Annotated in this window: 57 protein-coding genes and 1 pseudogene (2 of these 58 cut by a window edge); 16 read left to right on the top strand and 42 right to left on the bottom strand. The window is 68.1% G+C overall.

Annotated features, from left to right (window positions below; translation table 11 throughout):
- From arfB to OG205_RS34220, 7 genes are all read right to left on the bottom strand, one after another.
- On the bottom strand, window positions 1-369 hold the 5' portion of the coding sequence (arfB, locus tag OG205_RS34250) for an alternative ribosome rescue aminoacyl-tRNA hydrolase ArfB (protein WP_319976647.1). The gene continues 60 nt to the left of window position 1, outside the view; 369 of the gene's 429 nt are visible here — the first part of the coding sequence; it begins with the start codon at window positions 367-369; its stop codon lies off the left edge, out of view.
- Between the two features lie 9 nt (window positions 370-378).
- The gene (locus tag OG205_RS34245; protein WP_330272058.1) at window positions 379-1,527 is read right to left on the bottom strand and encodes a SigE family RNA polymerase sigma factor; all 1,149 of its coding nucleotides are present in this window, start codon (window positions 1,525-1,527) and stop codon (window positions 379-381) included.
- Between the two features lie 53 nt (window positions 1,528-1,580).
- Window positions 1,581-2,642, bottom strand: coding sequence for a phosphoribosylformylglycinamidine cyclo-ligase (purM, locus tag OG205_RS34240; RefSeq protein ID WP_330272057.1), 1,062 nt, complete (start codon window positions 2,640-2,642; stop codon window positions 1,581-1,583).
- A 29-nt stretch (window positions 2,643-2,671) separates the two neighbouring features.
- The gene (purF, locus tag OG205_RS34235; RefSeq protein ID WP_330272056.1) at window positions 2,672-4,177 is read right to left on the bottom strand and encodes an amidophosphoribosyltransferase; all 1,506 of its coding nucleotides are present in this window, start codon (window positions 4,175-4,177) and stop codon (window positions 2,672-2,674) included.
- Between the two features lie 97 nt (window positions 4,178-4,274).
- A complete protein-coding gene (locus OG205_RS34230; RefSeq protein WP_330272055.1) occupies window positions 4,275-4,637 on the bottom strand; it encodes a hypothetical protein in 363 nt (120 codons plus the stop codon).
- Window positions 4,637-4,954 carry a hypothetical protein gene (locus OG205_RS34225; protein ID WP_330272054.1) on the bottom strand — a complete coding sequence of 106 codons (318 nt, stop codon included), beginning with the start codon at window positions 4,952-4,954 and terminating at the stop codon, window positions 4,637-4,639. Before OG205_RS34225 ends, OG205_RS34230 begins: the two co-directional genes overlap by 1 nt.
- Entirely contained in the window at window positions 4,954-5,700 is a 747-nt protein-coding gene (locus tag OG205_RS34220) for a maleylpyruvate isomerase N-terminal domain-containing protein (RefSeq protein ID WP_330272053.1), read from the bottom strand. The genes OG205_RS34225 and OG205_RS34220 overlap by 1 nt, the downstream gene beginning before the upstream one ends.
- Before the next feature lie 94 nt (window positions 5,701-5,794).
- Between OG205_RS34220 and OG205_RS34215 the strand changes: the two genes are divergently transcribed.
- Window positions 5,795-6,118, top strand: coding sequence for a type VII secretion target (locus OG205_RS34215; protein WP_330272052.1), 324 nt, complete (start codon window positions 5,795-5,797; stop codon window positions 6,116-6,118).
- A complete protein-coding gene (locus OG205_RS34210) occupies window positions 6,115-8,085 on the top strand; it encodes an alpha/beta hydrolase (protein WP_330272051.1) in 1,971 nt (656 codons plus the stop codon). The genes OG205_RS34215 and OG205_RS34210 overlap by 4 nt, the downstream gene beginning before the upstream one ends.
- Here OG205_RS34210 and OG205_RS34205 read toward each other — a convergent pair.
- The gene (locus OG205_RS34205; RefSeq protein ID WP_442916849.1) at window positions 8,082-8,429 is read right to left on the bottom strand and encodes a sterol carrier family protein; all 348 of its coding nucleotides are present in this window, start codon (window positions 8,427-8,429) and stop codon (window positions 8,082-8,084) included. The two genes, OG205_RS34210 and OG205_RS34205, sit on opposite strands and share 4 nt — an antisense overlap.
- Before the next feature lie 90 nt (window positions 8,430-8,519).
- On the opposite strand from OG205_RS34205, the gene OG205_RS34200 reads away from it, so the two are divergent.
- The gene (locus OG205_RS34200; protein ID WP_330272049.1) at window positions 8,520-10,022 is read left to right on the top strand and encodes a hypothetical protein; all 1,503 of its coding nucleotides are present in this window, start codon (window positions 8,520-8,522) and stop codon (window positions 10,020-10,022) included.
- A complete protein-coding gene (locus OG205_RS34195) occupies window positions 10,019-11,737 on the top strand; it encodes a hypothetical protein (protein ID WP_330272048.1) in 1,719 nt (572 codons plus the stop codon). Before OG205_RS34200 ends, OG205_RS34195 begins: the two co-directional genes overlap by 4 nt.
- A gap of 266 nt (window positions 11,738-12,003) precedes the next feature.
- Here the strand turns inward: OG205_RS34195 and OG205_RS34190 are convergent, their stop codons facing one another.
- From OG205_RS34190 to OG205_RS34170, 5 genes are all read right to left on the bottom strand, one after another.
- A complete protein-coding gene (locus OG205_RS34190) occupies window positions 12,004-13,647 on the bottom strand; it encodes a glycosyl hydrolase family 28-related protein (protein WP_330272047.1) in 1,644 nt (547 codons plus the stop codon).
- A gap of 56 nt (window positions 13,648-13,703) precedes the next feature.
- Window positions 13,704-14,510 carry an ESX secretion-associated protein EspG gene (locus OG205_RS34185; RefSeq protein WP_330272046.1) on the bottom strand — a complete coding sequence of 269 codons (807 nt, stop codon included), beginning with the start codon at window positions 14,508-14,510 and terminating at the stop codon, window positions 13,704-13,706.
- Window positions 14,507-15,787 (bottom strand): PPE domain-containing protein, encoded by a 1,281-nt coding sequence (locus tag OG205_RS34180; RefSeq protein WP_330272045.1) that lies wholly within the window; start codon window positions 15,785-15,787, stop codon window positions 14,507-14,509. The genes OG205_RS34185 and OG205_RS34180 overlap by 4 nt, the downstream gene beginning before the upstream one ends.
- Window positions 15,788-15,802: 15 nt before the next feature.
- Window positions 15,803-16,174, bottom strand: a complete 372-nt coding sequence (locus tag OG205_RS34175) for a transcriptional regulator (RefSeq protein WP_330272044.1) — start codon at window positions 16,172-16,174, stop codon at window positions 15,803-15,805.
- Window positions 16,175-16,300: 126 nt separating this feature from the next.
- Window positions 16,301-16,894: a DUF3558 domain-containing protein gene (locus tag OG205_RS34170; RefSeq protein WP_330272043.1), complete on the bottom strand. Its 594-nt coding sequence runs from the start codon at window positions 16,892-16,894 to the stop codon at window positions 16,301-16,303.
- Window positions 16,895-17,044: 150 nt separating this feature from the next.
- Between OG205_RS34170 and OG205_RS34165 the strand changes: the two genes are divergently transcribed.
- On the top strand, window positions 17,045-19,684 hold the full coding sequence (locus OG205_RS34165) for a glycosyl hydrolase 2 galactose-binding domain-containing protein (RefSeq protein WP_330272042.1): 2,640 nt from the start codon (window positions 17,045-17,047) through the stop codon (window positions 19,682-19,684).
- Here the strand turns inward: OG205_RS34165 and OG205_RS34160 are convergent.
- The 3 genes from OG205_RS34160 to OG205_RS34150 are packed head-to-tail and all read right to left on the bottom strand — an operon-like array spanning window position 19,681 to window position 24,536.
- Complete coding sequence (locus tag OG205_RS34160) at window positions 19,681-21,477, bottom strand: glycoside hydrolase family 15 protein (protein WP_330272041.1); 1,797 nt, start codon at window positions 21,475-21,477, stop codon at window positions 19,681-19,683. The genes OG205_RS34165 and OG205_RS34160 overlap by 4 nt on opposite strands.
- A gap of 20 nt (window positions 21,478-21,497) precedes the next feature.
- A complete protein-coding gene (locus OG205_RS34155; protein WP_330272040.1) occupies window positions 21,498-23,663 on the bottom strand; it encodes a putative bifunctional diguanylate cyclase/phosphodiesterase in 2,166 nt (721 codons plus the stop codon).
- 54 nt (window positions 23,664-23,717) lie between these two features.
- Window positions 23,718-24,536, bottom strand: coding sequence for an SAM-dependent methyltransferase (locus OG205_RS34150; RefSeq protein WP_330272039.1), 819 nt, complete (start codon window positions 24,534-24,536; stop codon window positions 23,718-23,720).
- Window positions 24,537-24,607: 71 nt separating this feature from the next.
- Here OG205_RS34150 and OG205_RS34145 point away from each other — a divergent pair, with 71 nt between their 5' ends.
- Complete coding sequence (locus OG205_RS34145) at window positions 24,608-25,477, top strand: hypothetical protein (RefSeq protein WP_330272038.1); 870 nt, start codon at window positions 24,608-24,610, stop codon at window positions 25,475-25,477.
- A gap of 223 nt (window positions 25,478-25,700) precedes the next feature.
- Window positions 25,701-26,219, top strand: a pseudogene (locus OG205_RS34140) (pentapeptide repeat-containing protein); the annotation flags it as partial.
- 117 nt (window positions 26,220-26,336) lie between these two features.
- Here the strand turns inward: OG205_RS34140 and OG205_RS34135 are convergent.
- On the bottom strand, window positions 26,337-27,236 hold the full coding sequence (locus tag OG205_RS34135; RefSeq protein WP_330272037.1) for a LysR family transcriptional regulator: 900 nt from the start codon (window positions 27,234-27,236) through the stop codon (window positions 26,337-26,339).
- Between the two features lie 78 nt (window positions 27,237-27,314).
- Between OG205_RS34135 and OG205_RS34130 the strand changes: the two genes are divergently transcribed.
- Together OG205_RS34130 and OG205_RS34125 are read left to right on the top strand one after the other, a co-directional pair.
- A complete protein-coding gene (locus OG205_RS34130; RefSeq protein WP_330272036.1) occupies window positions 27,315-28,154 on the top strand; it encodes an aldo/keto reductase in 840 nt (279 codons plus the stop codon).
- Window positions 28,155-28,196: 42 nt separating this feature from the next.
- Window positions 28,197-28,988 (top strand): lysozyme, encoded by a 792-nt coding sequence (locus tag OG205_RS34125; protein WP_330272035.1) that lies wholly within the window; start codon window positions 28,197-28,199, stop codon window positions 28,986-28,988.
- 33 nt (window positions 28,989-29,021) lie between these two features.
- On the opposite strand, the gene purL is transcribed toward OG205_RS34125, so the two are convergent.
- The 4 genes from purL to OG205_RS34105 all read right to left on the bottom strand — a co-directional run bounded on the left by purL (window position 29,022) and on the right by OG205_RS34105 (window position 32,948).
- Window positions 29,022-31,274 (bottom strand): phosphoribosylformylglycinamidine synthase subunit PurL, encoded by a 2,253-nt coding sequence (gene purL, locus OG205_RS34120; RefSeq protein ID WP_330272034.1) that lies wholly within the window; start codon window positions 31,272-31,274, stop codon window positions 29,022-29,024.
- Window positions 31,271-31,942, bottom strand: coding sequence for a phosphoribosylformylglycinamidine synthase subunit PurQ (gene purQ, locus OG205_RS34115; RefSeq protein ID WP_330272033.1), 672 nt, complete (start codon window positions 31,940-31,942; stop codon window positions 31,271-31,273). The genes purL and purQ overlap by 4 nt, the downstream gene beginning before the upstream one ends.
- The gene (purS, locus tag OG205_RS34110; protein WP_330272032.1) at window positions 31,939-32,178 is read right to left on the bottom strand and encodes a phosphoribosylformylglycinamidine synthase subunit PurS; all 240 of its coding nucleotides are present in this window, start codon (window positions 32,176-32,178) and stop codon (window positions 31,939-31,941) included. The genes purQ and purS overlap by 4 nt, the downstream gene beginning before the upstream one ends.
- A 236-nt stretch (window positions 32,179-32,414) precedes the next feature.
- Window positions 32,415-32,948 (bottom strand): hypothetical protein, encoded by a 534-nt coding sequence (locus OG205_RS34105; protein ID WP_330272031.1) that lies wholly within the window; start codon window positions 32,946-32,948, stop codon window positions 32,415-32,417.
- A gap of 149 nt (window positions 32,949-33,097) precedes the next feature.
- Here OG205_RS34105 and OG205_RS34100 point away from each other — a divergent pair, with 149 nt between their 5' ends.
- A complete protein-coding gene (locus tag OG205_RS34100; protein WP_330272030.1) occupies window positions 33,098-34,081 on the top strand; it encodes an NAD-dependent epimerase/dehydratase family protein in 984 nt (327 codons plus the stop codon).
- On the opposite strand, the gene OG205_RS34095 is transcribed toward OG205_RS34100, so the two are convergent.
- On the bottom strand, window positions 34,070-34,996 hold the full coding sequence (locus tag OG205_RS34095) for a trypsin-like serine peptidase (protein ID WP_330272029.1): 927 nt from the start codon (window positions 34,994-34,996) through the stop codon (window positions 34,070-34,072). The genes OG205_RS34100 and OG205_RS34095 overlap by 12 nt on opposite strands.
- A 264-nt stretch (window positions 34,997-35,260) precedes the next feature.
- On the opposite strand from OG205_RS34095, the gene OG205_RS34090 reads away from it, so the two are divergent.
- Window positions 35,261-35,884 (top strand): MBL fold metallo-hydrolase, encoded by a 624-nt coding sequence (locus OG205_RS34090; protein WP_330272028.1) that lies wholly within the window; start codon window positions 35,261-35,263, stop codon window positions 35,882-35,884.
- Here the strand turns inward: OG205_RS34090 and OG205_RS34085 are convergent.
- Window positions 35,847-36,497, bottom strand: a complete 651-nt coding sequence (locus OG205_RS34085; protein ID WP_330272027.1) for a DUF2334 domain-containing protein — start codon at window positions 36,495-36,497, stop codon at window positions 35,847-35,849. The genes OG205_RS34090 and OG205_RS34085 overlap by 38 nt on opposite strands.
- 50 nt (window positions 36,498-36,547) lie before the next feature.
- On the bottom strand, window positions 36,548-37,423 hold the full coding sequence (locus tag OG205_RS34080) for a phosphoribosylaminoimidazolesuccinocarboxamide synthase (RefSeq protein WP_330272026.1): 876 nt from the start codon (window positions 37,421-37,423) through the stop codon (window positions 36,548-36,550).
- Between the two features lie 89 nt (window positions 37,424-37,512).
- Here OG205_RS34080 and OG205_RS34075 point away from each other — a divergent pair, with 89 nt between their 5' ends.
- Complete coding sequence (locus tag OG205_RS34075) at window positions 37,513-37,953, top strand: hypothetical protein (RefSeq protein ID WP_330272025.1); 441 nt, start codon at window positions 37,513-37,515, stop codon at window positions 37,951-37,953.
- Here OG205_RS34075 and OG205_RS34070 read toward each other — a convergent pair.
- Genes OG205_RS34070 through OG205_RS34040 form a run of 7 tightly spaced genes read right to left on the bottom strand, consistent with a single transcriptional unit; the run spans window position 37,950 to window position 43,344 of the window.
- Window positions 37,950-38,735: an MOSC domain-containing protein gene (locus tag OG205_RS34070; RefSeq protein ID WP_330272024.1), complete on the bottom strand. Its 786-nt coding sequence runs from the start codon at window positions 38,733-38,735 to the stop codon at window positions 37,950-37,952. The genes OG205_RS34075 and OG205_RS34070 overlap by 4 nt on opposite strands.
- A 2-nt stretch (window positions 38,736-38,737) precedes the next feature.
- Entirely contained in the window at window positions 38,738-40,156 is a 1,419-nt protein-coding gene (purB, locus tag OG205_RS34065) for an adenylosuccinate lyase (RefSeq protein ID WP_330272023.1), read from the bottom strand.
- Window positions 40,157-40,181: 25 nt separating this feature from the next.
- Entirely contained in the window at window positions 40,182-40,934 is a 753-nt protein-coding gene (locus OG205_RS34060; protein ID WP_330272022.1) for a hypothetical protein, read from the bottom strand.
- On the bottom strand, window positions 40,931-41,464 hold the full coding sequence (locus OG205_RS34055) for a SigE family RNA polymerase sigma factor (RefSeq protein WP_319976610.1): 534 nt from the start codon (window positions 41,462-41,464) through the stop codon (window positions 40,931-40,933). The genes OG205_RS34060 and OG205_RS34055 overlap by 4 nt, the downstream gene beginning before the upstream one ends.
- 57 nt (window positions 41,465-41,521) lie before the next feature.
- The gene (locus OG205_RS34050) at window positions 41,522-42,103 is read right to left on the bottom strand and encodes a TetR/AcrR family transcriptional regulator (RefSeq protein ID WP_330272021.1); all 582 of its coding nucleotides are present in this window, start codon (window positions 42,101-42,103) and stop codon (window positions 41,522-41,524) included.
- A gap of 27 nt (window positions 42,104-42,130) precedes the next feature.
- Complete coding sequence (locus tag OG205_RS34045; RefSeq protein ID WP_330272020.1) at window positions 42,131-42,805, bottom strand: hypothetical protein; 675 nt, start codon at window positions 42,803-42,805, stop codon at window positions 42,131-42,133.
- 20 nt (window positions 42,806-42,825) lie between these two features.
- Complete coding sequence (locus OG205_RS34040; protein WP_093595689.1) at window positions 42,826-43,344, bottom strand: SigE family RNA polymerase sigma factor; 519 nt, start codon at window positions 43,342-43,344, stop codon at window positions 42,826-42,828.
- Between the two features lie 183 nt (window positions 43,345-43,527).
- Between OG205_RS34040 and OG205_RS34035 the strand changes: the two genes are divergently transcribed.
- Both OG205_RS34035 and OG205_RS34030 read left to right on the top strand, forming a co-directional pair.
- Window positions 43,528-44,469, top strand: coding sequence for a threonine aldolase family protein (locus tag OG205_RS34035; protein ID WP_442916848.1), 942 nt, complete (start codon window positions 43,528-43,530; stop codon window positions 44,467-44,469).
- A gap of 1 nt (window position 44,470) precedes the next feature.
- Entirely contained in the window at window positions 44,471-45,067 is a 597-nt protein-coding gene (locus OG205_RS34030) for an HAD-IA family hydrolase (RefSeq protein WP_330272019.1), read from the top strand.
- Here OG205_RS34030 and OG205_RS34025 read toward each other — a convergent pair.
- The 9 genes from OG205_RS34025 to OG205_RS33985 all read right to left on the bottom strand — a co-directional run bounded on the left by OG205_RS34025 (window position 45,011) and on the right by OG205_RS33985 (window position 52,477).
- Window positions 45,011-45,736, bottom strand: coding sequence for a potassium channel family protein (locus tag OG205_RS34025; protein WP_330272018.1), 726 nt, complete (start codon window positions 45,734-45,736; stop codon window positions 45,011-45,013). The two genes, OG205_RS34030 and OG205_RS34025, sit on opposite strands and share 57 nt — an antisense overlap.
- 38 nt (window positions 45,737-45,774) lie before the next feature.
- A complete protein-coding gene (locus OG205_RS34020; RefSeq protein ID WP_166049133.1) occupies window positions 45,775-45,924 on the bottom strand; it encodes a hypothetical protein in 150 nt (49 codons plus the stop codon).
- Window positions 45,925-46,063: 139 nt separating this feature from the next.
- Window positions 46,064-47,194: a pyridoxal phosphate-dependent aminotransferase gene (locus OG205_RS34015; protein ID WP_330272017.1), complete on the bottom strand. Its 1,131-nt coding sequence runs from the start codon at window positions 47,192-47,194 to the stop codon at window positions 46,064-46,066.
- 552 nt (window positions 47,195-47,746) lie between these two features.
- Window positions 47,747-48,910: a transglycosylase SLT domain-containing protein gene (locus OG205_RS34010; protein ID WP_330272016.1), complete on the bottom strand. Its 1,164-nt coding sequence runs from the start codon at window positions 48,908-48,910 to the stop codon at window positions 47,747-47,749.
- Window positions 48,911-48,920: 10 nt separating this feature from the next.
- Window positions 48,921-49,226 (bottom strand): hypothetical protein, encoded by a 306-nt coding sequence (locus OG205_RS34005; RefSeq protein ID WP_330272015.1) that lies wholly within the window; start codon window positions 49,224-49,226, stop codon window positions 48,921-48,923.
- Between the two features lie 133 nt (window positions 49,227-49,359).
- Window positions 49,360-50,115, bottom strand: a complete 756-nt coding sequence (locus OG205_RS34000; RefSeq protein WP_330272014.1) for an ESX secretion-associated protein EspG — start codon at window positions 50,113-50,115, stop codon at window positions 49,360-49,362.
- A 5-nt stretch (window positions 50,116-50,120) separates the two neighbouring features.
- Window positions 50,121-51,413 carry a hypothetical protein gene (locus OG205_RS33995; protein WP_330272013.1) on the bottom strand — a complete coding sequence of 431 codons (1,293 nt, stop codon included), beginning with the start codon at window positions 51,411-51,413 and terminating at the stop codon, window positions 50,121-50,123.
- 9 nt (window positions 51,414-51,422) lie between these two features.
- A complete protein-coding gene (locus OG205_RS33990; protein ID WP_330272012.1) occupies window positions 51,423-52,022 on the bottom strand; it encodes a DUF3558 domain-containing protein in 600 nt (199 codons plus the stop codon).
- Complete coding sequence (locus OG205_RS33985) at window positions 52,019-52,477, bottom strand: hypothetical protein (protein WP_330272011.1); 459 nt, start codon at window positions 52,475-52,477, stop codon at window positions 52,019-52,021. The genes OG205_RS33990 and OG205_RS33985 overlap by 4 nt, the downstream gene beginning before the upstream one ends.
- A gap of 319 nt (window positions 52,478-52,796) precedes the next feature.
- Here OG205_RS33985 and OG205_RS33980 point away from each other — a divergent pair, with 319 nt between their 5' ends.
- Window positions 52,797-54,008, top strand: coding sequence for a hypothetical protein (locus OG205_RS33980; RefSeq protein WP_330272010.1), 1,212 nt, complete (start codon window positions 52,797-52,799; stop codon window positions 54,006-54,008).
- Window positions 54,009-54,057: 49 nt separating this feature from the next.
- Window positions 54,058-54,906: an AraC family transcriptional regulator gene (locus OG205_RS33975; protein WP_330272009.1), complete on the top strand. Its 849-nt coding sequence runs from the start codon at window positions 54,058-54,060 to the stop codon at window positions 54,904-54,906.
- Here OG205_RS33975 and OG205_RS33970 read toward each other — a convergent pair.
- Together OG205_RS33970 and purD are read right to left on the bottom strand one after the other, a co-directional pair.
- Complete coding sequence (locus tag OG205_RS33970; protein ID WP_330272008.1) at window positions 54,896-55,804, bottom strand: ADP-ribosylglycohydrolase family protein; 909 nt, start codon at window positions 55,802-55,804, stop codon at window positions 54,896-54,898. The genes OG205_RS33975 and OG205_RS33970 overlap by 11 nt on opposite strands.
- Window positions 55,801-56,949 carry the 3' portion of a phosphoribosylamine--glycine ligase gene (gene purD / locus OG205_RS33965; RefSeq protein WP_330272007.1) on the bottom strand. Its footprint extends 108 nt past the window's final position, so the window shows 1,149 of its 1,257 coding nt (coding positions 109-1,257); its start codon lies beyond the right edge, outside the window; its stop codon occupies window positions 55,801-55,803. The genes OG205_RS33970 and purD overlap by 4 nt, the downstream gene beginning before the upstream one ends.

The following is a 56,949-nucleotide window of genomic DNA, read 5'->3' as shown; positions in this document are numbered from 1 at the left end:
GGCGATGCGGCGTTCCTGCGAACCCCTGGTGGGCTTGGTCGCCCTGCGCATCGGAGGCGGTGGCGCAGCGGCCTCACGCAGGATCACGGCGAGGCGTTCGCGGGCGGCGGCGCGGTTCTGCAGCTGCGCGCGGTGCTCGGAGGCGGCGATCGTGAGCACGCCGTCGACGAGCCTGCCGGCCAGCCGGTCGAGCATCCGCTGCTTGAGGTGAGCGGGGATCGACGGCGAGGCAGCCAGGTCGAACGAGAGCTCCACACGGCTGTCCGCCGTGTTCACTCCCTGCCCGCCCGGCCCACCTGACCTGGAAAAACGTTCGCGCAGCTCGGACGCTGGCACCACCAGCGTCCTCGTCACGGTCACGTCGTTCATGCCTCAAGGTTAGAAGGTGAAGCCCGGCAATGTCGCGATCTTTATCAGGGCTTCCCGGCCGAGGACCGGTTCGGGCCGCCCCACCGAGGTATCCAACGACTGTGTGAAGGGAAGGTCCGCTCGGAAGCTGCCGACGTTGTCACTCCAGATGGAGACGTGCGTGCCGTCGGGCCGATGCGCTTCCGCCCTCCAGGACATCTGGCCTGTACCAGGCATGCGGATCACGAAGGTCACGATCTTGACGCCGTCGACCTCTTCGTACCGGCACTCCTCGCCCCCGTTGCAGGTGACGCTGGCGGGCCCGTCGGCTGAGACGTCGAGCAACAGGCCGCTCGTGCCGGCGGCATCGGTCAGCCTGGCGACCGCCATCCGGCGCTCGGGCCCGTTGACGTTGTAGAACTGCAGCGCCTTCGTCCACGCCACGTCGTGCGCGGTGACGCTCGCCGGGATGATGTTCGAGTCGCGCAGGATCCGGGTGAGCTCGGCGTTGTGATCGGCGGACTGTGGCCACACCGTCGACGCTGATGGTGGTGCCGATGTCGCGGTCTCGCGCGGTCGCACCAGGTAGCCGGCCGTGCCGAACCCCGCGACGAGCACGAACGCCAGTGCCGTCGCGATCGCGGTCCGCCTGCGGACCAGTTTGGTCTTGCCCTTGCGGATGACCTCGGAGCGGTAGATCCGCAGCTCCGGCTCGTCCTCCAGCAGGCCACGCAACGCGGCGAGGCCCTTGGCGGCCTGACTCTTCACCGTGCCCTCCGTCCTGCCGAGGATGCGGGCGGTCTCGGTGATGCTCAGGTCCTCCCAGTACCGCAGCACGACGACAGCACGTTGCCCAGGAGGCAACATGTCGAGGACTTCGCGCAGGTCCAGGTCGAACGTCGAGTCCGGGACGGCGCGTTCGGGCACGGCGTCGACGGAGCGTTCGCGCTGGAAGAAGCCGCGCCGGGTCTCGTCGATCGCGGTGCGCACGAGCACTTTGCGTGCGTAGGCGTCGACGCTGTCCTTGCGCACGCGCGACCAGGCCACGTACATCTTGATCAGCGCGGTCTGGACGATGTCCTCGGCACGGTGCCAGTCGCCGCACAGCAGATATGCCGTGCGGCGCATGACGAGCGCACGTGCGTCGACGAACTCCCCGAACTCGCGGTCGCGGTCCAAGTGCCCCTCCTCGGTCGCCGCTTAGTACGCGACGACCGCCTCAGGAGGTTGCCTCAGAATCGCGGGTGGTCGCCGACGAGCTTGGCGCCGCCCTCGGCGGACTTGGTGATCTCGCCGAGCACCCACGCCGGGACGTGGCGGGCGGTGAGCACGGCCAGCGCGCGGTCGACGTCCTCCGGCGCGACGACGGCGACCATGCCGACGCCCATGTTGAACGCCTTCTCCATCTCCTCGCGCTCGACGCGGCCGCGCTGGGCGATGAGCTGGAAGACGGGCGCGGGCGTCCAGGTGCCGCGGTCGAGCGTCGCGTGCAGGCCCTCGGGCAGCACGCGGGCCAGGTTCGCGGCCAGGCCACCACCGGTGACGTGGGAGAAGCAGCGGACCTCGGTCTCGGCGATCAGCGCCAGGCAGTCCTTGGCGTAGATCTTGGTCGGCTCCAGCATCTCCTCGCCGAGGGTGCGGCCGAACTCCTCGACGTGGCCCTCCAGCGGCATGCGCGCGATCTCCAGCAGCACGTGCCTGGCGAGCGAGTAGCCGTTGGAGTGCAGGCCGGACGAGCCCATCGCGATGACGACGTCGCCGTCGCGGACGCGGTCGGGGCCGAGCAGCTTGGAGTGCTCGACCACGCCGACGCCGGTGCCGGAGATGTCGTAGTCCTCGTCGCCCATCAGGCCGGGGTGCTCCGCGGTCTCGCCGCCGAGCAGCGCGCAACCGGCCTGGACACAGCCCTCGGCGATGCCCTTGACCAGCGCCGCGATCTTGTCGGGGACGACCTTGCCGACCGCGATGTAGTCCTGCACGAACAACGGCTCGGCGCCGCACACGACCAGGTCGTCGACGATCATGGCGACGAGGTCGATGCCGATGGTGTCGTGCTTGTCGAGCGCCTGCGCGATCGCGATCTTGGTGCCGACGCCGTCCGTGGAGGACGCGAGGATCGGCTCCTTCCAGCGGTCGAGCTTGAGCTGGAACAGGCCGGCGAAGCCACCGATGCCACCGAGCACCTCGGGCCGATGCGCCTTGGCCGCCCACGGCTTGAGCTTCTCCACCGCCTCGTCACCTGCGGCGATACTGACTCCGGCGGCGGCGTAGGTGGCCTTGGCGCTGTCGGTCACGTCAACTTCTTCCACTTGGATCTGGGTGCTCAGGGACGACGCAGGGCGTCTTCGGCACCATAGCCGCTCGCCAGAACGGGAGCGGCTGAGCCCGACACGCCCTTGAGGCCCTCGAGCAGGTGCTTGCCCATGAGCGCGTCCTGCGGCAGTTCGATGGGGTACTCGCCGTCGAAACAGGCCGAGCACAGCCGCGACTTGGGCTGCTCGGTCGCCGCGACGAGCTGCTCCAGCGACACGTACCCGAGCGAGTCGGCGCCGACCGAGCGACGGATGCCGTCGTCGTCCAGGCCGTTCGCGATGAGCTCCGCGCGGGAGGCGAAGTCGATGCCGTAGAAGCACGGCCACTTGACGGGCGGCGAGGCGATCCGCACGTGCACTTCGAGCGCACCGGCCTCGCGCAGCATGCGGACGAGCGCGCGCTGCGTGTTGCCGCGCACGATCGAGTCGTCCACGACGACCAGCCGCTTGCCGCGGATGACGTCGCGCAACGGGTTCAGCTTCAGCCGGATGCCCAGCTGGCGGATGGTCTGCGACGGCTGGATGAACGTCCGGCCGACGTAGGCGTTCTTGACCAGACCGGATCCGTACGGGATGCCGCTGGCCTGCGCGTAGCCGATGGCGGCGGGCGTGCCGGACTCCGGCACCGGGATCACCAGGTCGGCCTCGACCGGGTGCTCCTTGGCGAGGCGGCGGCCGATCTCGACGCGCGTCGCGTGGACGCCGCGGCCGGAGATCGTCGTGTCCGGGCGCGCCAGGTAGACGTACTCGAAGATGCAGCCCTTGGGCTCGGGCGTCGCGAACCGGGTCGACCGCAGGCCGTCCTCGTCGATCGCGATCAACTCGCCGGGCTCGACCTCGCGCACGAAGCTCGCACCGACGATGTCGAGTGCCGCGGTCTCGCTCGCCACGACCCAGCCGCGTTCCAACCGGCCGAGCACCAGCGGGCGCACGCCGTGCGGGTCACGCGCCGCGTACAGGGTGGACTCGTCGGAGAACGTCAGGCAGTACGCGCCCTTGACCGTGGGCAGCAGCTCCAGCGCGGCCTGCTCGATGCCCTTGTCGGCCGCCGCGTGGGCGAGCAGGCCGCAGAGGATGTCCGAGTCGGTGGTGGCGCCGTTGCGCTCGACGATGCCGAGGCCCTTGGCCTTCTCCAGCAGCTCGGCGGTGTTCACCAGGTTGCCGTTGTGGCCGAGGCTCAGCGCACTGCCAGTGGCCGTCGTCCGGAACGTCGGCTGGGCGTTCTCCCAGGTCGTGGACCCGGTGGTGGAGTAACGGCAGTGCCCGACGGCCACGTGGCCCTTGAGGCTCTGCAGGACCTGCTCGTCGAACACCTGGCTGACGAGACCGAGATCCTTGAAGACGACGACCTGGGTCCCGTCGCCGACCGAGATGCCGGCCGCCTCCTGCCCGCGGTGCTGCAGGGCGTAGAGGCCGTAGTAGGTCATCTTGGAGACGTCTTCACCCGGAGCCCAGACGCCGAAGACGCCACACTCCTCACGGGGTTCCTGTTCGGACTGGGAATGGTCGTCGACCACCGAATTGGCTCCCTCACGATGGGGCTGGCTTCAACCCGAGTGTAAGTGGAGCAGGGGGCCAACCACCCCCTTCAGACCCCTGGTGAGGTGATGAAACTCATGCCATCCGGCACTTCGAGAGCTCCAGCGGGTTGCCGTTGAGGTACTCGAAGCCCTCGGACTGTTCCTGGCCCACGCAGATGATCTCGTCGCCCACCGCCACCTCGTCGCGCACCTTCGACTCGTCCTCGAAGTCGTCCGGCTCCACGAAGGCACTCTTGAACGAGCTCTTGCCGGGTGCGCCGGCGGGCAGGTCGCCGACGAGGTCGAGGTAGATCCGGGTCGCGCAGATGACGTCGCTGTAGCCGTCGTAGCAGTTGTTGATGCTGGTGACCTTGAAGCGGATCTCGCCCTCCCAGCGGCCGAGCCCGCAGCCGGTCACCACCAGACAGGCCGCGAGCACCGCGATGATCTTGCGCATCAAGCCTTTTTGCAGTTCTTGAGATGCGTCACGACGTTCGAGTTCCCGAACGCGTTGCCCTTCTCCTGCTCGGCGGAGCAGAGCAGTTCGTCGCCGACTTGAGCGCCTTGGACTTCGTACGTCAGCAAGAACTGGCGCTTCAACTGCCCAGGTTCCAGCGTTCCCTTGGGCGCATCGCCCACCAGCTCGACCTCGAAGAACTCCGAGGAGGACTGGTTTTCCTTCGCGACGATCTTGTATCGGAGTTCCTGCTGCCAGGACGCCGCACAGGCGGTCAGCGCCAAGCAGCTGAGCAGGACGACCGCGAGCTTGCGCATCAGTGCCCCCGTCCGACCTGGAGGACGTCCAGCACGCGCTGGTCGCCGGTCATCTCCTTGAAGTTCATGCGGTTCCAGAGCCAGAAGTAGACGACCTCGGCCTCGCCGGTCACCTGCGCGTCGCCCTCTTCACCGGGAGCGGCAGCCCGGATCTCCGGTACTTCGCCCGCCACAAGAGAGATCAACCACGACTCCGGCACATCGGTCGGCCGCACCACGGCGGTGCCGGACACCTCACTCGGCACGTCACCGTCGAGTTGGGCCGCGACGATCGTGCTCAGCACCTCGTCGATGCCGTCGGCGCAGAGGTCGGCGTCCGTGGCCACGACCTGTCGGACGACCGTCTGCGCGTCGAACCGGCGCAGCACGGTCTCGTGCGCGATCCGGCGGTGCCACACCCAGGCCAGGTCAGGCGCTGCCGGCGAGAACGTCCACACCGGGCGGTTTCCCGGCACGGCGGTGAGGATCTCCGCGGCCGCGGTCAGCTGCAGGTCGAGGTACTGCAGCGGCGACAGCCCGGCAGGCGGAGGCGGCGGCTGCATGGCGGTGCGGCTGCCGGTGCGCAGGTACTCGGTGGAGGTCTCCAGGAAGCGCGCGAGGTGGATCACCAGGTCCTGGACGGTCCAGCCGGGCCGGGTCGGCACCTCGGCCGCCGGGTCCGCGTCCGCCACTGCCTTGCGGAACAACTCCGCCTGCTCGATGAACACAGCGGTCCACCGCTGAGCCGTCCACCCTGTCTGCACCATGAACGACATCGTGCCCGAAACGGTCCATCGACGAGAGTGGAACCGGCCATCATGTATCTGCGTCGCATTGATCGGTGACCAACAGGGGGTGGCGATGTTCGGCGTTGAGCCAGAGCTGCTGCGCAACGCGTCCAAGGAGTTCGGCAACGGCTCCGACGCGGTGCGCGAGGCGGCGGAGATGATCTCGATGCTCAGGCTCGACGCGGGTGCGTTCGGGGAGGTCGACGCCGCCGCGGAGTTCGCGGACGCGCTGTCGAAGTTCGTCGGCACGCACTCCCAGGACCTGCAGCGCGGTTCCTCCTGGTTCACCGACGCGGCAGAGGGTCTCGTGTCGAACGCCGAGGCCTACCAGCGCACCGAGGACGACCACACCTCGGTGATGAAGAAGCTCTTCGCGGGACTTGGGGGCGGTCAGTGAGCTACACGGATCCCGAGAGCCTGTACGGCAGGCTCGCGTCCGGCGATGCCGGTCGAATCGCCGCCGCCGCCGATCCGATCACCGGCGCGATCAGCGCGGTCGGCCGAGCCGGCGAGTCCGTCGCGAACGGTGGCAAGACCGCCGTCAGCAACTGGACCGGCGACGCCGCCACGAAGTTCACCGCGCGCGCCCAGCTGTCCGCCACCGCTGCCAAGGCCGCTGCCGAACGGCTCGGCGCGGGCGTCGACATCGTGCAGGCCGCTTCGCGTGCCTACGGCCAGATGCGAGGTGCCGCGGACCAGGCGATCGGCGTGTGGCGTGGCCGTCCGCCGGGCATGGACGAGGAGCAGACCCGCCAGCTCGCCAACCAGGTCAACCAGCACCTGGACAAGGTGAAGTCGGGCTACAACAACGTTCTGCGCTCCTACGCGAGTGCGCTCACCAAGATCCCGCCGGGCTTCGAAGAGTCCGCGCGCACGGACTGCGGCTGGGACCGCGCAGCCCAGCGCGGAGGTGCGGGCGGTGCTCTGCCGCCGGTTCCGCCGCCGGGTTCCGACCCGAAGGCCGTCGCCGACTGGTGGAAGTCGCTCAGCAAGGAACAGCAGGACGCGCTCAAGAACACCAAGTACCAGGAGCTCGGCCAGCTCCGCGGCCTGCCCGCCGACGTGCTGGACTACGCGAACCGCAAGCGGATCCCGGAGGACGCGGCGCGGTTCAACGCGGAGAAGGACCAGCTCAAGCAGCAACTGGCCGACCGTGCACGTGAGCTCGGCGTCGACCCGAACTCTTCAGAGGGTCAGCGCGCTCTGCGCAATGACGCCCAGGGCTCGCAGTTGATGTCGCAGTACGACGAAGCCGCTCGCCGCGCGAAGAACGCGGACGACGCGGTCAAAGCGCTGGACACGGCCAAAAACCTGGGCCTGGAGACTGGCAAGACGCCATACGTCCTCGCATGGAGCCCTGACGGCGCCGGCGCCAAGGAAGGCGCTATCGCCGTCGCGTTCGGCAATCCGGACACCGCGAAGAACGTCGCGGTGTGCGTGCCCGGCACCACGTCCACGCTCAGCAGCTTCGGCCTGGACCAGGCCTCGGCTCTCAGCGAGAAGATGGGTCCGGACGGCGCCGCGATCCAGTGGCTCGGCTACGACGCGCCGGAGTTCCTGCCAGGCCAGGTGAACGACCCGCAGCAGGCGATCGAGGGCGGTCAGATCCTGGCGAAGGACGTCGAGGGCTACCGCACCGCCAACCCGAACGCCCACGTCACGGTGATCGGCCACAGCTACGGCAGCACGGTCGTCGGCTACTCCGCCATGGACAACGGCCTGAAGGCGGACGACATCGTGTTCGTCGGCTCGCCGGGTGTCGGCGCGTCCAACGTCGACCAGTTGTCAGCGGGTAGCGGGCACGTCTACGTCGGTGGCACGGAACACGACCCTGTCATCCAGGCGACGAGCGGTGACTGGTTCACCAAGGACGGGTCGTCGACCGGTCCGTACGACTCCTCGTTCGGCGCGAAGACGTTCGGCACCTCCGGCGAGTCCTGGATCGGACACGCCCACTCGTCCTACTACGACAAGGACTCCGAGTCGCTCGGCAACCTGGCCAGGATCGCCAACGGTGACGGCGGCAGCGTCACCGAGCAGCGCTGGCAGGACGCGCCCACGCCGCGTGAGGTGCCCGGTTCGGACCTGCCCGGTGTCGGGCCGGTCATCGACTGGGGCGTCAACACCGGCAAGGAGGTAGTCGACATGGGCGAGGACATCTGGCGCGGTGGTGGTCAGGTCGCCGACGACATCTCGAACGGCCGCTGGGGTGACGCGGCCGGGCACGCGGTGGACACGGTCGGCGAGGTCGCGAGCGATGCCGGTGACGTCGTGGTCGACACCGTCGGCAACGCGGTGGAGCTCGGGAAGGACGTCGTCGACGGCGTCGGCGGGGCCGTCAAGACGATCGGCTCGTGGTTCTAGAACCTCACGACCGGCAGCAGGGCTGAGAGGTCGGCCCGGGTCCCCGACGCGGTGACCCGGGCACCGTCCAGCGCGTCCGCCCAGGCGAGCGCGCCGGTCGCCAGCTCCAGCCACGTGCGGGGGTCGGTCTCCACGACGTTCGGGGGCGTGCCGCGGGTGTGGCGCGGCCCTTCGACGCACTGCACGGCGGCGAACGGCGGAACGCGCACCTCGACGCTGCGACCGGGCGCGATTCGTTCGAGGGTGCGCAGGCTCAGCCGGACGGCGGCGGCGAGCACGGGACGTTCTGGCTGGTCAGCCTCACCGCGCAGCCAGGGGAGCACGGCCTGCACGGCGGCGCGCATCTCGGCGGGGTCGACGGCTTTGGCTGGCACGTCGCCCACATTAGCGAAGGGGCAGCGGTCCTCCCCGGGCTGTTGGTATACCTCTGGGCTGTGATCAGGAACTTCGCCGTCGTCGGTCCGGGGCAGGCGACCAGGGAGCGGCTGACGGCGGCTCTCGCGGCCGCGCCGAACATGGCCGTCTACCGGATCGGGCGGGGCGCGGACCCGTTGCCCGTCTCGGCGACCTTCGACCCGGCGGACCAGCCGGGCTGCCGCAGCCTGCTGGACTGGTTCGAGCGGGGTGCGCCGTCGGGCGCGGTGCTGCTGGTGGACGACTGGGAGCTGTGCTTCGACCTCGACCGGGAACTCGACAGAACCGTCGAGTGGATCGCCGCGTTCGGGCCGGCACGGGGCGTGCAGGTCGTCGTCACGGCGCGGAAGTGGGCGGTTCTGCCGGACCGGTTGCGGCGGCACCTGCACGGTGAGGCAACGGACTTCCTCGCGTTGCACGGCATCGAGCCCGATTTGGGCAACAAGCACCAGCGCCACGATCTGAAGATCGCCATCGGTTCCAACGACCGCGGCTGGCCGGTGTACCTGGACATCGGCGTGAACGGACCGAACGGCGCGTACATCGGCGCGGCCGCTGTTCGCGAGCAGAGGCTCCTCGCCGCGTTGCTGGGCCTCATGGTCACGCACTCGTCGAAGGACCTGAATCTCGGTTTGATCGACATGAAGAACATCGGCGTGTTCGACGGACTGGACGCGGCCCCGCACGTGTCGTTCGCGCTGACCGGCGAAAGCGACAACGAACTGTTCGAGCGGTTCCAGGACGGTCTCGCCGGCGAACTCGACCGCCGCCGGCGGCTGGCCGGATCCGGCGAAGCCCTCACAGCACTGCTGATCTGCGTGGACAGTGCCGAAGTGCTGGTCGAACGCTTCCCAGGCTTCCAGAACGTGCTGGAGTCCCTCATCCGCGCCGACCGCGCGCTGGGCGTCCACGTGCTCTGTTCCGGCGACGTCTTCCCGGCCTCCCTGCCGTTCCGGCTCCCCGAATGGCCGTCCGCGATCCCGCCGTACGACATCGAGGAGTGGGCGGAGGTCCTGCCGCAGGGCCTGATCGGCTCCGGCCCTTCGGCGCACGCCCTCGTGCTGCCGCCACTGCACAAGACCAACGTCGACCTCCAGCTGGAAATGCTGCCACCAGGCGGAATCGGCGTGATCGACAAGCCGTCGGAGCAACGTCGCGACGTCCTCTTCCCCGCGTTCACCGACGAACTCCGCCACGGCGCCATCGTCGGCAAGCCGGGCATGGGCAAGAGCACGACGCTGCGCACGCTCGCCGAGGTCCTCGGCAAGGATGTCGTTCGCTACCAACTGCTCGACGGCCCCGGCGAACCGCTCGACCCGCAACGCCACATCGTCGTGACCGCCCGCTCGTGGGACCAGGTGCCGCCGTTCATCAAGAACAGCCTGGCCTTCGCCGTCGAGTTCCGCCTGGACGACCCGGCCACGTCGCTCGTCGACCCCCGCCTGGCCGCCCGCGTGCCGGACCGGCCCGGATTCGGTCTCTCCGTGCCCCACCGCCTCCACACGCAGATCGCGCTCCCGTGAACCACCTCGCGCTCATCGGCACGCCCGACGCCGTCGCGTCCCGAATCGCTGCCATACAAGGGGTTTACCGCATCGGCAAGGGTGACGTGGCGGGCGTCGCGAGGAGCTTCGAGCCCGGTGACGAACGGCGGCGGCAGAACCTGCTGGCGTGGTTCGAACGCGGGGCCGAGCCCGGCGCCACCCTGTTGGTCGACGACTGGAAGTACTGCGCTGAAACCGATCCAGGGCTTGCCGACACCGTCCGGTGGATCGCGGCGAGGGTGTGGAACGTCCGGGTGATCATCACCGCGCGGTCGGTGGACGAGTTGCCGGAGCGGGTGCCGCTGTGGATCGAGGTGCTGGACTTCCTCGCGCTGCACGGGTTGAGGCGCTTCACCAAGGCGCTCGCCTGGAAGGGCCGGTGGTGGAAGGTTCCGGTCGGCGTCGGCTCGGACGGCAGGCCGGTGGTCGTGGAGCTGACGCACTTCGCCGACGGGAAGTGGCGCACGGGATCGCATCTGAGCGTCACGGCACCGGACGCGTTCCGGAGTCTGGTGCTCGGGCTGATGACCACGCACTCGCCCAAGTTGTTCCAGACGGTCTTCATCGACGCGCACGACACGGATGCGTTCGCGGGGCTTGATCAGGCGCCACACGTGCAGGCTCATCATCGTGACGCGGCAAGGGATCCCGCGACGATCGCGGCAGCTCTGCTGGCCGAGTCGGAACGCCGGCTGGAAGTCGTCGGCAACACCTGGACGATCTTCGACCACCGCGGCTTCGACCTGGTGCTGCCGCAGCTCCTCATCTGCGTCAGCGGTTTCGCGGACCTCAAAGCCACCGAACTCGGCGATGCGCTCGTGACCATCGCGCAGGACGTCGGCCAGTCCGGGATGCAGTTGCTCCTCGACGGTCCGCACGACGTGGCGGACGTGCTGATCGACGACTGCGTGGCGCCGGCGAACCTCGACGAGGTGGCGGAGTCGTTGCCGCGGTTGATGCTCCAGCCGGAACCCGCGCCGGACTTCTTCGCGCTGCACGACGTGCCGAACAAGCACGTGTGGCGGCCGCGGCCCGTCAAGCTGCAGTACCGGGTCGCGGTGGGTGTGGACGAGTTCGGGCAGCGGGTCGAGATCGACCTGAAGTCCAAGCACCTGCAGGACGGGATGGGTCCGCACGGCGAGGTGACCGCGCCGGAGAAGCGACGGGCGGAAGGCATCCGCGCACTGGTTCTCGGGCAGATGCTGCGCCATTCACCGGACGAGCTTCAGGTCGTCCTCATCGACTTCCACGGCAACGGGATGTTCGCCGGCCTGGACGGCGCCCCGCACGTGCGGCACGGGCTCGTGGACCTGCTGGAAGACCACGAGCAACGCCTCAGGAAGCTGGTGGACAGCGGCAACTACCGGAACATCTGGGACTACCGGGCGGCGGGACTCGGCCCGGTGCCGGAACTTCTGGTCTGCGTCGACGGCGTGCGAAGCCTCGTGGAGGAACGCCCGGAGTTCTTGAAGGTGCTCCAGACCCTGAGCAGGGACGGGCGCACCTACGGCCAGCACCTGCTGCTGTCCGACACGACACCCAGCGAACTGGAGGGCGTCCACACGTCGTACCGGCTGGACCTCACCGACGAGGGCTGGACGCGGCGGATCGGGAGATCGGTGGAGAGCGTCGTGCTCCCCACCGACCTGCACGACGTGGTGTGGTCGCTGCCCGTGGCGATGGCTAGCTCTTGACCTCTCTTCCAGCTGAAGCAGGAAGATTCTTCCCTCGCGGGTCGAGTTTTCTGCTTCGCAGCCCGTTGCCGCCTGGGTTACCAGCACAGGGACGGTGTACCGCCCACGGTCTTACACGAGCTCCACAGACCTGACATCCCACCAGCCCGGCGGTAGACCCGGCCGACTTGGTTATCGCCGACCGGACGCGACAACGCTACAAGCCGCTCCGCCAACCGCCCGACCTGGGAGTCAGAGCACGGTTTTTCGCCCTTGGAGACGAATGCTCATGAACGGCGCAACTTTCGTTGCGCGTCATAGAGGTTGCGCGGTGTCACGGTGGTCGTGCCGTAGAGCTCCAGGCGGGAGTTCAGCTCGCCGGTGAAGTCCGGCTTGTCGATCTGACCGAAGTCGCGGACCTCGGAGATCGCGACGGTGGCGCTGCACGGCGCGACCTGGTCGATGCGGACGTTGCCGGCGCGCTGGTTGGTGACGGTGACGTTCCAGTGCGCGAAACGGGCGCCGTACAACGGGCCCGCGTTGGCGCTGCCGCCGTGCGCGCCGACGTTGTTGATGGTGATCTCGGTGCGGACGTTGGCGAACGGCAGGCCGCGGTGGGTGTCGAAGACGTCGTGGTCCATGCGGCCGCGAGTCCAGACGTTGCCGCAGGACAGGCCTTCGACGTTCAGGCCGTGGTTGCCGGCGCCCGCCTGCGAGGGTTCGGACGGTGCCTCGATCACGAAGCCGTCGGTCAGGTTGTCGTGGGACTGCTCGCGCACCGCGTACGCGTGGTGGTGGCCGCGGCCGGACACGTGCGTGTTCAGCAGCGAGATTCCCTTGGAGGACACCAGGAGGAAGCCGTTGTCGACGTCCTGCACGTGCACGTCGTCGGCCCAGCAGTCCCACGCGCACTGGAACGCGACACCGTTGTACCCCTTGTCCAGCAGGTGTTTCGGCGTTGGCACCTTGAACATCTCGATCTTGATGCCCTCGACGCCCGCACCCGTGATCACCGGCGCCATCGTGGTCAGGCGCGCCTTCCACTCCGGGCGGATCTCCAGCGGCAACGGCTGCGCGAGCTTGACCCTGTTGCCGCGCACCCACTCCACGCGCACCGGCCACAGGAACGGGAAGTACGACAGGAGCTTGTCCTTGTCGTCCCACCTGTAGGTCTGGGTGCCGGGGACGTCGCCGCACATGTGCTTGGGCAGCGAGTACTCGGAGTCGTCCAGCCGCAGCAGAACCCGCTGGCCTGCGCGCAACGACCGTCCGTTCTCGACGGTCACGACGAACGAACCCCGTGCGGCGGAACCGGTCACGGCCGTCAGCGTCGAGCCCTGCTCCAGCTCGTTGCCCGTCCAGCCCTCGAAGGGCCACTTCTTCGCCTTGATCGCGTCGACCAGCGGCTGGTAGCGGTCGCGGTGACAGACCCACACCAGGCCGCCGGACCAGCTCCACGCCGAGTTCTCCGAGCCGTAGCGGCTGCGGTTGATGCCGACGATCTCCTCCAGCGACCGGGTCGCGTAGAAGGTCGTCCTGGAGCTACCGGCGCCGCGCAGCACCACGTTGTCGTAGCCGATGCGGATGATGTCGTCGATCCGGTAGCGGCCCGGCGGCACGTACACGGTGCCGCCGCCCAGCCTGCCGACGAACTCGATCGCCTTGTTGATCGCCGCGGACGCGTCGGCCGAACCGTCGCGGCGCGCGCCGAAGAAGAGGACGTTGGCGAGAACGGGGCGACGGGCGGGCTTCTCACCCGTCTTGTAGCCGGCGAACGAGATGTTCGGGATCTGCGGGTGGTTGTACGGGTTGGCAACGAACTCCTGCCACAGCGAGGCGGAGGACTGCGCGGAGGCAGTCCCCGTCAACGCTGACGACCCGACCAGTGCAGCCCCTGTAGCCAGCAGGAACAGCCTTCTGTCGATGCTCATTTCGCCGTCTCCAAGGGGTCTTGGCCACGGCGGCGGTGGTCAGATCAAACCAGACATCAGGCTCCGGCGGAACGAACCGCCTCGGAGATCAGCTCGTCCACCTGGTGCAGCATCCGGCGGCCGTCGGTCGGCGTGAACGTGCTCCACGGCGGCTGGCCGTTCGAGGCACGGCGTTGCTGCAGGTAGCGGCCCTCTTCGGTGTCGAAGAACGCGACCACGCGCTCGGGCCGCCAGCGCTTGCCGTACTTGTCCCTGGCCGCCGCGCCGAAGTTCCCGGTGTGCACGATCCCGGTGAACATCTTCACCAGCGCCTTCGCGTCGTCCTCGCGCAGCCCGATGTTCCGGAACGCGGCCTCCGTCGACTTCGGCGAGCCGTCGGTCTGCCCGATCGCCTTCTCGATGTCCGCGCTCGGCAGCGTCACCGAGAGCCCTGTTCCGGCGGGGTGCGCGGGCAGCAGGGACAGCACCGCCGAGGCGAGCCCGGAGCCCTCCCACGGCTGGAACGTCAGCTGGTCGTCCCGCAACGTCGCGAGCGCGCCCCAGTCGCCGTTCGCCACGGCGAGGACGCGCAGGCTGTGGCCGAGCCAGAGGCGGCCGTCCGCCTCCCGCTCGGGCTTCACGAACATCCGCAGCAACCCGTCCAACTGGGACGAGAGGCCGCGCGAGTTGCCCAGGCGCCGGTGGTCCAACTGCTGGTAGACGCGGTTCTCGAGCTGGATGCGCTCGTCCCGCGTCTTGCCAGGGGTGGGAACTTTGAGAACGAGCGGCATGGGGCCGACGTTCATGCGTTCCCACAGCACGTCGAACTCCTCGGCGGAGAGAGCGATCGGCTCTCTCTCCGCCGGAGCGCCGAACAGGCTCACTCTGACAGGCCGCCGATGACCGGCGGCGCGACCATGCGCTCGTCGCCGAACACGTCGTCGGTCTCGACCAGGTAGTCGGCCGCCTTGTGCTCGATGTCGTCCTCGCCCTCGCCCTTCTGGCCGTGAGCGCCACCGCCACCGGCACCAGCCGCACCGGCCTTGCCGGCACCAGCGCCCGCACCGGAGCCCATGGCACCGCCGCGCATGCCCTCAGGGCCGGAGCCCATGCCGGACATGCCACCCGGCATGCCGCCGGGCTTCATCGAGCCTGCCTGGCCGGACGCGCCGAGCGAGCCGGACATCGGCCCGAACGCCTTGCCGCCACCGAGCTGACCACCGCGAACGCCACCGGAGCCGCCAGGGCCTCCGGAGAGGCCACGGCCACCGGGACCACCGGGACCGCCCGTGCCAGGACGGGTGAAGACCGGACCACCAGGGGTCGGCGTCGGCGTGGGGGTCGGGGTCGGGTGCGGCAGGTTCGTGGGCGGCGGGGTGTGCGTGGGAGGCGGCGTCGTCGTCGGAGGCTGCGTCCACGACGTGTGCGTGGTGTCGGTGGGCGGCGGCGTCCAGCCGGTCGAGACGTGCTGCGGGGTCGGCTGGGGCTGCGTCCACGACGGGTTGGTCGTGCCGGTGTTCGTGCCCGACGGCCCGCTGGGGCCGGTCGAGCTGTAACCGACGCGCGTGCTGCCGGTACCCGTGTCGGCCGGAGGCGGCGTGTCGATCACGACCTGCGGCGGCGTCGGGAAGTCACCGAGCGTCGAGGAGTTCCAGCGGCTGTCCGACTGGTAGTCCTCCATGACCTGGACGGCCTTGGCGGCGGCGTTGTCCGCGGCGGCTTCCTGCCGCTCGTGGTCGACCTGCTGGCCAACGACGTGCGCCATGCCGACGGGACCGGTCAGCGCGCCGGCCGCGATGTCGAGCAGGCCGGGCTTCTCGGTCGTGATCGGGACGACCTCGGGCATCTTCTTGCGCGCGTCGGCGATGTACTCGCCCTGCAGGCGCGCGGAGCTCTCCATCGTCGTGGCGCCGGTCTCGGCGAAGCCGGCCCACTCGGCCAGCGGCGACAGCGCGCCCTGGGCGGCGTCGGAGGCGTCGGACTCCCAGTCCGCGCCCATCTTCGTCAGACCGGTGTGCAGGTCGGCGTCGATCTGCGCGAGCGTCGCGGCGATCGTCTTCCAGCCCTGCTCCACCGGGATGGAGGCGGAGACGCCGGGACCGGAGTTGATCATCTTGTACAGCTCGGGGTGTCCGTACCCCTGGAAGCGGTGGTCAGTCATCGGTCAGTCCCCCTCTCAGTCCTGGTCTCGCAGGTGCTTGCCCCACATGGCCTCGTTGTCGCCCTCGGTCATGCGGTACTGCTCCTCGATCATCTTGAGCTGATCGATCACGCCGACGAGCTGCTTCTTGTAGAAGGTCAGCGCGGCGAGCGCCTTGTCGGAGGTCTGGTCGTTGAACGCCTGCGAGGTCTCACTGGAGATCGGGTCCCCGGCCCAGGGCTTGGTGGGCAGGTCGCGAACGGACCGCTCGATCTTCTCCTCGAACTCCGCCAGCGCCTGCTCGAAGGCCTTCCTCGCCTGTGGAATGGCCGACGGGTCCACCTTCAGCTTGCGCTGCCCGAACTCGGGCGGCGACGACGCGCCTCCACCACCATCCGCGAGAAACACGGCACACCCTCCTCAGTAACGGCCCCCCAGAAAATCGGGCCGTGTGTGCTTTTGGGACGACCTTAGCTCTGATGCATTACGCGAGTAACCGGTTCCCGGTACAAGGTGCGTACTTCTACTCAACTGTCATTTGGCCGCCAACGTGACGGCGACAGCGCCCGCGACCGCCTTGGCACGTTCACACGCACCGTCCGTGGTCGCGCTCGTCTCGCCGAGCCCTCCGAAGGCGTCCACCAGCAACAACTGGCCTTCGTTGGCGTCGATGTAGACCTCGCAACCGCCGACAGAACCCGGCGACTCCCTCTGCGTGAGGTACGCGGGATAACCCGCTACCTGAAGGGAGGTGAGCTTGGACTCACCGACCGTCTTCTTCAGCCGGTCCGCGCCGCCGTTGAGCAGGGTGTGCATGGTGCCGAGATAAGTGCGGACGTCGAAACTCACGTTGCACGACTTGCTCCCCTCCCCGTAATCGGGCAGCGGGGTACCCGCGGTGGCGCTCTTCAAACCCAAAGCCGTCTTCTGCCCGGGCGTGATCAGCGAGCACGGGTCGAGCGTCTTGAGGTCGACGGCTTTCGGCCTGTTCACCGGAGCGGAACCGGCAGAAGTTCCGGTCGTCGGCGCGGAGCCCGTCTGATCCCCCGCGGAGGGCTTCCCGGGCTCTGGCGATGAACACCCGGTCAGGACCGCTGCCAGCAGGAACGGGACGGCAAGTCGACGCATGGCGGCCAAAATATCGGATCGCCGGGCACGGAGGGTGGCGAACGACGTGTCCCGCGTCACCCATAAGGTCCATTGCCGCCGACCTCACAAAAAGGAAACCTTCTTTACGATACCCCGAAGCGCCGCCGCCCCGATGCGTCGAGGAGCGACATGCTGCGCAACCGACCACTACCGACTCTGGTCGTGGCGGCGGTGGGTCTGGCCCTGCTGGTGCCAGGTACCTCAGCCAACGCGGGCCCCGTGCCCGGCACCGGAGCGGCGCTCAAGGTGGCCGCCGCCCCAGGCCAGACCTCCACCATCCCCGACTGGCGCATGCAGACCAGCGCCACCGCCACGCAGTCCGGCAGCGTGATCTCCGGCCCGGCGTACACGGACACCGGCTGGCTGACCGTGCCCGCGCGGTCGACCGTGATGGCCGGGCTGATCGCGAACAACAAGTACGGGGACGTCAACTACTCGGAGAACCTGAAGAAGGCCAACGCCAACGACTTCAAGGTGCCGTGGTGGTACCGCAAGGTCTTCCAGGCCGACCCGCAGCCGGGCGTGAACACGTTCCTCAAGCTCAACGGCGGCGTGATCTCCCGCGGTGAGGTGTGGCTGAACGGCACGAAGGTCGCCGGCACGGACACCGTCATCGGCGCGTATCCGACGTTCGAGTTCAACGTCACCAGCCTGCTGCGCAAGGGCGACAACGCGCTCGCCATCAAGGCGTCGCCGTCCGACCCCGCCAAGGACCTGGTGATCCACTTCATCGACTGGTCCCAGCTTCCGCCCGACCGCAACCAGGGCCTCTTCCGCGACGTCGACATCGCGCAGAGCGGCGCGGTCTCGTTGCGCGGCCTGCACGTGCTCTCCGACCTGCCGCTGCCCAACCTGAACACCGCCACGGTCACCGTGAAGGTGGACGCGCGCAACAACACCGGCAGCGCGGTCACCACGACCGTGGCCGGCAGCGCGGCGGGCCAGAACTACAGCCAGAACGTGAGCCTGGCCGCGAACGAGACGAAGACCGTCACGTTCCCGCTCACCGTCACCAACCCGCAGGTCTGGTGGCCGTACCAGATGGGCGCACAGCCGCTGTACGAGGCGACGGCCAACGCGACGGTGGCCGGTGCGGCGTCGGACCAGCAGAAGACGACGTTCGGCATCCGCGAGGTCACCTCGAAGATGATCAGCGGCAACATCCAGTACCAGATCAACGGCAAGCCGATCCTGATCCGCGGCGGCGGCTGGGCGTCGGACCTCTTCCTGCGGACCGACGTGCAGAAGATCGCCGACGAGATCCAGCTGACGAAGTCCATGGGCCTCAACACGATCCGGCTGGAGGGCAAGCCGGAGAACGACGAGATCTACGACATGGCCGACCGCGCGGGCATCCTGCTGATGACCGGCTGGGAGTGCTGCTCGAAGTGGCAGAACACCGGCGGGTTCACGGCGGAGGACAAGAGGGTCGCCGGAGCGTCCGCCGAGGGCGAGGCCAAGCGGATCCGCAACCACCCCAGCGTGTTCACGTTCCTGATCGGCTCGGACGAGGCCCCGGTGGCCGCCGTCGAGACGATCTACCTGGACGCTTTGAAGCGCGCCGACTGGCAGACGCCGATCGTCAACGCCGCCGCGCGTCGCAGCTCACCGCAGCTCGGTGACTCGGGCATGAAGATGGACGGCCCGTACTGGTGGGAGCCGCCGGTCTACTGGTACAACAACCAGAAGGGCGGTTCGGCGGGCTTCGCGTCCGAGATCGGCCCCGGCCTCGCGATCCCGGAGATGGACGAGCTCAAGAAGTTCCTGAGCCAGGCCGAGATCAACAAGCTGACGGACTACAACGCGTCGCAGTACCACCTGTCGCCGTCCGGCAACTTCAGCAAGATCGGCTTCTGGGGCACCGCGCTCGACAACCGCTACGGCAAGCCGTCCAACGTGGACGACTTCGTCAAGAAGTCGCAGCTGCAGCAGTACGAGACGAACCGCGCGCAGTTCGAGGCGTTCGGCCGTGACTTCTCCGACACCGGCGCGAACCAGGCGCAGGGCGTCATCTACTGGATGCAGAACGACCCGTGGCCCAAGCTGTTCTGGCACCTCTACAACTACAACCTCGCGACCGCGGGGTCGTACTTCGGTGCCAAGACAGCGAACAAGGCGTTGCACGCCCAGTACTCCTACGACGACAAGTCGCTCGCCGTGGTGAACATGGGCCTGGAAGCCAAGCAGGGTCTGCAGTTGCAGGTGACGGTCTTCAACTCCGACGGCACGCAGAAGGCGAACGAGACGCGTTCGGTTACGGCCAAGGCCAACGGTTCCGTGCGGGTGGGCAACCTCCCGCAGCCGTCCGGGCTCTCGTCGGCGTACTTCGTGCGGCTGCTGCTGAAGGACGCGAACGGCAACGAGGTCGACCGCAACGTCTACTGGCTGTCCACCAAGGCGGACACGCTGAACTACAACGGCGGCGACTGGTACTACACGCCGCAGGCCCAGTACACGGACCTGAAGTCGTTGAGCAGCCTGAAGGCGGGCCAGGTGTCGGTGTCCACCACCACGACGCCGGGCACGAACGGCAAGCAGGCCACCAGCGTGACCATCAAGAACACCGGCACGTCCGTGGCGTTCTTCCTGCGCGCGTCACTGCGCAAGGGCCAGGGTGGTCCTGAAGTGCTTCCGGCCGACTGGTCCGACAACTACATCACGCTGTTCCCCGGTGAGACGCAGACGATCCGGGCCGAGTACCGGACGTCCGACCTCGGCGGCGCGCAGCCGGTGGTCGAGGTCTCGGGCCACAACGTGAGCAAGCGCTAGCGCGAGTAGCGGTCAGCGACGACGCCGGGTCGTTCCACGGGACGGCCCGCGTCCAGCGACCACGCCAGCCGCACGTACTGCGCGTGCGTCCAGGCGAGTGGGGTGGCCGAGCCCGTTCCCCGGCCATCCCACACCTGCTCGGGCAGCATGAGGCCGCTGTTCGCGGTCGCGGCGATCTCCTTGAGCCGCTTGGCGGCACCGGCCCTGTCACCGGCGAGCAGTTCGTACTCGCCGCGTTCACCGCTCAGCAACGGCCAGAGCCTGCCGTAAGTCCGGGTCGGCGTGGGCCAGTTGATGCCCCACGGCCTGCCGTCCGCCGTCTCGCCGTAGCCGTCCTGCGTGAACCGGTGCCAGTAACCCTGTTCCTTCAACTGCTGGTCCACGACCTCGACGGTGTTGCGGATGACCGGGTCGTCGGCGCGCTTGACGCCGAGCCGCACCAGTTCGAGGAAGCTCGGGTCCACGACCGCGCGCTGGTCGATGTCGGTCGGGTTGTTGTCACCGAGGTTGTACCTGGTGCCCTGATCGGGCTTTCCGTCCTTGGTGAGCCGCAGGTAGTACGGTTTCGGCGAGTACGGACCGGTCCGCGTCGCGGTCCAGCCCTCCACCTGCCGCTGCCACGCGTCGGCGGCCGCGAGGTAGCGGTCCGCGTTCTCCCCGTTGCGCCGCAACAGATCCGCGAAGCACACCAGCCCGGCGACCACCGAGGCGATCGTGGCGGGCGAGTAGCCGTCCTGGTTCTCCCACCGCTCCTGCTCGCTGAACGGCGAGTTCGGGTAGCTCAGCAGGTAGTCCGCCGAGCGGCGCAGTGAGTCCATTGTGGACTTGTCCTGCCCGTCCAGGTGCCAGGCCAGCAGCAGCGGTGCCGCGGTCTGGTCGAGCTGGACCTTGGTCCACACCGGTGTGCCGTCGACCCGCGTGTTCTGCGGCAGGTGGCCGTCCGGTTCCTGTTGCTCGCGCAGCATGAAGTCCAGTGCGCGCTGGGCGAAGCCGCGATCTCCTGCCGCGATCATGGCCGTGGACACGTGGTACAGGTCGCGCGGCCAGACCAGCGCGTACGGCCCGAGTTCCGGCGCCAGTTCCCGGTCGAACCCGAAGGCCCACGGGAAGCTCGGCGACGCGATCGACGCGCCGGGATGGGCCTTGTCCTCCGTCGCCGCCAGCACCATGACGGACATGTCGTAGAGCCGTCGGTCCGCCGACCTCGGGCGCTTCAGCCCGTCGAGGTAGGAGTGCCAGCCCTGCGCGTACTCCCTGGCGGCGGAACGGAATCCGCGATCCAGCGCGGCCTGGGCGACGCCCGCACCGAACCCGACCGCGAACGTGCCGTGCGCGCGTCGCACCGGATCGGTCGGCAAGGAGCTGGCCACCGAACTGGAGCCCTTCATCGGCACGTGCTCGACCGACAGCCGGACCGGGCGCTGAGCCGTGAGCACCACGTCCGCGAGCACGGCGGCGCGCCGCGGATCGGTGACGTAGGTGATCTCGGCCTGCCAGCCGTCGCCACGCAGCTTCTGCCGGAACGTCAGCGACCTGTCGTCGGCGGGCTCGGTGTACGCCCGACCGGGCTTTCCGTCGACCAGCAACCGCGTCTCACGGGTCGCGGGCGTGCTGAGGTCGGGGTGGAAGATCTCGGAGAGGCCCTGGTGGCCGAGGGTGAACCACACCGGGCTGGCCGCGGACCTGGCGGTGCCGAACGCCTGTTTGTCCGCGGGCAGGGGAACCACTTCGGCCGCGCGAGCGACCGGGGCCGACATGACCAGCAGCAGCACGACCAGGGCCAATGACTTCATGCCCTGGGGTGTTCCCCGAGCTAGAGATCACCACGCAGAAGACTGTCGATGTTCTCCGGCGGACCCGGCCGCGCGAAGAACCAGCCCTGCCCCGTGTCGCAGCCCAGCCGCAACAGTCGCGCGGCCTGCGCGGGCGTCTCCACACCCTCGGCCGTGACGCCCAACGACAACGCGTGCGCGAGCTGCACCAGCGTCGCCACGATCTGCGAGTCGACCGGGTCTTCCTCGTTCTCGGCCCGCAGCCCCTCCATGAACGAGCCGGCGATCTTCAGCTCGTGCACTGGCAGGTGCTTGAGGTAGGCCAGGTTCGAGTAACCGGTGCCGAAGTCGTCGATCGCGATGCGCACACCCATGTCGCACAACGCCCGCAGCGCTTCCAGCGGCTCGTCGGCGGTGCCCATGATCGCCGACTCGGTGAGCTCCAGCTGCAGGTGGTGCGGCGGCAGCGCGCACTCGTCCAGGATCTGCTTGACGTCGCGGACCAGCTCGGGGTCGCGGGACTGCCGCACGGCCAGGTTCACCGACACGAAGGGGGCCGCGTCGCCGAACTCCTCCAGCCAGCGCCGGGCCTCCTCGCACGCCTTGCGCAGCACCCACCGTCCCAAGGGGACGATCAGGCCGGTCTCCTCAGCCAGTTCGATGAACCGGTCCGGCGCGAGCCGCCCGAACTCCGGGTGCTGCCAGCGGACCAGGGCCTCGACACCGGTGACGGTGGAGTCCTCCAGGCGCACCAGCGGCTGGTACTCGACGTAGAACTCACCGCGTTCCAACGCGCGCGGCATCGTGGCGGACAACGTGAACCTGGCGACCTCGCGGGCGTTGCGCTCCGGGTCGTACAGCGCCCAGCGCGCCTTGCCATCGGCTTTGGCCCAGTACAGCGTGATGTCCGCGTCGCGCATCATGTCCGCCGACGTCGTGCCGGACAGCTGCCGTTCGACGATGCCGATGGACGCCGACACCGACAGCTCGTGGCCAGCGATGCGGATCGGCACCTCCAGCGCTTCCAGCACCCGGCCCGCCACGTCGACGATGTCCTGCTCGCCGGACGAGCCCTCGACCAGGATCACGAACTCGTCGCCGCCCATGCGCGCGACCAGCTTGCCCTCGCCGGACACCGAGTGGTCGAGCCGGCGGCCGACCTCGACCAGCAGCTGATCCCCCGTGTCGTGGCCCAGAGAGTCGTTGATGACCTTGAAACCGTCGAGGTCGAGGTAGCAGAGGCCCGCCCGGACGTGCTTGGCGCGGTTGTTGAACACGCGCCCGAGGCGTTCGAGGAACAGCGCCCTGTTCGGCAGGCCGGTCAGCGGGTCGTGCAAGGCCTGGTAGCGCAGCCGGTTCTGCAGCAGGTGGCGGTCGGTGACGTCCTCGATCATCGCGACCTGGTACTGCGGCTCGCCGTGGTCGTCGCGGACCAGCGACAACGTCAGGTGCGTCCACACCTGCTCGCCGTCGGCCCGGTGGAAGCGCTTCTCGGCCCGGTAGTGGTCGCACTCACCCGCGATGAGCTGGTCGTAGAGCCGCCACACGCTGCCCGCGTCCTCGGGGTGCATGAGGTCGCGCACGTTGTACTGGCGCATCTCCTCGACGCTGAACCCGAGCATGTCCTGCAGCGCCTGGTTGACGTCCAGTATCCGGCCGTCGATGGCCGCGATGCCGATGCCGATCGCGGCCTCGGTGAACATCGCGCGGAACCGGGCCTCCGAGGCCCGCAGCGCCGCCTCCGCCTGGTCGCGGGCGTCCAGGACGGCGGCCCTGATCGCCTCCTGCTCGGCGAGGGTGCGTTCCCGCAACGCGCGGGCGTAGCCGGCGGCCAGCGCGCCCTGCAGGGCCGCCAGGCGGGACTGCAGGCGCTCGTCGCCGGGGAAGCCCAACTCGGCCAGCAGGTCGTCGCCGAGCAGCTGGACGGTGCGGCCCAGCGTGTCGGTGCCGGTGAAGTGCGCGTCGACCAGCCGTGAGCCGATCTCGTAGCCGGGTGCCGTGCGGAACGGGCTCGCGAACAGCGCCTCGACCAGCAGCTCGGTGAGGTCCTGGAGGTGCTGCGCGACCTCGGCCCTGGTCATGGGCACGTAGCTCGACCCGATGACGGCTGTGGCCCAGCTGCGCGCGAACGACTCGGCACCGGCCAGTACGGCCGGACTCAAAGGAGAGCGTTCCTCACGCACCCGCTGGTCAACCCGATCGGTCATCTTCTCGGCCCTAACCCCACGAACGCGCAGCATACGGCCGGTCGCCGTCCGGAGTCATCTCTGAGCCTTCCGGCCCAGCGCCGCGAAGCCGGGGAAGCGCTTGCCGGACGCCCCGATGTCGGCCGGTGACTCCGGACGCCAAGCGGGCACCCTGACCACGCCCGGCTCGACCAGCGTGAACCCGTCGAACAGCCGGGTGAGCTCTGATCTGTCCCTGAACGTCGTGCGCGTGACGTGGCGGTTGTAGATCTTGCAGGCCTCCCGCGAGGAGTCCGTCTCCTCGTCCGCCTCGTAACCGGCGTGGGAGAGCGCGAGGAAGCTGCCGGGGGCCAGGCGGTCGCGATAGCCGCCGATCATGCCCCACGGGTCCTCGTCGTCCGACACGAAGTGCAGCAGCGCGATCATCAGCACGGCGACCGGCTCGTCGAAGTCGAGCTGCTTGTCGACCTCGGGCGAGGCCAGCACGTTCGCCGGGTCGCGGACGTCGGCCTGCAGCACGCTCACGTGCCCGTTGCTGTCGAGGATCGAGCGGCTGTGCGCGACGGCGACCGGGTCGATGTCGACGTAGACGATCCGGGCCTCGGGGTCGGCGGCCTGCGCGATCTCGTGCACGTTGCCGACGGTCGGGATGCCGGAACCGAGGTCGAGGAACTGCCGGACGCCCTGGTCGAGCAGGTAGCGGACGGCCCTGCGCAGGAACGCGCGGTGGTTGAGGACGACGTCCCGGATCTCCGGCATCGTCTCCAGGGTCTTCTGGGCGACGGCCCTGTCCGCGGCGAAGTTGTGGGCTCCGCCGAGCCAGTAGTCGTACACGCGCGCGACACTCGGCCGTTCCAGGTCGATGTCCCCCGGGGCCCAGTTCGGCCGCTCCACCCGCTCACCCCACCCGCGTTCGTACCGTTCGCGCCCATCATGCACCCGCCGCTTGGCAGAATGCCGACCTCGTGAGGAAAAGTTTGCTCCTGTCGACCATTCTCGCGTCCATCGGCGTGTTTGTGCTGGTCGGCGGCATGCTCCTGCTCTTGGACCCCGGCGCGCCGAAGCACGAGGCGATCAAGACGGGCGGTCTCGCGGGCGGCGCGATCATCGCCCTCTACGCGTTGTGGCTGAACGACCGGCGCCGCAAGGTCGAGGAGGCGCGCCAGGAGCTCGAGAGCCAGCGCATCGACCACGACCGGTCCCGCGTGGCCGACGAACGGTTCGCACGCGCCGTGGAGCTGCTCGGCCACGAGACCGCCCAAGTGCGCGTGGGCGCCATGCACGCTCTCGCCGGCCTCGCGAAGTCCAGGACCGAGTACACCCAGACCGTGCTCGACATCCTCTGCGCGTACCTGCGCCAGCCGTACACGAAGAAGACGCGCAACGACCCCGAGGAGATCGAGCTGGAGGTCCGGCTCACCTCGCAGCGCCTCATCGAGGACCTGCTGCCGCGCCTGGAGGAGAAGAACCCGCCGATCTACGACCTCAACCTGACCAAGGCGCACCTCGAGTTCATGGACCTGTCGTACCGGCAGGTCGGCGACCTCTACATCCGCGTCGCCCACTTCGAGGACTCCAACTCGTTCCACCACATGAAGATCCACGGCCACTTCTACGTCACCGAGGCCACCATGAACGGCCGGTTCCACATGCACCACACGGAGATCGTGGGCAGGGCCTGGTTCAGCAGGTTCAAGGCGCAGGGGATCGCCGTCTTCACGGACACGAAGTTCGGCGGCGAGACCAAGTTCGCGAACTCGGAGTGGGCGGACGTGAAGGCGGACGGCTGTACGTTCGCCGTGCAACCCGATCTTCCAGAAGCGTGGAGGAACTGACGTGCGTGTCGCATGGCTGGTGGCGGTGCTCGCCGCGCTCCTCACGACCGCGGCGACGGGGGTGGCGCTGTGGCTGGTGAAGGCGCCGCCGGTCGAGATCGTGAAGACCGCGGGAGTCGCGGGTGGTGCGGTCGTCGCGCTGTACGCGTTGTGGCTCAACGACCGCAAGCACAACCTGGAGAGCGAGAAGGTCGCCGACGAACGGTTCGCGCGCTCGGTCGAGATGCTCGGCAACGAGGCAGACCAGGTGCGGGTGGGCGCGATGCATTCGCTGGTGTGGCTGGCGAACTCCACGCCGCGCTACACGCAGACCGTCATCGACGTCCTGTGCGCGTACCTGCGCCGTCCCTTCCACCATCCGTCCTGGGACGAGAACGGCGGCGACCCGGACACGGTGTTCGCCAGGGTGTCCCCGGAGGACCAGCGGGAGCAGCAGGTCCGGCGGACCGCGCAACGGCTGATCCGCGACCTGCTCTCGTGGGGCAACAAGAAGAAGGACTTCTACGACCTCGACCTGACCGGTGCCGCGCTGGAGTACTTCCAGCTGGACGGCAGGCGGGTCAACAGGTTCACCGCGCGCCGGGCGCAGTTCTACGGCATCACGACGTTGCCCCGCATGGAGATCCGCAAGCCGACGCTCTTCTCCGGAGCCACCTTCCACGGGCGGCTGAACCTCACGGAGACGAAGTTCGACGGCGGGCTCGCGTTCACCGAAGCCACGTTCAAGGGCGAGGTCGACTTCCGCGCCACGACGGTCGACACGTTCCTCGCGCTCACCGATCCACCACCGCGGAAGCAGACGGGCGAGCTGACCGTGTTGCCCGACACGGCGATGCGCACCGAGTACAAGGGCTGGAAGCTATCCGGCAGTCCGAAGCCGGCCACCCCGCGCCTCGAAGACCATGTCCAGCAGGACACGGGCGGCGGCGCCGACGGTGTGACCGGTGACGACGACCGTTTCCGCGAAGGGGACGTCTACGTCGCCGCGGAGCCCGAGGAAGCGAACCAGTTCCGACTTCCCGGCGAAGGACTGGGGGACGAGCGCAACCCCGAGACCGAACCCGACGAAGTCAAGAAGTGAGTGCACGTCGTTGACCTCGACGGCGACGTGCCGCTCGACCCCGGCCGCGGCCAGCGCGCGGTCGACCTCGCCGCGCGTGCCCCAGTCGGCGTTGAAGTCGACGAACGACTGACCCGCCAGCTCCTCCAGCCCTACTGACTCCCTGGTGGCGAACGGGCTTTCCGGCGCGCACGCGAGCACCAGCGGCTCACTGGACAAAGTGGACACTCGCAGGTCGTCGGCGATCTTCGGCTGCCGCGTGACGAACGCGAGGTCGAGGCGACCCGCACGGACGTCCTCGACCAGTTCGGCGTTGCCGGACTGGCGCATCCTGATCTCCACGCCGGGGTGCAGTTCGTGGAACCGCGACAGCACGGCGGGCAGGTGCACCACGTGCAGGCACTGCAGGCTGCCGACGGACAAAGTGCCGCGCAGCAGCCCCTGGACGGCGGCGACGGCGTCCCTGGCCGATTCGACGCTGCCCAACGCACGCCGCGCCTCGGGCAGCAGCGCGCGTCCGGCCTGGGTCAGCTCGACCTGACGGGTGGTGCGCAGGAACAGCGGCGCGCCGAGCTCCACCTCCAGCGCCCTGATCGACGCCGACAGCGCGGACTGGGTGACGTGCATCCGGCCCGCTGCCCTGGTGAAGTGGCAGTCCTCGGCGACCGCGATGAAGTACTGAAGCTGCCTGAGTTCCACGATTCATCACCGTCGCTGCTGAATGAGATCACTTCTCTGCGTTGGACAGCTTAATCGTCAGGGTCCAGAGTGGAGGACATGCAGAAGCGTCGCATCGGAGAAGTGGAAGTCAGCGCCATCGGCCTGGGCGGCATGCCCATCTCCGTCCAGGGAAGGCCGGAGCGCGCGCAGGCGATCGAGACCATTCACGCCGCGCTGGACGCGGGCGTGACGTTCATCGACACCGCCGACGCCTACTCGCTCGACGACACCGACTTCGGCCACAACGAGACGCTCATCGCCGAAGGGCTGCGCGGCCGTTCCGAAGAGGTGTTCGTGGCGACCAAGGGCGGGCACACGCGCGTGCCGGGCGGTGGCTGGGAGCTCGACGGACGGCCGGAGTACCTGTTCAAGGCCGTCGACGGGTCGTTGCGGCGGCTCGGCGTGGACCAGATCTTCCTCTACCAGTTCCACCGGCCGGACCCGAAGACGCCGATCGCGGAGTCGGTCGGGGCCCTGAAGGAGATCCTGGACAGCGGCAAGATCCGCTACGCGGGCGTCTCGAACTTCAACCCCGAGGAGATCGTGCTCGCCAACGAGATCCTCGGTGGACGGCTCGCGGCCGTGCAGAACCAGTTCTCGCCGTCGTTCCGATCGAGTGAGCCCGAACTGGAGCTGTGCGACAAGCTCGGCATCGCCTTCCTGCCGTGGAGCCCGTTCGGCGGCATCGGCAAGGCGGGCGCGCTGGCCGGTCCGTTCAAGGAGGTCGGCGAGGCGCACGGCGTGAGCGCCCACCAGGTCTGTCTCGCGTGGATGCTCGCGAAGTCGGAAGTGGTAGTCCCCATTCCGGGTGCTTCTCGACCGGCGAGCATCTCGGATTCGGCCGCGGCCACCCACGTGGAGTTGTCCGCCGAGGAGTTGTCCCGCCTGGACGGGTGACCCCGGTAGCAAATTGCGACAAATGGTCGCACGATCTAACCCATGCGGACCTTGATCAGCATCGTGGCGATCGTCGCCGGCATGACGCCGGCACCCGCGTCCGCGGCGCCCTTGCCCGAGGGCTCCGCGGACCACACCGCGGGATCCCAGATCCTCAAACACGAGGGCGCCGGCAACCTTCGTGCGGAGGAGTCCCCGCCCACCGACGGCAAAGTCCCCGGCATGGACGTGAGCAGTCACCAGGGCGACGTCGACTGGAAGTCCTCCTGGGACAAGGGCGCCCGGTTCTCCTACGTCAAGGCGACCGAGGGCGTCCACTACCGGAACCCGAAGTTCACCCAGCAGTACGACGGTTCCTACGGCGTCGGCATGATCCGCGGTGCCTACCACTTCGCGCTGCCGGACCGCGCGAACGGCGTGGCGCAGGCGAACTTCTTCGTCGACAACGGCGGCGGCTGGTCACCCGACGGCCGGACGCTGCCGCCCGCGCTCGACATGGAGTACAACCCGTACGGCGAGACTTGCTACAACATGAACCAGACCGCGATGACCGCGTGGGTGAAGGAGTTCAGCGACACGGTCTTCGCCCGCACCAGGCGTTATCCGGCGATCTACACGTCCACGAGCTGGTGGAACAAGTGCGTCGGCGGCTCGGTGAAGTTCGGCGACACCAACCCGCTGTGGATCGCGCACTACACCTCGAAGCTCGGCGCACTGCCTGTTGGCTTCGACTTCCACACGATCTGGCAGTGGCAGGCGGCCGGGCTATTCCCCGGCGACCAGAACCTGTTCAACGGCCGGTTCGAGCAGCTCCAGCGCATCGCCACGAGCTGAGAAGGGCCCCGCCGGCGACGGGGCCCTTCGTGCTCAGTCGAACAGGGCGGGGAGGGTGCCCTCCCAGGCCTCGCGGAGCTCGTCCAGCGGGAGTTCGCCCAGGCCCTGGATCTCCAGGGCGTTCGACTCCGGGTCGACGACGCCGACCTTGCGCCACGGCAGCCTGCGCGCGGTGCACATGTCGACGAAGCGCTGCTCCTCCGTGCGCGGCACGGCGACCAGCACGCGGCCGGCGGACTCGCTGAACAGCGCGGTGAACAGGTCGCCTTCGAGGAAGACCCGCGCACCCACCTCGCCGATCAGGCACGTCTCGACCAGCGTCTGGGCCAGGCCGCCCTCGGAGAGGTCGTGCGCGGCGGAGACCATGCCGTCACGGGAGCCCGCGACCAGGACCTGGCTGAGCAGCTTCTCGCGTTGCAGATCCGCCTTCGGCGGCAGTCCGCCCAGGTGGCCGTGGACGTGGTGCGCCCACTCCGACCCGCCGAACTCGTCCCGCGTCTCGCCGAGCAGCAGCAGCGTCTCGCCGGCCTCGGCCCCGATCCCGGTGGGGATGCGGCGCCGCACGTCGTCGATCACGCCCAGCACGCCCACGACCGGCGTCGGCAGGATCGCCGTGGAGCCGGTCTGGTTGTAGAAGCTGACGTTGCCGCCGGTCACCGGGATGCCCAGCTCCGCACAGCCGTCCGCGAGACCCTTCACGGCCTGCTCGAACTGCCACATGACCGCCGGGTCCTCCGGAGAGCCGAAGTTGAGGCAGTTCGTGACGGCCACGGGCGTCGCACCGGTCGCTGAGACGTTCCGGTACGCCTCGGCCAGCGCCAGCTTCGCGCCCTCGTACGGGTCGAGCAAGGTGTAGCGGCCGTTGCAGTCCGTCGAGAGAGCCACGCCGCGGCCCGTCTCCTCGTCGATCCGGATCATGCCGCCGTCGCTGGGCTGCGCGAGCACCGTGCCGCCGCGGACGTACCGGTCGTACTGCTGCGTGACCCATTTCCTGGAGGCCAGGTTGGGGCTGGCCGCCATGATCTTGATCAGTTCCAGCAGGTTCTCGGGACGCGGGAGGCTGTCCGGCGTGTTCGCCTGCAGTTCGTCCTGGTCGGCGGGGCGCTGGATCAGCCTGTCGTAGACCGGGCCCTCGTGGGCGACGGTGCGCGGAGGCACGTCGACGACGACCTCGTCGTGGTAGGTGATGACCAGCCGGTCGCCTTCGGTCACCTCGCCGATCTCGGTGGCGATGACGTCCCACTTCGCGCAGACGGCCATGAACGCCTCGACGTTGGCCGGCTCGACCACCGCGCACATGCGTTCCTGGGACTCGCTGGACAGGATCTCGGCCGGGGTCATGTTCGTCGCCCTGAGCGGGACGCGGTCGAGCCACACGTGCATGCCGCCGTCACCCGCGGACGCCAGTTCGCTCGTCGCGCAGGACAGGCCCGCGCCGCCGAGGTCCTGGATGCCGGCGACGATGCCCTTCTCGAAGAGCTCCAGCGAGCACTCGATCAGCACCTTCTCGGTGAACGGGTCGCCGACCTGCACGCTCGGCAGCTTCTTGCGCTTGCCGGCGGAGTCGTCGAACGTCTCGCTCGCCAACACGCTGACGCCGCCGATGCCGTCGAGGCCGGTGCGCGCGCCGTAGAGGATGACCTTGTTGCCGGTGCCGCTCGCGTGCGCGAGATGCAGGTCCTCGACCCGCATCGCACCGACGCACAGGGCGTTGACCAGCGGGTTGCCCTGGTAGGACTCGTCGAACACGACCTCGCCACCGATGTTCGGCAGGCCGAGGCAGTTCCCGTAGCCGCCGACGCCCGCGACGATGCCGGGCAGGACGCGCTTCGTGTCATCGGCGTCGGGCCTGCCGAACCGCAGCGGGTCCATGACCGCGAGCGGCCGCGCGCCCATCGCGAGGATGTCCCTGACGATGCCGCCCACGCCCGTCGCGGCGCCCTGGTAGGGCTCGACGTACGACGGGTGGTTGTGGCTCTCGACCTTGAACGTGACGGCCCAGCCGTCGCCGATGTCGACGACGCCGGCGTTCTCGCCGATGCCCGCGAGCATCTTGCTGCGCATCTCGTCGGTCGTGGTGTCGCCGAAGTACTTCAGGTGCACCTTGGACGACTTGTAGGAGCAGTGCTCGCTCCACATGACCGAGTACATCGCCAGTTCGGCGTCGGTCGGGCGCCTCTGGAGGATCTCCTTGATGCGCGCGTACTCGTCGTCCTTCAGGCCCAGCTCCTTGTAGGGCTGCTCCTGGTCGGGCGTCGCCTCGGCGTTCTTGACGGTGTCGATCACGCGTTCACCACCGTGTCGAGCAGGGACAGGAACACGCCCAGACCGTCGTCCGTGGGGCCGGTGAGCGCGTCGATGGCGTGCTCGGGGTGCGGCATGAGGCCGACGACGTTGCCCCTGGCGTTGGTGATGCCCGCGATGTTGTTGCGGCTGCCGTTCGGATTGTCGCCGACGTACCGGAACACGACCCTCTGGTTGTCCTCGAGCTCTTTGAGGGTGTCCTCGTCGGCCTGGTAGCCGCCCTCGCCCGACTTCAGCGGCACGAGGATCTCGGCGTTCAGGTCGTACCGGCCGGTCCAGGCGGTGGTGTTGTTCTCGACCTTCAGCCACTGGTCGCGGCACACGAAGTGCAGCTTGTGGTTGCGGGTGAGCGCGCCGGGCAGCAGATGGGCCTCGGCGAGGATCTGGAAACCGTTGCAGATGCCCAGAACCGGCATCCCCTTGTTCGCGGCCTCGATCACTTCCTGCATGACGGGCGCGAACCGCGCGATGGCGCCGCACCGCAGATAGTCGCCGTACGAGAACCCACCGGGCACGACGACGGCGTCAACGCCCTTCAGGTCGTGATCCCCGTGCCACAACGGCACGGCTTCCCCGTCGGCGTATCGGACCGCCCGCTGCGCGTCGACGTCGTCGAGAGTGCCGGGGAAGGTGATGACACCGACCCTCATGCCTCGACCCTGCGCACGGTCCAGTCCTCGATCACGGGATTCGCGAGGAAGGTCTCGGCGATCTTGGCGAGCGTGGCGTCGTCGACGTCGTCGGCGACCTCCAGCTCGAAGCGCTTGCCCTGACGGACGGAGGTGACGCCCTGGAAGCCGAGACGAGGCAGCGCGTTCGCCACCGCCTGGCCTTGGGGGTCGAGAATTTCGGGCTTCGGCATGACGTCGACGACGACTCGGGCCACGACAGACTGCTCCCGTGCTTGGAGGGGCTGGCGGTACCTCGAGAGCCTATCTGACCTGTGCGTTCATCCTCCCGACACGTGTTCGGGGGCACATCGGCGGCGGTCCACCTTCGGGTGAACGAGCTTGCCTCGGCGGGACCGTTTGGTAGAGTGGTGTCAGCCGAGGCCCGTAAGCCGAGGAAGTGTACCCAGCCCACGTCCGGACGGTCGACGGCTGGGTATCGCGCTTTCTAGGGTTAGTCCAGATCGACGATCGACTCGATGACTGGCATCACCCGCTCCCGCCACTCACCGCCGGAGCCGTAGCACCAGGCCGCGAAATCCGCGATCCACAGCAGCTCCTCGTTGCTGGCGCGGCAGTGCTCGTAGACGAGGTTCGTGGACAACGCGACGTGGCCCAGTGACGTGCGGATCGTCAGGAGGTCGTGCTGGTCTCGTTGTGCACGCGAATCGAGGACGAGCCGATGAGCGCCGACTCTCAGCAGATCCTCGACGAGCCTCCGGACGCACGTTTGACGCGCCTGCTCGTCACCCTGGTCACAGCTGCGCTTGTACAGCCGCACGGAGACCTGTTCTTCCACCAGCCGGGACGCAATCGCTTTGCGGCGACTAGGAGTCTCCTTCTTGCAATGCAGCTCCCGCTGTCCTGGCATCAGCAGGCAGCGCAGGGCCTTGCGGAACTTGTGCAGCTGGCCGGGCGGTACCAGGGCCACCGCCAGCAGGTACGTGTTGTTTCGTCGCGACTCGTCGACGAAGGCGTGCAGACTCACGGAACGTTCATCGGCAGGTACCGAACAATAGTTCACCAAGTCCAACTGATCGGGTCCGAACGACTTCACATTGAACCTATTCCAACAAGCTATTTCGCCTAAAGCGAGACCGGTGGCAGCCGAGCCCGATCGGACGGATGCTGGGGATCATGAAGATCCTCGTGCTCGGCGGAACCGTGTTCCTCAGCAAGGCCATCACGGCGGAGGCCGTCCGCCGCGGCCACGACGTGGTCTGCGCTGCCCGCGGTGCCTCCGGCGGGGTGCCGGAGGGAGCCACGCTCGTCCAGGTCGACAGGGACAGGCCCGGTGCGTTCGACGCGCTGGCCGGCGAGCAGTTCGACGCGGTGATCGACGTGTCGAAGTACTCGGTGAACTGGGTTCGGGACGCGTTGGAGGCGTTCGGGGCGACGACGCCGCACTGGACGTTCGTGTCCAGCATCTCCGTCTACGCGGACCATTCGACGGGCAGTGACGAGCTGTTGCCGCCGCTGGAGGACGACCCGGCGCAGGAGTTCACCTCGGAGCGGTACGGCAGCGTCAAGGTGGCCAGCGAGAACGCGGTCCGCGAAGCCGTGGCCAGCAGGGAATTCATCGTCAGGGCAGGGCTGATCACCGGGCCGAACGACCCGAGCGACCGGTTCGGGTACTGGCCCGCGCGGATGTCGCAGGGTGGGCGCGTGGTCGTGCCGGACAGCCCTGACCTGGGGTTCCAGCACATCGACGCGCGGGATCTGGCGCAGTGGATCGTGTTCGCCGCCGAGGAGCGGGTCACCGGCACGTACGACTCGACCGGGCCCGTCATGCCGTTCCAGATGGCCATGGGCGAGATCGCCGGGGCGACGGCGCCGGCCGGGACGCAGCTCGTGCCGGTGCCGGAGAGCCTGCTCAAGGAGCTGAAGATCAACCCGTGGTCCGGGCCGCGGTCGCTGCCGATGTGGCTGCCTCAGGCGTGGGCCAAGATGGTCGGCCGCGACGTGAGCAACGCGCTGGCGAACGGGTTGCGCGTGCGGCCGCTGGCCGAGACCGCGCTCGACTCGCTGGAGTACGAACGCGGCCTCGGGCTGGACAGGACCCGCAACGCCGGCCTGACGCCGGACGAGGAGGCGGAGATCCTCAGCGCGCTACAGCAGTGAGTTGATCTGCGCCGCGACGAGGTCGATGCGCACGCCCTGGTTCGGGCAGCCGCCGAAGTGGTGGAGCCCGATCACCTTGTGCGTGCGCCTCGACAGCACCGGCGAACCGGACGAACCGCCTTCGGTGTCGCACATGTAGCTGATGTCGGACTGCGACGAACTGCCGTTCACCCGCACGGCACGCACGACGCAGTAGCCGCCGCCGTTGTTGTTGTCGCGCAACGACAGTTTCTTCAGCTTCCCGGCCGGGTGGCCGACGATGTACATCTCCTCACCTACGGCCGGAACGCGCGCGTCCAGTTCGAGGTAACCGAACGAGCTGATGGACGCGAAGTTGTTCACGGTGAAGAGGGTGTAGTCCAGAGCGGCGTCGGTCTTCAGGACCTGGGCCGCCAGCACCTTGGTGACGGTGGCCGTAGCCGTGCCGCCGCAGGTCGGGCACTGGTAGTTGAACCACACCTCGATGCCGCTGACGCTGGTGAAGCAGTGGTTGTTGGTCAGCAGGCGGTTGTTGGGGCCGACGCGCCACGCCGTGCAGAGCGAACTGCCGTTGCGCAGCAGCTTCGCCACGGACGCGGTCTTGCCCCACTCGGTGGGGTTGCTGGACTGGTAGCAGACCGCGTCCTTGTAGTCGTTCGTGCCGCAGATGCTCTGCACGGACGGCTGCGAGGACATCTCGGCGTCGGTGTAGCCGCGCGTGAGCTTGTCGATCCGCACGCGCGACAGCGGGTTCGTCACCGACACCAGGGCGCGGTCGCCCGTGATCGACATGGCCCAGAAGCCGGACGCGTCGAGCGTCGCGGTCAGCGAAGACTTCAGATCTCTCGTGTACGTGTACTTCTCGGTGCCGTCAGGGTTCGACACCGTGAGCACATCACCTGGCAGGATCCGCAGGTCCGTGAAATGCAGCTTCACGTAACCGGACCCCGGTCGTTCGATCAACGTCGAACGATTCGCGCCACCCACGCGGACTGAGACGTTCTCCTCAGTTCCGATTTCCTGCGTCTGCGGCGACGAGGCCTCAGCAGGTGTAGAGGTGGTGGTAGCAGGGACGATGGACGTCATCGGCAGGGCAAGCGCCAGTGCCGTGAGGAGTTGCAGGGTTTTCCTCATGCCTTTTGATACTTCCGACGTCACCTGACTGTGTCAGCCCGCCGAACGTCGGTAATGGAGGATTCCGTGCAACTTGTCCATTTCGGTCATGCCTGCGTGCTTGTGGAGTCGGGGTCGACGCGAATCCTGATCGACCCCGGCACGTTCTCCGCGGGGTTCGAGGACCTGAAAGACCTGGACGCAGTGCTGGTCACGCACCAGCACTTCGATCACATCGACGTGGAACGGCTGCCCGCGCTGCTCAAGGCGAACCCGCAGGCGCAGCTCATCGTCGACGAGGGCACGGCGCCCACCGTCGAGAACGCGACCGTCGCACGACCCGGTGACGTGCTCAAGGTCGGCGACACGACGGTCAAGGTCACCGGCGGGCAGCACGCGCTGATCCATGAGGACATCCCGATCGTGCCGAACGCCGCCTACGTGATCGGCGACGGCGCGTTCTACCACCCCGGCGACTCGCTGTTCGTGCCGGACGAGGACGTCGACGTGCTCGGGCTGCCCGCCGGCGCGCCGTGGTTGCGCACCGGTGAGGCCGTCGACTTCATGCGCGCCGTGAAGCCGCGTGTCGCCGTGCCGATCCACGAGAAGACGCTCGCGAGCCCTGGGATGGCCGTCCGGTTCTTCGAGATGCTGAAGCCGGAGGGCACCGAGGTCAGGCAGCTGACGCCAGGCGAGGAGACGGCAGTTTGACGTAGGTGGTCGGCGCGGCGTCGTGGGCGAGTGCGATGTCCACGGCGTCGAGCACGGCCTGCCGCGCACCGGGCCGGTGCAGGTCACGGGCGTCGACGGTGATCCGGGTCAGTCCGCCACGGCGCGCGGACCTGGCGGCCGCGTAGACCAGGGCGAGCGACCGCAGTTCACCGAAGCTGGTGCGTTCGGTCAGCGCGTGCAGGCGGCCCAGGGTCGCCAGGCCGCTGCCTACCTCACGGACTGCGTGCGCGTCAGCGCAGCGCTGGAACTTGTGCTTGGCCAGCGCGATCAACGTCCCGGGCGACGCGACACATCGCCTAGGAGCGAACGTGTCGGCGTTGAGCCCGATGGCGTCCATCTGCAGACGCGCTCCCGTCAGCAACAACCCGGCTTCATAGGCCGGCAGCCGCCGTTGACCGAGGCCGTGCAGCACGACGGCGTCGCCGTGCGAGGCGCGCTGCCGCACCCATTCCTGCGCCCTGCCGAGCTCGCGAGGTGCTACGAGCAGCGACAACGGCACCTGCCGCGGATCAAGGGCCGCGGCGAGATCAGCGCATCGGTCGAGTGTCTGCGGACCGATGCCGGACAGAGAGACCACGAGCTGTGAATGCACCGTATGAGTGCGCCATGCCGTGGTGACATCCGCGTGAAAGCGGCGCTAACTCACGCCAGCCAGTCAGCGAAAGACCGGCCGGTGAGCCGCTCGTACGCCTCGACGTACCGCTGACGAGTCGCGTCGACGACGTCCGCGGGCAGCGCAGGCGGCGGCGCGTCGCTCTTGCGGTCCCAGCCGGACGCGGAGGACGTCAGCCAGTCGCGCACGTACTGCTTGTCGAACGACGGCTGCACGCGACCGGGCTCGTAGCCCTCGGCCGGCCAGTAGCGCGACGAGTCCGGCGTGAAGACCTCGTCCGCCAGGATCAGCTCGCCGGAGGCGTCCAGCCCGAACTCGAACTTCGTGTCCGCGAGGATCAGGCCGCGCGTCAACGCGTACGCGCGCGCCTCGCTGTACAGCTCGATCGTCCGGTCACGCAGCTTCGACGCGAGCTCGACACCGTGCTTCTCGGCGATGACGTCGAACGACACGTTCTCGTCGTGCGCACCGATCTCGGCCTTCGAGGCGGGCGTGAAGATCGGCGGGTCCAGTTCGGACGCCTCGACCAGACCGGCCGGCAGCTCGATCCCGCAGACCGCACCGGTCGCGGTGTAGTCCGCCATGCCCGAGCCCGTCAGGTACCCGCGCGCCACGCACTCGACGTCGACCATCTGCAGCTTGCGCACCAGCAGCGCACGGCCGCGGACCTCGGCGGGGATGCGCGGGTCGTCGTACGCGACCAGGTGGTTCGGGGCGAGCCGCTCGAACCAGAACACGCTCATCGCGGTGAGCACGCGGCCCTTGTCGGGAATCTCCGTGCTCAGAATGTGGTCGTACGCCGAGATGCGGTCGGACGCGACGAACAACAGCAGCTCGTCGTCCACGTCGTACAGATCGCGAACCTTGCCGCGGGCGACGTGCTGGTAGTCAGCGAGCGTAGGCACGCTGGTCAGCCTACGTGGCCGAGTTCCGTAAACCGACGTACACCCCTGCACCACTACAGATCAAGGCAAAAGAAGCTTAAGGTGCACCCGTGCTCCCTAGAAAGGCCCTGTGGATCCCGGCTTTGGCAAGCTTGGGACTGCTCATCGTGCTGGGCGTGGCCGGGTGGAGCTTCGACTCCAGCCCCATTTCGTCTCCTGCCGCAGGAGGTTCGCTCACTTCGAGCACGCCCCAGTCCGTGACCATCGTCCCGACTCCGGACGGTGTCGAGATCACGGTCAAGGGATCGTCCTCAGTGGCGACGACGACCACCACCACGACGAAGACCACGCAGCCGAAGCCGCCACCCACGCAGACTCCTCCTGCCGTGCAGCAGCCGACGACGACCGAGCCCCCGCAGCAGGGACTCCTGGTCAACGAGGGCGCGCGCTGCGATCCAGAGGGCGCGAACGGCATCGGGCTGCTCGGCGAGAAGCTGGTGTGCCGCAAGGATCCTCAGCGCGGTGACCGGCTGCGCTGGCAGAAGGCCTAAGCCCACTCCAGCACGTCGACCTCGTCACCGACGCTGATCATGCCGGTGCGCACGACCTGTGCCTTCATGCCGAACGTGACGCCGCCGTCCGGATCACGCCGGTAGGTCGCCAGCGAGCGAATCGGCTCAGGACCGTCTTTCAGCCCGGTCTCCTGGTCGACCATCGGCACGGCACAACGCACGCAGTCCTTGGCGTAGGCCAGTTCCACGTCACCGATCGTCGCGCGCCGCACCCGGTCCTCGGTGTGCGGTTCGGGCCAGCCGGACACGACCACGTTGGGGCGGAAGCGGTTCATCGGCACCGGTTCGCCGCCACGTTCCAAAATGCGCTCGTTCAACCCGTCCAATGAGGACAGCGAGAGCACCAGCAACGCGTTGCCGTCCGCGTATCCGACCAGTCCGGTGGTCTCACCGGTCGTCTCGCGGTGCAGGTCCGGTGGCGTCCGCACGAGCCGCACGGACTTCCCGAGAGCGTGGGAGAAGTACGCCGCGGCAGCGTCTCCCTGGTCGATTCCGGAGCCCTGCCAGGTGTGCACGACCACCGGAACCCGAGGCCCGTCGACGACGACCGGGAAGGATTCACCGCCGATCGACAGCGAGGAGTCCACGAGGGACGGACGCAGCGCGGCCATCTCCGGAATCTTGCGCTGCGACAGGAACACGCCGTCGTCGTCGACCAGCATCATCATCCGGTCGTCGTGCAGGCCGGTCGGCTCCACGTCGGAGGATGCGACGGAGTGCCCGCCGCATCCCTTGACCGGGTAGACGACCAGCTCGGACACGATCACAGAATGGGCTCCGGCTCGTAGGCCGGGTACTTGTCGACGACCGCGGCGACCTGCTCCACGATGGACGCGACCTGCGCCGACGCCACGCCGGTGAACGACAGGCGGTCGGCCAGCAGCGCGTCCAGGGCGGCCTTGTCGAGCGGCAGCCTGGAATCCGCGGCGAGCCGGTCCAGCAGGTCGTTCTGCGCCAGGCCCTGCTCGCGCATCGCCAGCGCGACGGCCACCGCGTTCTCCTTGATGGCCTCGTGCGCGGTCTCCCGGCCGACACCCGCGCGCACGGCCGCCATCAGCACCTTCGTCGTGCCGAGGAACGGCAGGTAGCGGTCCAGCTCACGGGCGACGACGGCCGGGTAGGCGCCGAACTCGTCCAGCACCGTCAGGAACGTCTCCAGCAGCCCGTCGAACGCGAAGAACGCGTCGGGCAGCGCGACCCGGCGGACCACCGAGCACGACACGTCGCCCTCGTTCCACTGGTCGCCCGCGAGCTCGCCGACCATGGACAGGTAGCCGCGCAGGATCACCGCGAAGCCGTTCACGCGCTCGCACGAGCGGGTGTTCATCTTGTGCGGCATGGCACTGGACCCGACCTGGCCGGGCTTGAAGCCCTCGGTCACCAGCTCGTGGCCCGCCATGAGCCGGATGGTCTTGGCCACCGAGGACGGTGCCGCGGCGAGCTGCACGAGCGTCGAGACGACGTCGAAGTCCAGCGAGCGCGGGTAGACCTGGCCGACGCTCGTGAGCACGCGCTCGAAGCCGAGGTGGCCCGCGACCGTGCGCTCCAGCTCCTCCAGCTTCTCGGGCGTGCCGAGCAGGTCGAGCATGTCCTGAGCGGTGCCGACCGGGCCCTTGATGCCGCGCAACGGGTAGCGCGCGATCAGTTCGTCGAGGCGGGAGAACGCGACCAGCAGCTCGTCGGCGCCCGTCGCGAACCGCTTGCCCAGCGTCGTCGCCTGCGCGGCCACGTTGTGCGAACGGCCGGCCATGACGAGGTCGGAGTGCTCGGCCGCGAGGCGCGCGAGACGGCCGAGGACGGCGGCGGCCTTGGACCTGATCAGCTCCAGCGAGCGCAGCACCTGCAGCTGCTCGACGTTCTCGGTCAGGTCGCGCGAGGTCATTCCCTTGTGGACCTGCTCGTGGCCCGCGAGCGCGTTGAACTCCTCGATGCGCGCCTTCACGTCGTGCCGCGTCACCCGCTCACGCGCGGCGATCGACTCCAGGTCGACCTGCTCCAGCACGCGCTCGTAGTCCTCGATCGCGGTCGCCGGAACGTCGATGCCCGCGGCCGCCTGCGCCCGCAGCACCGCGAGCCACAGCTGGCGCTCCAGCACGATCTTGTGCTCGGCCGACCAGAGCGTCGCGAGCGACGTGGAGGCGTAGCGACCTGCGAGGACGTTGGCGATGCGGGGCTTCGTCACGCCCTCAGATTAGTGCACAGGGGACTCACTCCCAGCTGATGGCCGGGTCGGTGACCAGGGCTGTGAGCACCCCCACGCGCACCGGCACGGTCTGCCGGAGACCGAGTTGCGTTGAGACGTTGTAGTTGTAGGCGCCGATCTTGACGGTGTACCCGCTCCGGAACGTCCGCACCACGATCGACGACGAGATGTCAGGGCCCTCGGCGAGCTCGATCTCCGTCACGACCGATCCGTCCGGCTGCTGCACCTCGTGGCACAGCACGGCGCTCTGGCAGAAGGTCGTCGCGATCGGCTGGTTCTTGCCGGCGACGACCTCCATCGCGGTCGGTCCGAGCAGGTCGGTGAAGTACACGAAACCGGAGAACTCCGGCTCGTCGGGCCGCTTCGGCGCGTTCGACGTCGGGTACGGCGGATACGTGCGACCACCGGAGTGGAAGCTCGCGCCGATGTCCTTGAAGTCCGGCACCTGCTGCTCGATCCGCCGCGCCAGCTGGTCGCCGATTTGCTGGGCCTTCTTGTCCACCGACACGGTCGGCGGCGCGGAGGAGTTCGTCGGGGTGTCGGCGCCGAGCTGGCTGTCCCGGTCGCGAGGCAGCAGGCCGGGCAGCGCGAGCGACGCCACGGCGATCATCGCCGTAGCCACGCCCACAGCGACCAGCGCTCGTCGACGACTTTTTTTCTGCTCGACCCGCTTGATCAGGGTGTCGGGGTCGAAGTCGAGCGGCGGCTCGTCCCAGACGGCCAGCAGCATTCCCTCGCGGATCTCCTGCTCACTCACGACGCGACCCTCCCCGAACTGTTGTCGAGCTTCTCCACGATGGTGCGCAGTGTCGCGAGACCGCGCGCCGTCTGGCTTTTGACCGTTCCCTCTGTGCACCCCATGGCCACCGCCACCTCGGCGACCGGCAGGTCCTCGAAGTACCTCAGCACGAGCACCGCCCGCTGCCTCGGCGGCACCTGCAGCAGCGCGGTGTGCACGAGCTCGCGCGCCCACAGCTTCGCGCTGGTCGTGTCGGGATCCACGGTGGCGTCCGCGGCGTCGGGCAGCTCCCCGTCCCGCTGCTCGGCTCTGCGCCACGGCCTGCGCTTCTCGTCCAGCCAGGTGCGCAGCAGCACCTTGCGGGCGTACGCGATCAGGTTGTCGAGGTCCTTGATGCGCTTCCACGCCACGTACATCTTCATGAGGCTCGACTGCATCAGGTCCTCGGCTGTGTGCCAGTCGCCACAGAAGAGATACGCAGTACGTCGCAAAGACGCGGCATTGGCTGCCGCGAATTCACGAAAGCCCTGTTCATCGGCCTTGCGCATGCGTTCCCCTCTCGCGTCCTCAACCAGGGGAACGCATGGGAGGAACGCGAGGTTGCATCAGGCGTGACGCGAAAGAGCCGAACGGAGCATCCTGGCCGCCACGCCGCGAGGGTCCGACTTCAGCTCGATGAACGAGTTGACCACAGATCCGTCCACCAACGCGATCAGCTCCTCGACCCGGTCGCTCCCGATGTCCCTGCCTGAGCGGGCGAAGACGTCGGCGATCAGCCCGCGCAGTTCGGTCGACAGCACGCGCATCAACGGCCGCAGGTACGGGCGGCGGCCGGTCGCGACGAGGCGTTCGTAGCGCAGCAGCACGGCCTCGATGTCGGTCGCGTCCTCGCCGACCAGCAGGTCGAGCATGAACTCCACGAGCACGTCGTCGGTCATCTGCTCGGGCAGCGACGAGAGCCGTCCCCGGAAGCTCGCGAGCTCGCTGCGGCCGTGGAACTCGACGGCCGCGATGATCAGCTCGTCCAGCGAGTCGAAGTAGTACGTGGTCGACGCGAGCGGCAGACCTGCGCGTTCGGCGACCGCGCGGTGCCGGACCGCGTCGAACCCGCCCTCGGAGAACAGGCCGGACGCGGCCTCCACGAGCGCCTGCCGCCTGCGCTCACCCTTGGGAGTTGCTGCCGTCATAGTCGAGCCAGGGTACTGGGCGGACGATCAGAACCTGGGGGCCAGTGCGTCCGCGAACCGCTTGGCCTGCCCTTTCAGCTCCCCGTCGCCCTCGGTGAACACGTAGAGGTCCTGGCCGCTGGCGGTCCGCACCTTCTCCGCACCGGCTGGCGCCTCGAACGGCTGCGGCGTGACGATCGCGGTGATCGTCAGCCCGCCGATCTTGTACGCGACCGAGCGCGAGTCGGGCGAGCAGGTCAGCGTGGGCGACACTGCGAAGTCCGGTGAGACCGAAAGCTCGTCGGCGAGGGCGTCAGCGAGCTCTCGGTCCACACCTGCGCAGCCCTGCACTGCGCTTTCACTGGCCGAAGGGCCAGTGCTTCCCGGCGTCTGCGCGTCCCCCTGCGTGGACTTGCTTTCACCGGAGAAGCCTGTAGAGGGTTTCACCTCGAGTGCGGTCATCGGGGATTCTGCCGCGTTGTCACGGTTCTGCCCAGAACCCGCGTTGTTCAAACTGCTCGAGTCCTGACTCACCCAGCCGTTGGCGGCGAAGACCCCGCCGAATCCGAGCACCACGACCAGGGTGGTGCCGGCGGCGATCGAGTTGCGCTTTCGCAGCGTGGCGCGGCGCGAAGCCGTGCGGACGTCGCCCGCGTCGAAGGACGCCGGTGGTGCGTCCTGAGCTGCGTCGCGGAACAGGTCCGCGAGCTTCTGCTCGTCCATCTACGTCCTCCTCTCGCTGGTCACGACGCCGGTCGCAGGTCGTCGATGGCGTCACCCAGAGCTTCCCTGAGCGCTGCCAGCCCGCGCGCGGTCTGACTCTTCACAGTTCCTTCCGAGCACTTCAGCGCCTCGGCCGTGGCCGTGACGTCCAGGCCCTCGAGGAACCTGAGCACGAGCACGGCCCGTTGCCTGGGCGGAACTCTGCGCAGGCCCTTCAACAACGCCTCGCGCGTCGCGACCGTCTCGCCGATCTCGTTGTCCGTCGTCGGCGACTCGGGCATCTCGTCGGTGAACTTCTCGCGACGCCACGGACGGCGCGATTCGTCGATCACCGCACGCACGACGGTGCGTCGGACGTAGGCGTCAAGAGCCTGCTTGTCCCGGATCTTCCGCCACCTCCTGTGCACCGCGACGAAGGCCGTCTGCGCAAAGTCGTCAGCGCGGTGCCAGTCGCCGCACAGCAGGTATGCCGTTCGGCGCACGGCCTCACGGCGAGCCACGAAGTACTCCGCGAACTCCTGCTCGTCGCGCTGATCCACGCGGACTGCTCTCCGCTCGTTCCTCGAGTTGCACTGACTGGACGGAAACTGCGGCACCAACGGTTGCACGAACCACCGGCGAGAGCTACATCACCCCCTCGGTCGTTCACCGGATGTGATGTGATCGAGCTCGTGACCCCCATCGACCTGCGCTCGGACACCGTCACCAAGCCCGACGAGGCCATGCGCCGCGCGATGGCGGCGGCCGAGGTCGGCGACGACGTGCTGGACCACGACCCGACCATGGCCGCTCTGGAGGAGCGGGTGGCCGGGCTGCTCGGGGTCGAGGCCGCCCTGTGGGTTCCCTCCGGATCCATGGGCAATCTCATCGCCTTGTTCCTGCACCTGGATCGCGGTGACCGGTTCCTGGCCCCTCTCGGCGCGCACGTGCTCGACGCCGAGCTCGGGACCGCCGCGTGGCTGGCCGGCGGGATGCCGCACGCCCTTGCCTCGATGACTCCTGAGGCCGTGATCGCCGCCGGCGGTGGTGAGTCTCCTTATTACGGGCTGCGGACCACGTTGTTGTGCCTGGAGAACACGCACAACGCTTCCGGTGGCACGGTGACGTCGGTCGACGAGCACGCTTCGCTGGTGGCGGCGGCCCGGTCGATCGGGCTGGCGGTGCACCTCGACGGGGCCCGGCTGTGGAACGCGTCCGCGGCTCTCGGGGTGCCGCCCGCTGTGCTGGCTGCCGGGGTGGACACCGTTCAGGTGTGCCTGTCGAAGGGGCTCGGTGCCCCGGTCGGATCGGTGGTGGCGGGGTCCGCGTCGTTCGTCGTCGAGGCCCGGCGGGTGCGGAAGATGCTGGGTGGAGGGGTGCGGCAGGGCGGAGTGCTGGCCGCGGCGGGTCTAGTCGCCCTCGACCGGATTAATCGACTCGCCGACGATCATTCGAAAGCCGATGAATTGGCTTCCGGACTGCGGGCGCTGGGCTGGGAGGTGGCCGAGCCCGCCACGAACATCGTGCTGGCGTCGGTGCCCGACCTGGACAAGACGCTGTTGTCGTTGCGCGAGGTCGGGGTTTTCGCCAGTCCCATGTCAGGCAAGGTTCGGTTCGTGACGCACGGCGACGTGGACTCGTCCGACATCGCCGAGGTGCTGCGCCGGCTTCGAGAGGACGTCTGAGATGCGCTGGATCGTGTTCGACTTCGGCGAGGTGATCAGCCAGCGGAACCCGGCGCGGCCCGCGATGGCGGCGAAGCTCGGGGTGACACTGCAGGCTTTCGAGACGACGTACTGGGACCGTGACGCCTACGACCGCGGCGGGTCGGACGCCGAGTACTGGGGGCGGATCGGTTCGTCGTTGGGACTGACCCTCGACGACGCTCTCGTCCGCGAGCTGACAGCCACGGACAACGCGGGGTGGCTCGACGACCCGGTGGTGGAGACCGTCGCGTTGATCGAGGACCTGGCGGCTCTCGGCATACCGCTGGCGTTGCTGTCGAACGCGCCGTCGACGTTCGGACGGCTGGCCGAGAAGGTGCCGTGGGCCAAGCACTTCCGGCACCTGATCTTCTCCGGCGACCTAGGCTGCGCGAAGCCGGACGCGGCGATCTGGAAGCACACGTCAGACGTGATCGGCTCGTCGGACGTGATCTTCTTCGACGACCGCCTGTCCAATGTGGAGGGCGCACTGATCGCGGGCTGGGACGCGCGACTGTGGACGTCAGCCGCTGTTGCGCGCGCCGAGCTCCGCACGGAGTTCGGCGATCTCGGCGCGTAGGCTCCGCAGCTCCTGCACGGTCTCGAGTTCTGCTTCCTCGACACCGCGCAGCTTCTCCACGAGCCAGCTGGCGATCGTGCCGGTGATGACACCGAGCAACGCGATGCCCCCGACCATCAACAACCCCGCGACCAGCCGCCCCTCACCCGTGACGGGGTAGCGGTCGCCGTACCCGACCGTCGACATGGTGGTCAGCGTCCACCACAGCGCGTCACCGAACGTGGTGATGCTGGCGTTTTCCGCGTGCCTTTCGGCGTCCAGCACCGCGAGGCTCGCGCAAAACGCGACGATTATCGTCACCCCGGCGACGTAAATGCTGACCCGTTGCCTGATCTTGTGCTGGAACTTCTTGTTCAGCAGCGTGATGACCGTGATCAGCCGAAGCACCCTGAGCTGCCGCACCATCGGCAGAACAACCGCGGCAAGATCGAAGAGATGCGTTTTCAGAAACCGGAGCTTGTTCTGAGCCAAGGTCAGCCGCGTGGCGAAGTCGGCCGCGAACAAGGCCCAGACCAGCCACAACGCGATCTCCAGGGGCACGTGCATGGCCCCGTGATCATCAAGAACCTGCCACGCGTAGGCCCCGAGGAACACCGCGGCGAGCGCCGTCAACGGCCACTCGACCTTTCGCTCCCACCGCTCAAGGCGGGCCTCGTTGGCTAACAACACCGCCCCATGGTGAGCGGTGCGTAGTCATTAATCCAGAGTCAACGCTTGGATTTGATCGCACCGTAAGCCGCGGTGCCTGCGAGGAGTAGTCCTCCAATCACAGCGAGCCAGAAAAGGCCTTTCACCACGGCCCCGACGACGGCCAGCACGATCCAGATCGCCACCAGCCACCCGATGATCGCCCACATAGGACTCCCCTTCCTCCACCCCGTGAACGTCCGGCCGACCGGTTTTGTTGCTTGCCGGCCCTGTTGGTTGGTCGTGTGACGTTGCTGCTCGCCCGGTGCTGTCGCTCTCGTCCGGCTCGGCTGCCTGCCTGTCCGGTGCTCAGAGCCAGGCCTTCAACCGCCTGAGCGCTTCCTCGATGTCCTGCGTGGCGCCGGCGAACGACATCCGCACGAAGTGATGCCCGTCCACGGGGTCGAAGTCGATGCCGGGCACGATCGCCACCCCGGTGTCGTCGAGCAACTTCTTGCAGAACCCCATCGAGTCGTCCGTGAGATGCCGGACGTCCGCGTACACGTAGAACGCCCCGTCCGCCGGCGCCAACTTGTCGATGCCGAGGTCCGTCAGCCCTTCGAGCAACAGATCCCGGTTCACCTTGTACCGCTGAAGATGCTCAGCCGTCTCCGCATACGCGTCCTCATGAAACGCCTCAACCGCCGCATACTGAGCCAGCGCGGGCGGACAAAGCGTGAAGTTGCCCGTCAGACAGTCCACAGCCCTGCGCAGCCGCTCCGGCAACAACATCCACCCGAGCCGCCACCCGGTCATCGCGAACGCCTTGGAGAACGAGTTCACGACGATCGCGTCCCGCGACGTCTCCCAGGCACACCGCAGGGGCTCCCCGTAGCTGATCCCGTGATAGATCTCGTCGCTGACCAGCTGAACCCCGTTGGCAGCACACCAGGTAGCGATCGGCTCGACGTTGGCCGTCGTCCCGGTCGGATTGGCCGGACTCGCCACGATCACGCCCTTGAGCCCAGGATCGAGCATCTCGACCGTGGGCTGGAACCGCGTGTCCGGCCCGCACGGCAACTCGACGACCTCACACCCCAACGCCTTGAGGATGTTCCGGTAAGCCGGATATCCCGGCCGCGCCAGGGCAACCCTGTCGCCCGCGTCGAAGGCCGCCAGGAAGGCCAGCGTGAACGCCCCCGACGACCCCGTGGTCACCACCACGTCGTCGGCCGTCACGTCCAGGTCGTACTGCCGCTTGTAGTGCCCGGCGATGGCCTGCCGCAGTTCGGGAATCCCCAGCTGCTCGGTGTACCCCAATGCGTGCTCGCCCAGGGCTCGCGCCGCGGCCTCTCGCACCGGTCGCGGCGCAGGGCTCGACGGCTGTCCGGCGGCCAGGGAGATCACGTCTCCGTGCGTGCGCTGCCTCTGCGCGGCGGCGGACAGCACGTCCATGACGTGGAAGGGCGGGACGTCGGCACGGGCAGCCACGGTCAGCATGCCGCCAGGCTAACTCCCCATCACCTCTCCCCACCTCTGCCTGTTCCGCACCTCATCTTCGTCCGTCTACACCTCGCCTCGGGCTTCCCGCACAAGGCTTCCCCCACCTCAGGCTTCTCCGCCTCAGGCCTCGCGACCTCAGGCCCTCTCCGCGCCTCAGGCCTCTCCACCCCCCACGTCCCCACGTCCCGTTCCGGCACGCCCCAGGTCCCCACGTCCAGGTCCCGCCGCCCAAGTCCCACGCCCAGGTCCCGCGCCCCGGCCTCACACCCCGGTCCCCGCACCTGGATCGCCACAACCTGGGTTGCAGCGTCCCGGTCGCCACACCTTGGCTGCAACGGTTGAGTCGCTACACCCAGATCGGAGCGTCTGGGTTGCAGTACCTCCTGTCGCACCCCCCGCGCTTCCGCAATATGCGGGCGCAGATAACAGTGTTTCAGGACATTCGTTACCCGTGTGGGTGTGGATAACTGAAACCCGGCGCCTTTCCGTCACGACATACCTGACGAAGAAGTGCCGGGTTCCGGACAAAACTCACCCGATCGCGCGGGGCTAATACCCTTGGTAGCCGCCGCCCTGGGACATCGCCTTCAGGCCGGGGTGGCCTTCGAAACCGCCGTAGCGCGAGAAGGTGTAGCGGACGCCGGCAACGATGTTGTCGACCGGATTCCAGATGTCGTCGTGGCCGGGCAGTTTGTGGGCGTTGAAAGTCGAGTCGATGCACTGCATGAGGCCCTTGGAGGGCGTTCCCGCCTGGGCGTTGGAATCCCAGAGGTTGATGGCGTGCGGGTTGCCGCTCGACTCCTTCTCGATGATCTTCCAGATCTCGTCGATGTTCTCCTCGGTGACCGGAATACCGTTGGCCTGCAGGATCTTGATGGCCTCTCGGATCCATTCCTCGACGTTGCCGGGAGGCGGGCTACCCGAGGGCGGGCCGCCGCTGGAACCGAGGCCGCCCATGCCGCCGCCCTCACCTCCACCGCCACCGCCGCCTCCACCGCCGGAAGCGCCGCCACCACCCCCACCACCGTGGCCGGAAGCCGCGGGCGTCGAGGTGGACGTGGGCTGCGGGTCCGATGTGGACGACGCCTTGGTCGAGTCGTCGGGCGGTGCGGCCGGGGCCCACTCGACGGGCTTGCCCGGTGCGGGTGTGAAGGACTGGGCGTTCGGGTCTTCCAGTGACGAGAACTTCGGGGTCAGCGCGCCGGGGCGGCCCTTCAGGGTGCCGGCGGCGGCGTTGACTGCGCTTTCCGCTTGGGAGACAACGGGTTGGGCGTCGCTCATGGCCTCGGCGCAGTAGCTGCGGATGACGCTGTCGACGTCCTCCTGCGGTTGGCCGTGGAGTTGCTGGCGCGTCTGGCGGGCGCGGCTCAGGAGGTTTTCGCAGATGCGGCTCATCGAGGTCTTCGCGGTTTCCAACGCGTTCGCGGCCGCCTCCAGGTCGGTCGCGGCGCCGTTGAGCGCGTCGGCCATCGAGGTGCCGCACTTCGTGACGTTGGCCATGTAAGCGACGAAACCGTCCGCGGACTTGCCTTCCCAGGCGCCGTCGAGTTGGGTCACCGACCGCTGCAGGACGTTCGTCTGGTCGCCGCACTTGCCCGCTGCCTGCTTCCAGCGGTTCGCGATGTCGCGGACGGCCTGGGGTTGCGCGGTCTCGATCTTGTCCGCGAGCGCGGCCAGTTCCGCGCCGCCGGGCAACGCCGCGACTTCGTCCATCGCGCTCACGTCACACCGCCCTCAGGGAGTTCTTGTTGACTTCCTCGACGTCCGCGACATTGGTCTGAATCGTGTCGAGCGCGCCCTCGACCTTGCGCAGCACCTTCTCCGCCGCTTCGAACTCCTGCGTGCCCGCCTGGTCCATTGCGGACACCGCGCCCGAGATCGCACCGGAAGAGCCGAGTTTCCCAAAAATGTCCGGATTGCCGTACTGGCCGGAAAAGCCGTCGCCGATCGCGCCGAATTGCCCGGCCTGACTGCTCACGGTCGTTCGGCACTGTTCCATGGCTTCATGGTTCAACTTCGTCGCAGCCACGCGCGCCTACCCCCTCAACGTCTACTCGCCGACCTTAGAACGAATTGCGTCAGGCGGTGCGCCGATTCGCTCTTTCGAACGACGAAGCCCGCCCGTCAACTTCGACGGGCGGGCACGAACGAGGGTTCCACGATCAGACTTCTTGCAAGAGCTCCCAGATCGAGGCGGCGAGCCGATGGTTGTCGACCGGCGTGATGGTGCACCAGTTGCGCCCGTCGCTGCTCGGCTTGAGCTGACGGAGGTACCGCCCGTTGTGCGTGTCGTGGAAGGAAACGACACGGCCGGCGCGCTGTCCGTTGCGCTGCACCCCGAACTGCCCGCGCGTGGACATGCCGTCGAGCATCCCGGCCAGTTCCTGCGCGTCGCCGAGCCGCATTCCCCGCCGCTCCAGTGTGGTGATCATCCGTTGCGCGTCCAGCCCGACGTCCTTGGCAGCGGCCACGAGTTCGTCGTAGGGCGCGCTGATCGACCGTCCGAACCCGGCGGGCATCTCCCCGGCGACCGACACAGCGGCGTCGGCGAGCGCCGTGCCACGAGCCTCGATCAACCACATCTCGTCACGATCCCGCACCGCCAGGATCGCCTCATCTCCGATGGCCGCAGCCAGTCCGGTGATCTGCCGGTCGGCCCAGATCCACAGGTCGATCGCCACCTGGTGGTTCGCCAGCAACGCGAACCCGTCGGCGAGCTCGGGCACGGCCCGGCCGTTGCGGGCCAAGCCGCGCGCCTCCAGCGACTCCCAGGCCCGCTTCACCACCTCGGACTTCTCGGTGTGGGTGATGGAGGGAATCCGCGTGTCGAGCGCGACGTGCGCGGCCGGGAGGCGCTGCGCCTCCCAGACCACGGCGAACTCCACTGTGGACAGAACCACAGAACCTGGTGAGCTCAAGAGATCTACTTGTCCTTCGGGTCTTCGCCGATGACGGACTGAACCACCATGCGGTCGTCACCGAACATCTCGTCGGAGTCGACGCCGTACTTGCGCACGTGCTCGCCGTCCTCCTCTTCCTCGCCCTTGGCAGCACTGGCCGCGGGCGACATGAGCGACCCGGCACCCTTGCCACCGACGCCACCCTTGCCTGCGGCAGCACCGGCTCGGCCGGCCTCAGGCCCAACGCCACTGGCACCACCGGGCGTCATCGCGCCACCGGGCCCCTTGCCCGCGGCACCGGTACCACCGGCACCTCCAGCACCGGCGCCGGACTTCCCACCACCGATCGTGCTCGGCGCACCCTTCGGCCCAGCAGGCGCGATGGACGTCTTCGGGGCCTGGCTGGGCCCACGTCCACCGCCCACGACCTGCGCGCCGCGCGCACCAGCCGTACCGCCCGCAAGGCCGGCAGCAGCGGTGGCCGCGGCGGCCAGGCCGATCGGCGGGGCGCCGATCGCCTTGGGCAGGCCGGAGCCGGCCGCGAGCGGGTTCGGGGTGATGCCGGGGAGGATGCCGGTGGCGTTGCCCGGGGTGCCCGGAGTGCCCGGAGTGGGGCCGACGGGCACGCCGGAGAAGCCAGGGGAGCCTGGGCTACCAGGCGAGCCGGTGAAGCCCGGTCCGCCGCTGACGCCCGGAGGGCCACCCGCCGGCGTGCCGACCTGGGATCCAACAGGCGTGGCGACGGCAGCGCTGGCCACCACGATGTCCGGCGGAGGGTTGGGCGTGCGGAACGAGTCGATCGCGCTCTGGCTGTTCGAGGTGTAGCCGCTGAGGCTGTCGATGGCCTGCTGGCGGGCGGCGTTGGTCGCCGCGACCTCCTGGGCGTGGTCGGTCTCGACGCCGAAGAAGCCGCCGACCTTGTCTCCGAAGTTCTGCTCCGTGTCGCCGCGCAGCGTCTGGGACTCAGGCGAGCTGTTGCGGGCGGTACTGGTGCTTTCGCCCTGACGAGCCACCGCGTCCGAGTTTCCCGTGGTCGCTTCGCCGGCGTCGTTGAAGCCCTCAGAGGTGACCTTGGTCTTCTGCTGACCCGCCTCGCCTGCAGCTCCACCCCAGTCGATGCCAAGAACCTTCAGCTGGTTGCGCAGTTCGTTGTCCACGTCCTGCAGGTTGCCCGCGAGATCCCGGAGAACATCGGACGCGGCCGCGAACTGCCGGGAGAGTTCACCGCTGCCAGTCGCGAGTTTCTGGACCTCGTCCGCCAGTTGCTGGTTGCTCCAGCCATTGAAGTTCCAGTCAGTGAGTTGTTCACCCGACATGTTTCCCCCTCACTTCAAGGTCTTGAGAGTCTCGACCGCGAGCTCGGCAGCCTTGCTGGCGTTACTGCACATCTGGTCCTGGGTGTCGCCTTTTTGGGTCGTGGGGTCATAGCCCATGTACAGCTGTTGACCTTCGGCAACGTCGACCGTGACAGCGCAGTTCACGCTGTCCGTGCCAGTAAAAGTAAGCTGAGCGGCACCATATCCAGCTACGTTCACGACTTTCGCGTCCACGTTTCCAGAGCCACTGAGCCAGAACGGCACACCCTTGTTAGTCACCAGGATGACGGTGTAGCTGTATTTGACCCCATTGTTGTACATGCAGCCAGGAGCTTTCCCGAAGTTCGACACCTCGAGCTGATCCGGCACCGCTTCCGTTACCTTGACCTCGGCCATATGAGCCTGGGTAAGCAGCTTGCACGCATCAACTCCGCCGAGCTTCAACTCGGCTGGGCGCTTCGGCAACTCCTTGGCGGAACCTGATGTTCCCGAGGTGGGACCGCCTCCCGCAGTGGGGCTTGGCTTGCCTTTTTCGACACTACCGGTACACGCGGTAGCAGCCGTCAGCACGGACGCCACCGCGATGATCTTGAGGAAGGTGTTACTCACGTCGTCTTTCCGAAAACCGTAGTGATCTCTTCCTCTGTGTAACCGTACTGCTTGGCCGACTGCTGCAGCTGGGCCCCCAACTTTTCGAGGCTTTCAACGTACTGCGCGATTCGACCCGCATAAGAGTCTTCATCGGTCATCAAACGACGATTCCACAAGCCTGCGATGTTCGAACTGACCGTTCCCGCCGACTGTGCGTCGACGTTGACCAGAAGCTTTCGCCTTGCCGCATTCAGCGCCGTGCGCAACTCTGCGGCCTGGCCCTGAATGATCACGCCGGCTTTGAGGACGTTGTCCTTGTTGACGTGGAAGTTCTGGCTCGACGGCCCCGACGTCATCCCGCCGAGCAAGGCTGATGCCGCATGGAACGTGCTGACCGCTGCCCCGATCGCGCCGCCTGCCAAACCCGCGACGGCACTGAGAGCGGCATCCGCCCCCGCGCTCTCCTGTGTCACGACGTCCTACCCCCGTACGGTTGGTAACGGTTCGGTCCCGCTTCGCAGGCTACCAACGCCTGCGTAAGACGTACCTGTGGTTGGACGAAGACCACCCCTCGTTGGTTCCACATCACTCTCCGTCCCGATTCCACTGGCGGCGTGTCGCGATTCCGGTAGCTTCCGCGACTTGGGGAGGAACACACGCGACCACCTGGGGGAATGAGTGCACGGGCCACAACAGCCATACCCGCCACGACAGCAGCCCTACCCGGCGCAACACCCGTATCAACAGCCTTATCCGTTTCACCAGCAGCCGCCGAGGAAAAGGCGCACCGGATTGATCATCACCGCCGTCCTCGCGGCGGTTCTGCTGGTCGGCGGTGGGGTCACCGCGGCCGTCCTGTTCAAGGGAAACGACAAGCAGGCGTCCGCGCCGGAACCCGAGGCGGCCGACGTCAGCGTGATCGCGCAGAAGGCCGAGCCGGAGACGGTCAGGTACGGCGACCTGGCGGTGATCGACGCCTGCACGGTCATGCCGGCCACGCTGCTCGAGGAGATCGGCTTCCGGGACGCCGCTCACGGCTGGCACAGCCAGAGCTATCTGCCGCAGTCCGTGCCGGCCGCCGATGCCACCGTCAAGGACGAGACCGACGCGATCTCCACGTGCCTCTACGAGTCGACGGCGGAGGGCGGGATCGAGCGGTTCACGCTCTCCATCCGCCAGCGGCCGTTCAACGACCTGCTGCCGGCCGACTACCAGGGCAAGGACGACACGCCGGTGACCGCGGCTGGACTCAGGGCGTACATGAGCCCTGGGCTCAAGCCGGACAGCTTCAACGCTCGTGTCACCAGCGCGGACGGCAAGGCCCAGGCGCACCTGGGTGCGTCGAGCCTGAGCAACGTCAAGGAGATCACGGACCCCAAGGCAACGTTCGTGAAACTGCTGGAGGGTGTTGCGGCGAACCTCGCGAAAGGTCCGCAAGGCGCGACGACGCACGTGCACACAGGACGGTACGAGAGCGTGCCGAACGCCTGTGACGTCCTGAGCAGCCAGCGCTTCCAGGAGATCACGAACGGCAAGGACTCCGGTGTGGTCGAGGCGGACTACTACGAGCGGGAGACCTTCGAGCGGTTCGAGAACGACAAGAACGAGGTGCGGTACTTCTACTCGAACCTGCAGGAGTGCAGGCGGCTGTCCCCGGAGTGGTTCAACGCCGCGGAACGCAGTCGGGGCCATGCGTTGAAGATCAGCCTCAGGACGTACCGGAACGCCGAGATGGCGGTCAAGGACGCGCAGGACTGCAACCCCGCCTCGCCGTCGCGCAAGATCACGGGCGAGGCGGTGATGAGCACGGAGAAGATCGGCGACTTCGCGGCCTGCAGCTACCTGGTGGGCGACTCACCGACCATCTCCTTTGTGGCTGGACGCACGCAGGTGCAGCTCACCGGGTACGGCGACTGGGCGCCGGACGACCCCAGGACCTACGTCCAGACGTTCACGCCCATCGCGCAGAAGGTGGCGGACGAGGTTCGGAAGGCGATCGGATAGGGCACAGCTAGTCGGGTGAGAAGGCGTCGAGCCCCATAGCGTTGACCACGTGCTGGAACGACTCAACGAGGCCATGGCCCGCATCGAGGACGACCTCGAAGGCGAGGTGGACGTCAAGGTGCTCGCGCGGATCGCGGGCACCAGTGAGTACCACCTGCGCCGGATGTTCAGTGCGCTCGCCGGGATTCCGCTGAGCGAGTACATCCGGCGCAGAAGGCTCACCAAGGCGGCGAACGAGGTCCTCAGTGGACGGGGGTCGTTGCTCGACGTCGCTGTCCGGTGGGGTTATGGGTCCAACGAGGCCTTTGCTCGTGCTTTCAAGGTCATGCACGGGGTGGGGCCTCAGGAGGCTCGGGCCAGCAGGAAGGTGTTGCAGTCGCAGCAGATTCTCACGTTCAGACTGGTTGTGGAGGGGAGTACGAGCATGGAGTACCGGGTGGTCGAGAAGGAGGCGTTCCAGGTTGTCGGCAGGGGGACGCGGGTGCCGTTGGTGCACCTCGGGATGAATCCCGCGATCGTCGAGTTCGTCAAGGGCATCGGGATGCCGGCGCTGGAACGGATGAAGGCGCTCAGTGACGGGGAGCCGGGAGGGATGCTGGCTCTCACGTTCAACCAGGAAGGGGTCGAGGAGGGCGACATGCTCGACTACTTCCAGGGGGTGGTGACGAGTCAGGAAGCGCCGGAGGACATGGAGACCCTCCAAGTGCCCAAGAACACGTGGGCTGTGTTCACGGCTGAGGGGCCGTATCCCGAGACGATTCAGTACATGTGGCGGGACGTGTACACGCAGTGGTTCCCGTCCAACAGCTACGAGAGCGTTGAGGGGCCGTCGATGTTGCGCACGCAGATCAACGGTGACCAGGCGACCGCGGAGTTGTGGATTCCCGTCACCAGCTGAGAACGAGGCGTTCCATCACGTCTCGTAGTTCCAGAACGGCAAGCCAGTCGGCGGGGATGACGGTGACGCCGTCGCGGGCGCCGAGGATGTTGCCGCAGATCGAACCCGTCGAGTCGCTGTCGCCCGAGTGGTTCACGGCGACGCGCAGGGCGGTGGGAAAGTCCGGCGCCACCAGGGCGGCGTGCAGGCCGATGGCCAGGGCCTCCTCGCCCACCCAGCCGCCACCCAGTTCGGACTCGATCTCCTCCGGGGTCAGGGGTCCTAGGCCCATCACCTTGTCCAGCAACGAGGTCTGTTCCTCGTGGCCGTCCCAGCGGACCAGTTCGGCGCGTGCCACGGCTACGGCCGCGACCAGGTCCGAGCCGGACAGCAACGCGTGGACGATCGCGGCCAGGGCGCCTGCGGACAGGTAGCCGCTCGGGTGGTGGTGCGTCATCTTCGCCGTGCCGACGGCCAGCTCGAAGACCTCGCGCACGTCGGACGACCAGACGGCGACCGGGGCGGCGCGCATCACGCCGCCGCAGCCCTTCGAGTTGTTCTTTTCGTTGTGCTTCAACGCGGTTATGCACGTGTGGCCCGGCGCCCGCCGTGAGTGCAGGCGCTGGTCCGCCATCAGCCAGCCGTCCGAAGCGACCGCCGGGCCGCCCTGCGTGTGCAGCCAGCGCGCGTAGGCGGCCCGCACGGTCAGGTGCGGGTCGATGCCCAAATTCCTTGCCAGCAAAAGACCTTCGAGTGTGAACAGGACCATCTGGGTGTCGTCGGTGATCTCCAGCGTTGGGAGGTCGACGACACCCGCGGGGCCGTACTGGCGGCGGATCGTGTCGATCGACGAGAACTCGATCGGCGCGCCCAAACCGTCGCCCACGGCACCGCCCAGCACACACCCGAGCAGGCTCACGGCAGTGTGATCTTCCCGTCGATGGCCTTCGAAGCGATGTCCGAACGGTGGTGCGAGCCGGTGAGGTGGATGTCCGCGATGCGCTTGTAGGCGCGCTCGCGAGCCTTCGACAGCGACTTGCCGGTGCCCACCACCGACAGCACGCGGCCGCCTGCCGAGACCACGGCGCCGTCTTCACGGCGGCGCGTGCCGGCGTGCAGGACGCCGTCGGCCTCGGAGCCGGTGATCACGTCGCCGGTGCGCGGGCGGTTCGGGTAGCCCTCGGCCGCCAGGACGACGGTCACGGCGTAGCCGTTCTCCCACTCCAGAGCGGGCAACGACGCCAGCGAACCATCAGCCGCCGCCAGGAACAGGGCGGAGATCGGCGACTTCAGCAGTGCGAGAACGGACTGGGTCTCCGGGTCACCGAAGCGGCAGTTGAACTCGATCACCTGGATGCCGTTGGACGTCAGCGCCAGGCCCGCGTACAGCAGGCCGACGAACGGCGTCTCCCGCGCGCGCAGCTCATCGACCACGGGCTGGACACAAAGCGAGACGATCTCGGACACCAGGCCCTCCGGCGCCCACGGCAGCGGCGCGTAGGCGCCCATGCCGCCGGTGTTCGGGCCGGCGTCGCCGTCGCCCACGCGCTTGAAGTCCTGCGCCGGGATCAGCGGGACCACGGACACGCCGTCGGTGACGCAGAACAGCGACACCTCGGGACCGTCCAGGAACGACTCCAGCAGCACCGGGTGGCCGCCGTCGAGCAACGTCATCGCGTGGGCGCGGGCAAGAGCCAGGTCGGCCGTCACGACGACGCCCTTGCCAGCGGCCAGGCCGTCGTCCTTCACGACCCACGTCGGGCCGAACCGGGCCAGAGCGGCGTCGAGGCGGGCCGGGTTGTCCACGACCTCGCTGTGCGCGGTCGGCACCCCCGCGGCGTTCATGACGTCCTTGGCGAACGCCTTGGACCCCTCGATGCAGGCAGCGGCCTTCGACGGGCCGAAGCACGGGATGCCGAGCGCTCGGACAGCGTCCGCGGCCCCGACCACCAGCGGTTGTTCGGGGCCGATGACGACGAGGTCGGCCTTCCACTCCTTCGCGAGCTCTGCGACCGCCGAGGCATCAGCGACGTCGACGCCGTAGAGCTCGGCGTGGCCCGCTAT

Source organism: Lentzea sp. NBC_00516 (assembly GCF_036346835.1).
Taxonomy (GTDB): Bacteria; Actinomycetota; Actinomycetes; order Mycobacteriales; family Pseudonocardiaceae; genus Lentzea; species Lentzea sokolovensis.
The sequence above is the reverse complement of the archived record's forward strand: the minus strand, read 5'-3'. Positions and strand labels throughout refer to the sequence as shown.

Excerpts from the sequence above, each read along its gene's own strand:
- OG205_RS34230 (WP_330272055.1), bottom strand. The coding sequence starts at position 4,637 with ATGCGCAAGATCATCGCGGTGCTCGCGGCCTGTCTGGTGGTGACCGGC.
- OG205_RS34225 (WP_330272054.1), bottom strand. The coding sequence starts at position 4,954 with ATGCGCAAGCTCGCGGTCGTCCTGCTCAGCTGCTTGGCGCTGACCGCC.
- OG205_RS34220 (WP_330272053.1), bottom strand. The coding sequence starts at position 5,700 with ATGGTGCAGACAGGGTGGACGGCTCAGCGGTGGACCGCTGTGTTCATC.
- OG205_RS34215 (WP_330272052.1), top strand. The coding sequence starts at position 5,795 with ATGTTCGGCGTTGAGCCAGAGCTGCTGCGCAACGCGTCCAAGGAGTTC.
- OG205_RS34205 (WP_442916849.1), bottom strand. The coding sequence starts at position 8,429 with ATGCGCGCCGCCGTGCAGGCCGTGCTCCCCTGGCTGCGCGGTGAGGCT.
- OG205_RS34190 (WP_330272047.1), bottom strand. The coding sequence starts at position 13,647 with ATGAGCATCGACAGAAGGCTGTTCCTGCTGGCTACAGGGGCTGCACTG.
- OG205_RS34180 (WP_330272045.1), bottom strand. The coding sequence starts at position 15,787 with ATGACTGACCACCGCTTCCAGGGGTACGGACACCCCGAGCTGTACAAG.
- OG205_RS34170 (WP_330272043.1), bottom strand. The coding sequence starts at position 16,894 with ATGCGTCGACTTGCCGTCCCGTTCCTGCTGGCAGCGGTCCTGACCGGG.
- OG205_RS34165 (WP_330272042.1), top strand. The coding sequence starts at position 17,045 with ATGCTGCGCAACCGACCACTACCGACTCTGGTCGTGGCGGCGGTGGGT.
- OG205_RS34160 (WP_330272041.1), bottom strand. The coding sequence starts at position 21,477 with ATGAAGTCATTGGCCCTGGTCGTGCTGCTGCTGGTCATGTCGGCCCCG.
- OG205_RS34155 (WP_330272040.1), bottom strand. The coding sequence starts at position 23,663 with ATGACCGATCGGGTTGACCAGCGGGTGCGTGAGGAACGCTCTCCTTTG.
- OG205_RS34130 (WP_330272036.1), top strand. The coding sequence starts at position 27,315 with ATGCAGAAGCGTCGCATCGGAGAAGTGGAAGTCAGCGCCATCGGCCTG.
- OG205_RS34125 (WP_330272035.1), top strand. The coding sequence starts at position 28,197 with ATGCGGACCTTGATCAGCATCGTGGCGATCGTCGCCGGCATGACGCCG.
- purQ (WP_330272033.1), bottom strand. The coding sequence starts at position 31,942 with ATGAGGGTCGGTGTCATCACCTTCCCCGGCACTCTCGACGACGTCGAC.
- OG205_RS34100 (WP_330272030.1), top strand. The coding sequence starts at position 33,098 with ATGAAGATCCTCGTGCTCGGCGGAACCGTGTTCCTCAGCAAGGCCATC.
- OG205_RS34055 (WP_319976610.1), bottom strand. The coding sequence starts at position 41,464 with ATGCGCAAGGCCGATGAACAGGGCTTTCGTGAATTCGCGGCAGCCAAT.
- OG205_RS34050 (WP_330272021.1), bottom strand. The coding sequence starts at position 42,103 with ATGACGGCAGCAACTCCCAAGGGTGAGCGCAGGCGGCAGGCGCTCGTG.
- OG205_RS34045 (WP_330272020.1), bottom strand. The coding sequence starts at position 42,805 with ATGGACGAGCAGAAGCTCGCGGACCTGTTCCGCGACGCAGCTCAGGAC.
- OG205_RS34035 (WP_442916848.1), top strand. The coding sequence starts at position 43,528 with ATGCGCCGCGCGATGGCGGCGGCCGAGGTCGGCGACGACGTGCTGGAC.
- OG205_RS34030 (WP_330272019.1), top strand. The coding sequence starts at position 44,471 with ATGCGCTGGATCGTGTTCGACTTCGGCGAGGTGATCAGCCAGCGGAAC.
- OG205_RS34020 (WP_166049133.1), bottom strand. The coding sequence starts at position 45,924 with ATGTGGGCGATCATCGGGTGGCTGGTGGCGATCTGGATCGTGCTGGCC.
- OG205_RS34015 (WP_330272017.1), bottom strand. The coding sequence starts at position 47,194 with ATGCTGACCGTGGCTGCCCGTGCCGACGTCCCGCCCTTCCACGTCATG.
- OG205_RS34010 (WP_330272016.1), bottom strand. The coding sequence starts at position 48,910 with ATGGACGAAGTCGCGGCGTTGCCCGGCGGCGCGGAACTGGCCGCGCTC.
- OG205_RS33995 (WP_330272013.1), bottom strand. The coding sequence starts at position 51,413 with ATGTCGGGTGAACAACTCACTGACTGGAACTTCAATGGCTGGAGCAAC.